General features: G+C 64.9%; 51 protein-coding genes, 2 tRNA genes and 2 pseudogenes (1 of these 55 cut by a window edge). 25 read left to right on the top strand and 30 right to left on the bottom strand.

The window, feature by feature from the left end; translation table 11 throughout:
• Positions 1–110: 110 nt before the first annotated feature.
• The 3 genes from WKR98_RS18230 (at position 111) to WKR98_RS18220 (ending at position 3,606) form a co-directional block, all read left to right on the top strand.
• Positions 111–812, top strand: coding sequence for a hypothetical protein (locus WKR98_RS18230; RefSeq protein WP_341434287.1), 702 nt, complete (start codon positions 111–113; stop codon positions 810–812).
• A 403-nt stretch (positions 813–1,215) separates the two neighbouring features.
• Positions 1,216–2,799 carry a hypothetical protein gene (locus WKR98_RS18225; protein WP_341434286.1) on the top strand — a complete coding sequence of 528 codons (1,584 nt, stop codon included), beginning with the start codon at positions 1,216–1,218 and terminating at the stop codon, positions 2,797–2,799.
• 303 nt (positions 2,800–3,102) lie between these two features.
• Positions 3,103–3,606, top strand: a complete 504-nt coding sequence (locus WKR98_RS18220; RefSeq protein ID WP_341434285.1) for an MgtC/SapB family protein — start codon at positions 3,103–3,105, stop codon at positions 3,604–3,606.
• Between the two features lie 3 nt (positions 3,607–3,609).
• Here WKR98_RS18220 and WKR98_RS18215 read toward each other — a convergent pair whose 3' ends face one another.
• The 9 genes from WKR98_RS18215 to WKR98_RS18175 form a co-directional block, all read right to left on the bottom strand.
• Positions 3,610–4,539, bottom strand: coding sequence for a LysR family transcriptional regulator (locus tag WKR98_RS18215; protein WP_341434284.1), 930 nt, complete (start codon positions 4,537–4,539; stop codon positions 3,610–3,612).
• On the bottom strand, positions 4,536–5,933 hold the full coding sequence (locus WKR98_RS18210) for a CoA transferase (RefSeq protein WP_341434283.1): 1,398 nt from the start codon (positions 5,931–5,933) through the stop codon (positions 4,536–4,538). The genes WKR98_RS18215 and WKR98_RS18210 overlap by 4 nt, the downstream gene beginning before the upstream one ends.
• Positions 5,923–6,708, bottom strand: a complete 786-nt coding sequence (locus WKR98_RS18205) for an enoyl-CoA hydratase (protein ID WP_341434282.1) — start codon at positions 6,706–6,708, stop codon at positions 5,923–5,925. The genes WKR98_RS18210 and WKR98_RS18205 overlap by 11 nt, the downstream gene beginning before the upstream one ends.
• Entirely contained in the window at positions 6,698–7,891 is a 1,194-nt protein-coding gene (locus WKR98_RS18200) for a CaiB/BaiF CoA transferase family protein (protein ID WP_341434281.1), read from the bottom strand. The genes WKR98_RS18205 and WKR98_RS18200 overlap by 11 nt, the downstream gene beginning before the upstream one ends.
• 16 nt (positions 7,892–7,907) lie before the next feature.
• A complete protein-coding gene (locus WKR98_RS18195; protein ID WP_341434280.1) occupies positions 7,908–8,891 on the bottom strand; it encodes a Bug family tripartite tricarboxylate transporter substrate binding protein in 984 nt (327 codons plus the stop codon).
• A 29-nt stretch (positions 8,892–8,920) separates the two neighbouring features.
• Positions 8,921–10,156 carry an alpha-hydroxy acid oxidase gene (locus tag WKR98_RS18190; protein ID WP_341434279.1) on the bottom strand — a complete coding sequence of 412 codons (1,236 nt, stop codon included), beginning with the start codon at positions 10,154–10,156 and terminating at the stop codon, positions 8,921–8,923.
• A gap of 107 nt (positions 10,157–10,263) precedes the next feature.
• A complete protein-coding gene (locus WKR98_RS18185) occupies positions 10,264–11,247 on the bottom strand; it encodes a tripartite tricarboxylate transporter substrate-binding protein (protein ID WP_341434278.1) in 984 nt (327 codons plus the stop codon).
• Between the two features lie 61 nt (positions 11,248–11,308).
• Positions 11,309–12,829 (bottom strand): argininosuccinate lyase, encoded by a 1,521-nt coding sequence (gene argH / locus WKR98_RS18180; protein ID WP_341434277.1) that lies wholly within the window; start codon positions 12,827–12,829, stop codon positions 11,309–11,311.
• 52 nt (positions 12,830–12,881) lie between these two features.
• Positions 12,882–14,246 carry an MmgE/PrpD family protein gene (locus WKR98_RS18175; RefSeq protein ID WP_341434276.1) on the bottom strand — a complete coding sequence of 455 codons (1,365 nt, stop codon included), beginning with the start codon at positions 14,244–14,246 and terminating at the stop codon, positions 12,882–12,884.
• Positions 14,247–14,369: 123 nt separating this feature from the next.
• On the opposite strand from WKR98_RS18175, the gene WKR98_RS18170 reads away from it, so the two are divergent.
• The gene (locus WKR98_RS18170; RefSeq protein ID WP_341434275.1) at positions 14,370–15,305 is read left to right on the top strand and encodes a LysR family transcriptional regulator; all 936 of its coding nucleotides are present in this window, start codon (positions 14,370–14,372) and stop codon (positions 15,303–15,305) included.
• A gap of 295 nt (positions 15,306–15,600) precedes the next feature.
• On the opposite strand, the pseudogene WKR98_RS18165 reads toward WKR98_RS18170, so the two are convergent.
• A pseudogene (locus tag WKR98_RS18165) lies at positions 15,601–15,752 on the bottom strand (integrase); the annotation flags it as partial.
• 250 nt (positions 15,753–16,002) lie between these two features.
• On the opposite strand from WKR98_RS18165, the gene WKR98_RS18160 reads away from it, so the two are divergent.
• The 3 genes from WKR98_RS18160 (at position 16,003) to WKR98_RS18150 (ending at position 22,110) form a co-directional block, all read left to right on the top strand.
• Entirely contained in the window at positions 16,003–18,993 is a 2,991-nt protein-coding gene (locus tag WKR98_RS18160; protein ID WP_341434274.1) for a TrlF family AAA-like ATPase, read from the top strand.
• A gap of 193 nt (positions 18,994–19,186) precedes the next feature.
• A complete protein-coding gene (locus WKR98_RS18155; RefSeq protein WP_341434273.1) occupies positions 19,187–20,389 on the top strand; it encodes a dsDNA nuclease domain-containing protein in 1,203 nt (400 codons plus the stop codon).
• On the top strand, positions 20,386–22,110 hold the full coding sequence (locus tag WKR98_RS18150) for a hypothetical protein (protein ID WP_341434272.1): 1,725 nt from the start codon (positions 20,386–20,388) through the stop codon (positions 22,108–22,110). Before WKR98_RS18155 ends, WKR98_RS18150 begins: the two co-directional genes overlap by 4 nt.
• A 263-nt stretch (positions 22,111–22,373) precedes the next feature.
• Here WKR98_RS18150 and WKR98_RS18145 read toward each other — a convergent pair whose 3' ends face one another.
• From WKR98_RS18145 to imuA, 3 genes are read right to left on the bottom strand one after another with little or no spacing between them, the layout of a single operon-like run.
• Positions 22,374–25,541: an error-prone DNA polymerase gene (locus WKR98_RS18145; RefSeq protein WP_341434271.1), complete on the bottom strand. Its 3,168-nt coding sequence runs from the start codon at positions 25,539–25,541 to the stop codon at positions 22,374–22,376.
• A gap of 6 nt (positions 25,542–25,547) precedes the next feature.
• Positions 25,548–27,017, bottom strand: coding sequence for a Y-family DNA polymerase (locus WKR98_RS18140; protein WP_341434270.1), 1,470 nt, complete (start codon positions 27,015–27,017; stop codon positions 25,548–25,550).
• Positions 26,947–27,699 (bottom strand): translesion DNA synthesis-associated protein ImuA, encoded by a 753-nt coding sequence (gene imuA, locus WKR98_RS18135; RefSeq protein ID WP_341434269.1) that lies wholly within the window; start codon positions 27,697–27,699, stop codon positions 26,947–26,949. Before imuA ends, WKR98_RS18140 begins: the two co-directional genes overlap by 71 nt.
• Before the next feature lie 169 nt (positions 27,700–27,868).
• Here imuA and WKR98_RS18130 point away from each other — a divergent pair, with 169 nt between their 5' ends.
• The gene (locus WKR98_RS18130; protein ID WP_341434268.1) at positions 27,869–29,173 is read left to right on the top strand and encodes a pyridoxal phosphate-dependent aminotransferase; all 1,305 of its coding nucleotides are present in this window, start codon (positions 27,869–27,871) and stop codon (positions 29,171–29,173) included.
• Between the two features lie 9 nt (positions 29,174–29,182).
• Here WKR98_RS18130 and WKR98_RS18125 read toward each other — a convergent pair whose 3' ends face one another.
• Positions 29,183–30,358 carry an alpha/beta hydrolase family protein gene (locus WKR98_RS18125; protein WP_341434267.1) on the bottom strand — a complete coding sequence of 392 codons (1,176 nt, stop codon included), beginning with the start codon at positions 30,356–30,358 and terminating at the stop codon, positions 29,183–29,185.
• A 50-nt stretch (positions 30,359–30,408) separates the two neighbouring features.
• Entirely contained in the window at positions 30,409–31,383 is a 975-nt protein-coding gene (locus tag WKR98_RS18120) for a Bug family tripartite tricarboxylate transporter substrate binding protein (RefSeq protein ID WP_341434266.1), read from the bottom strand.
• Positions 31,384–31,506: 123 nt separating this feature from the next.
• Here WKR98_RS18120 and WKR98_RS18115 point away from each other — a divergent pair, with 123 nt between their 5' ends.
• Positions 31,507–32,424 carry a LysR family transcriptional regulator gene (locus WKR98_RS18115; protein WP_341434265.1) on the top strand — a complete coding sequence of 306 codons (918 nt, stop codon included), beginning with the start codon at positions 31,507–31,509 and terminating at the stop codon, positions 32,422–32,424.
• 20 nt (positions 32,425–32,444) lie between these two features.
• Here WKR98_RS18115 and rnhA read toward each other — a convergent pair whose 3' ends face one another.
• The 4 genes and pseudogenes from rnhA to WKR98_RS18095 all read right to left on the bottom strand — a co-directional run bounded on the left by rnhA (position 32,445) and on the right by WKR98_RS18095 (position 34,890).
• Positions 32,445–32,912, bottom strand: a complete 468-nt coding sequence (rnhA, locus tag WKR98_RS18110) for a ribonuclease HI (protein ID WP_238160448.1) — start codon at positions 32,910–32,912, stop codon at positions 32,445–32,447.
• 93 nt (positions 32,913–33,005) lie between these two features.
• Positions 33,006–33,125: pseudogene (locus WKR98_RS18105) on the bottom strand (DUF5710 domain-containing protein); the annotation flags it as partial.
• 187 nt (positions 33,126–33,312) lie between these two features.
• A complete protein-coding gene (locus tag WKR98_RS18100; RefSeq protein WP_341434487.1) occupies positions 33,313–34,620 on the bottom strand; it encodes an MATE family efflux transporter in 1,308 nt (435 codons plus the stop codon).
• A gap of 194 nt (positions 34,621–34,814) precedes the next feature.
• A tRNA-Asn gene (locus WKR98_RS18095) sits at positions 34,815–34,890 on the bottom strand.
• 73 nt (positions 34,891–34,963) lie between these two features.
• Here WKR98_RS18095 and WKR98_RS18090 point away from each other — a divergent pair.
• Entirely contained in the window at positions 34,964–35,563 is a 600-nt protein-coding gene (locus WKR98_RS18090; RefSeq protein WP_341434264.1) for an IMPACT family protein, read from the top strand.
• A gap of 6 nt (positions 35,564–35,569) precedes the next feature.
• On the opposite strand, the gene WKR98_RS18085 is transcribed toward WKR98_RS18090, so the two are convergent.
• The 8 genes from WKR98_RS18085 to WKR98_RS18055 form a co-directional block, all read right to left on the bottom strand.
• Positions 35,570–36,388, bottom strand: coding sequence for an alpha/beta hydrolase (locus WKR98_RS18085; RefSeq protein ID WP_341434263.1), 819 nt, complete (start codon positions 36,386–36,388; stop codon positions 35,570–35,572).
• 137 nt (positions 36,389–36,525) lie between these two features.
• Positions 36,526–37,008, bottom strand: a complete 483-nt coding sequence (locus WKR98_RS18080) for a copper chaperone PCu(A)C (protein ID WP_124689332.1) — start codon at positions 37,006–37,008, stop codon at positions 36,526–36,528.
• Between the two features lie 67 nt (positions 37,009–37,075).
• Positions 37,076–37,435, bottom strand: a complete 360-nt coding sequence (locus WKR98_RS18075) for a DUF2946 domain-containing protein (RefSeq protein ID WP_124689333.1) — start codon at positions 37,433–37,435, stop codon at positions 37,076–37,078.
• Positions 37,436–37,476: 41 nt separating this feature from the next.
• Positions 37,477–38,448: a Bug family tripartite tricarboxylate transporter substrate binding protein gene (locus tag WKR98_RS18070; RefSeq protein WP_161567810.1), complete on the bottom strand. Its 972-nt coding sequence runs from the start codon at positions 38,446–38,448 to the stop codon at positions 37,477–37,479.
• Between the two features lie 215 nt (positions 38,449–38,663).
• Positions 38,664–38,915, bottom strand: coding sequence for a type II toxin-antitoxin system RelE/ParE family toxin (locus tag WKR98_RS29275; protein WP_371696010.1), 252 nt, complete (start codon positions 38,913–38,915; stop codon positions 38,664–38,666).
• 41 nt (positions 38,916–38,956) lie between these two features.
• Positions 38,957–39,241, bottom strand: a complete 285-nt coding sequence (locus WKR98_RS18065; protein ID WP_124689335.1) for a ribbon-helix-helix domain-containing protein — start codon at positions 39,239–39,241, stop codon at positions 38,957–38,959.
• 159 nt (positions 39,242–39,400) lie between these two features.
• Positions 39,401–39,476 (bottom strand) — tRNA-Asn (locus tag WKR98_RS18060).
• A gap of 103 nt (positions 39,477–39,579) precedes the next feature.
• Positions 39,580–40,782 (bottom strand): amino acid aminotransferase, encoded by a 1,203-nt coding sequence (locus WKR98_RS18055; RefSeq protein ID WP_341434262.1) that lies wholly within the window; start codon positions 40,780–40,782, stop codon positions 39,580–39,582.
• A gap of 150 nt (positions 40,783–40,932) precedes the next feature.
• On the opposite strand from WKR98_RS18055, the gene uvrB reads away from it, so the two are divergent.
• From uvrB to WKR98_RS18000, 11 genes are all read left to right on the top strand, one after another.
• Positions 40,933–43,092 (top strand): excinuclease ABC subunit UvrB, encoded by a 2,160-nt coding sequence (uvrB, locus tag WKR98_RS18050; RefSeq protein WP_124689337.1) that lies wholly within the window; start codon positions 40,933–40,935, stop codon positions 43,090–43,092.
• Positions 43,093–43,341: 249 nt separating this feature from the next.
• Complete coding sequence (locus WKR98_RS18045; RefSeq protein WP_341434261.1) at positions 43,342–43,833, top strand: low molecular weight protein-tyrosine-phosphatase; 492 nt, start codon at positions 43,342–43,344, stop codon at positions 43,831–43,833.
• Between the two features lie 240 nt (positions 43,834–44,073).
• A complete protein-coding gene (locus WKR98_RS18040) occupies positions 44,074–44,577 on the top strand; it encodes an Rrf2 family transcriptional regulator (protein WP_087841073.1) in 504 nt (167 codons plus the stop codon).
• A 32-nt stretch (positions 44,578–44,609) separates the two neighbouring features.
• Entirely contained in the window at positions 44,610–45,821 is a 1,212-nt protein-coding gene (locus WKR98_RS18035; protein ID WP_124689338.1) for an IscS subfamily cysteine desulfurase, read from the top strand.
• Positions 45,822–45,836: 15 nt separating this feature from the next.
• A complete protein-coding gene (gene iscU / locus WKR98_RS18030) occupies positions 45,837–46,223 on the top strand; it encodes a Fe-S cluster assembly scaffold IscU (protein ID WP_124689339.1) in 387 nt (128 codons plus the stop codon).
• A 9-nt stretch (positions 46,224–46,232) separates the two neighbouring features.
• Positions 46,233–46,556, top strand: a complete 324-nt coding sequence (gene iscA, locus WKR98_RS18025) for an iron-sulfur cluster assembly protein IscA (RefSeq protein WP_124689340.1) — start codon at positions 46,233–46,235, stop codon at positions 46,554–46,556.
• The gene (gene hscB, locus WKR98_RS18020) at positions 46,556–47,089 is read left to right on the top strand and encodes a Fe-S protein assembly co-chaperone HscB (protein WP_124689341.1); all 534 of its coding nucleotides are present in this window, start codon (positions 46,556–46,558) and stop codon (positions 47,087–47,089) included. The genes iscA and hscB overlap by 1 nt, the downstream gene beginning before the upstream one ends.
• Positions 47,090–47,104: 15 nt before the next feature.
• The gene (gene hscA / locus WKR98_RS18015) at positions 47,105–48,967 is read left to right on the top strand and encodes a Fe-S protein assembly chaperone HscA (RefSeq protein ID WP_341434260.1); all 1,863 of its coding nucleotides are present in this window, start codon (positions 47,105–47,107) and stop codon (positions 48,965–48,967) included.
• 45 nt (positions 48,968–49,012) lie between these two features.
• Complete coding sequence (fdx, locus tag WKR98_RS18010) at positions 49,013–49,354, top strand: ISC system 2Fe-2S type ferredoxin (RefSeq protein WP_124689343.1); 342 nt, start codon at positions 49,013–49,015, stop codon at positions 49,352–49,354.
• A gap of 31 nt (positions 49,355–49,385) precedes the next feature.
• Positions 49,386–49,577 carry a Fe-S cluster assembly protein IscX gene (iscX, locus tag WKR98_RS18005; protein ID WP_124689344.1) on the top strand — a complete coding sequence of 64 codons (192 nt, stop codon included), beginning with the start codon at positions 49,386–49,388 and terminating at the stop codon, positions 49,575–49,577.
• 82 nt (positions 49,578–49,659) lie between these two features.
• Positions 49,660–51,213 carry a TonB-dependent siderophore receptor gene (locus tag WKR98_RS18000; protein WP_124689345.1) on the top strand — a complete coding sequence of 518 codons (1,554 nt, stop codon included), beginning with the start codon at positions 49,660–49,662 and terminating at the stop codon, positions 51,211–51,213.
• Here the strand turns inward: WKR98_RS18000 and WKR98_RS17995 are convergent.
• Positions 51,192–51,659 (bottom strand): MarR family winged helix-turn-helix transcriptional regulator, encoded by a 468-nt coding sequence (locus WKR98_RS17995; protein WP_124689346.1) that lies wholly within the window; start codon positions 51,657–51,659, stop codon positions 51,192–51,194. The genes WKR98_RS18000 and WKR98_RS17995 overlap by 22 nt on opposite strands.
• Positions 51,659–52,522 (bottom strand): amidohydrolase family protein, encoded by an 864-nt coding sequence (locus WKR98_RS17990; protein WP_124689347.1) that lies wholly within the window; start codon positions 52,520–52,522, stop codon positions 51,659–51,661. Before WKR98_RS17990 ends, WKR98_RS17995 begins: the two co-directional genes overlap by 1 nt.
• A gap of 152 nt (positions 52,523–52,674) precedes the next feature.
• Between WKR98_RS17990 and WKR98_RS17985 the strand changes: the two genes are divergently transcribed.
• Positions 52,675–52,878: a hypothetical protein gene (locus tag WKR98_RS17985; protein ID WP_087841084.1), complete on the top strand. Its 204-nt coding sequence runs from the start codon at positions 52,675–52,677 to the stop codon at positions 52,876–52,878.
• A 12-nt stretch (positions 52,879–52,890) separates the two neighbouring features.
• Here WKR98_RS17985 and WKR98_RS17980 read toward each other — a convergent pair whose 3' ends face one another.
• Entirely contained in the window at positions 52,891–53,796 is a 906-nt protein-coding gene (locus WKR98_RS17980; RefSeq protein WP_341434259.1) for a LysR family transcriptional regulator, read from the bottom strand.
• Between the two features lie 120 nt (positions 53,797–53,916).
• On the opposite strand from WKR98_RS17980, the gene WKR98_RS17975 reads away from it, so the two are divergent.
• The 3 genes in view from WKR98_RS17975 to WKR98_RS17965 are tightly spaced (at most 35 nt apart) and all read left to right on the top strand, a layout consistent with a single transcriptional unit that may run on beyond the window.
• Entirely contained in the window at positions 53,917–55,077 is a 1,161-nt protein-coding gene (locus tag WKR98_RS17975; protein WP_341434258.1) for a mandelate racemase/muconate lactonizing enzyme family protein, read from the top strand.
• Positions 55,078–55,112: 35 nt separating this feature from the next.
• A complete protein-coding gene (locus tag WKR98_RS17970; protein WP_341434257.1) occupies positions 55,113–56,072 on the top strand; it encodes a Bug family tripartite tricarboxylate transporter substrate binding protein in 960 nt (319 codons plus the stop codon).
• A gap of 4 nt (positions 56,073–56,076) precedes the next feature.
• Positions 56,077–56,171, top strand: the start of a protein-coding gene (locus WKR98_RS17965; protein ID WP_341434256.1) for an NAD(P)-dependent oxidoreductase. Its footprint extends 862 nt past the window's final position; the window shows 95 of its 957 coding nt (coding positions 1–95); the start codon lies at positions 56,077–56,079; its stop codon lies off the right edge, out of view.

The following is a 56,171-nucleotide window of genomic DNA, read 5'->3' as shown; positions in this document are numbered from 1 at the left end:
CAGGTAGTAATTTTATTGGCCGCTTTATTTTGTAATATACCTACTGGAATACGCGAGCACCAGATGTTCAACCTCTCCAAAACGTCGCGAAGAGAGCGGTGGATGTATAGATGATCGACATTGGGACAACAGATTTCTATTTTGCAGTGCCTAATCTCACGAAACGTCAGCTTGAGCGGTATTCTCTGCACCTCTTTGATCGCTGGGAGCAGAGCGTTGAAGAAAATCTCCTTGTTCCGGACTACTCTCTCGCACTGGAAGTTGAGGAGGGGTCGATCAAAGGCAAGGGGAGAATTGCTGTAGCATTGGGCGCCCTTTATTTCGGAATCGGAAATTACGGCTCCTTCATTTCGGGCCTGCAAATCGTCAGGGATCAGGTTGTCACTGTAAGCGATGTTCTTGCGAAAACAGCAGAGCAGCAACTAGGGCGTGACTTCGAGGGTTCAAGAATACGAAAGCGTAGTGGGACTCTTGGCGCCTTGCAGCGCTTGTTTGTGCAGGTTCAGCGAGGAGAGATAACTCCGGAGCAGGCTACAAACGAGGCGGAAGCGTTGATAGGTGACGATGCGAAAGAGTCGCCTGAGTTCATGACAAAGTTGAGTCAGTCCTTGGTAGAGGCCCCTCGATTTCACGAACAAGTTCAGCTCCCTCTTGAGAGTACCGAGGAAATCCCGATTAGCGGTCAGCCTCACAGAGATCGGCGCACCCCGAGACCGAGTATTCCATTTTGGCCGGTGTCATCCCACCTCCGTGTTGAGGTTTGGCGGGAGTCAAAAAAGGATAAAAAGAACTTCCGTACCGTTAGTGTTTAAGAGCTCCGGCATCTTCGACCATTGTCAGGGCGCAGCACGGCCGCTTTAGGTCGACAGCAGACAAACGAGAACGACGGTTATCGACCCTCTTCAGCCGCTCAATGCCCCGGTGATCGAGCGGCATCTAGAAGTGCAGAACGGCCATTCGCCCTGTTTGCTCCCGATTGTTGGGCGACTAAATCTCTTGACTGGCCGAAGCCGGCACGCTACATAGCGCTGTGCGGCACGGAGCTGTGCTTGTGACTGGCTGGAGAGTCGCAGTAGTTAAATCGTCTCCTCGACAAGGCCTCGTAACTGATACTCTTTGATTTCGCGGCAGACAAAATTGCCGGTCCGGCGTCCGCACGAACATGCGCGCCTCATATCGTCAATTTTCGAGGAAAGTATGATTGGAGAGACCAGTATGAACGAGAATCCGGGTAAAGAGGCCGAGACAGGCGTTGGCAGCACAGAAGTGACTACGTTGAACGACATGAATCAACAGGACGCAGATGCGTTGAGACAAAAGCTTATGGCACATGTCGATAACTACGCGACTCTTGGTGATCATCCCATAGTTAAAGCATCAAACAATGCTGTGCAAGGAATCGGAGACATTCGGGAGAGTATCGGATTTTTTACGCCTCAGTTGAAGATCTTAATTGAAAAAAAGTTAGATGTACTAAAAGAAGAGGTAGAGGCGCGTTTCGATCACCTGCAGGCACAAGGCAGCGAAAGCGACGAGCGTCATGCAGCTGGTATCTTGCTCGATGCCACGCAGAAAATGCTGAGATTGAAGAACAATAAGTACCTAGAGGTTTTGCAGACAAGCTTTTTTAATAATATTTTCGCGATTTATGATGTATTTACGGGTGAGCTGGTTAAGGCGATTTTTATAAAAAAACCGAGTCTATTTGATGCCATAAATAAGAGTCTTACGTTCTCGGAAATTTTGAAGGCAGGCGACATTGCTGCGATCAAAGAGTCGGTGATTGATGAGGAAATCGACACCATTAGAAGAAAGAGCTATGTCGAGCAGTTTGAATACTTCGAAAATCTGTTCAAGATAAAACTGACGGCGTTTGAGTCGTGGCCGCGATTCGTAGAAGCCGGTCAGCGTCGAAATCTAATGACACATTGTGGCGGTGTAGTGACCGAGCAATACTTAGCGTGCTGCAAGAAAGAAAAAGTTAAATTGCCGAATGACCTCAAGAAAGGGGATAAGCTAAAGCTGTCAACAAAGTATATTGTCGGAACAACAGACGTTGTGATTTCGGTGTGTGTGATGCTTGCTCAGACGCTTTGGAGGAAAGTTTGCCCTACAGTCGATGAGCAAGAACAGGCGGCCAAGCATTTGATTAAGACGACCTACGATCTCCTTTGCGCAGAGCAGTGGGTTTCAGCGGAAATGATTGGTGCCTACGCTATGGAAATCCCCGTACGAAAGCAAATGGACACCAAGTCAGCGAGGATGTTGGCGATTAATCGTTGCATTGCATTGAGGGCAATGGACAAAATCCCAGCAATGGAGCCAATTCTCTCCAGTTTTGATTGGTCCGATGCTAGTTTGGAATTCCGGTTGGCTGAGGCAGTACTCAGAGAGCGCTATGCCGAGGCCGGGGAGTTGATGCTAAAAATTGGAAAGGAGAGTGAACTCGTTGATCGAATTGGATATATAAAGTGGCCGCTTTTTCGAGATTTCAGGGCGACGACGGATTTCGCGGGCGCGTATAAGAAGCTTTATGGCATTGATTTTCTCCCGGGGGTCAAGGCGGAGGCTGATCAAGCACGCGCAGAGACTGTGGAGGTGGATACTGCAGAGGATGTGCGTTCGAACTCGGGCTCGAATTTACCCGTCGCAGCGGCACCTGCGGTATCAACGGAGGCATCGGGTGCGAGGGAGTCTGATAAAGCGTATGTGGCTCTAGACGTCGTCCCCACTGGGGCGCCCCATGCGGTGTCGATCGTCCAAATGCAGAAGCAGAATGAAGTCCGCTCACTGGACTAGAAAAATCGGGAAGATGGAGCGTCTTAACGCTTTGAGATGATCACTCCCGGAAGAGAAAGCGACGTGGGGACCAAGTTTCGCAAGGAGACCGATCGTCGCTTCCTGGCCGAAAGCTGACGTTCACTATATGACCCGAAAAAGGAAATGCCTATAACTGTGAGCCTAGGCATCTGAGAACAAGTTTAGCGTTGACTTGTTCTACTGGTTGACTCTACACCTTGTTGCGTGCGTGAATGCTCTGTGACTGCGCATCCCACCAGCCTACCCGTAGTCTGACGATTATCCGAATAAAAAGGACCAGCCATGGACGCCCCCCTATGGACCCAAATCTGGACCGCAGCCTCCAGCGAATTCTCCGACATCCCCGACATAGCCGAACTAACCCGAGTCTTCGTCCGCCTCCTGGTCGCCATGACCCTAGGCGGCCTATTAGGCCTGGAGCGTGAACTACGCGGCAACGCCGCCGGCCTGCGCACCCACATGCTGGTCGCCCTGGGCGCCGCGCTGTTCGTTCTCGTTCCCCTGCAAGGCGGCATGGAAGTAGCCGACATGAGCCGTGTCCTGCAAGGCGTGATCGCCGGCATAGGCTTCCTCGGCGCCGGCGCCATCCTCAAATCAAACGGCCGCGAGATCCACGGCCTGACCACGGCGGCCAGCATCTGGCTGACAGCCGCCATCGGCATCGCGGCTGGCATGGGGCGGGAGATGACCGCCATCGTCAGCACGCTGTTTGCGCTGTTCATCCTGGCGCTGCTGCGCAAGCTCACGCACAACCGCGGCCAGCCGAAGCACGAGGACCATCAATAGGGTTCAGGCCCGTGTGCCGGTGTGCAAAAAACCGATATCGGTCGGCTTGAAATTCACGACTTCGCAGGCGATGTCCAGGCAGGCGCCAACCAGGGGCCGCAGGTCGCGTTCGCGCGAGATCAGGAAGTAGTCCAGCGCCGCCAGGGGCGGCGTGCCGCGCAGCCGCACGAGCAGGCCGGCCTGGACGAGTTGATCGGCCCAGGATTCGGGCAGCACGCCCAGGCCCAGTCCCTGTATCAGCAATTGGGCGATGACGGCCCAGCTGTTGCAGTGCAGGCGCCGCGCCACGGTGGCGTCGATGGACTGGAGCGATTGTTCGATGATGAGGGCGGTGCCGCTGGAGGGCGGTAGCGAGATCAGCGCGCAATCGGGCAAGAGGGCCGGCAGCCGGCCTTCGCCCTGGCGGTGCAGGGCGGGGGAGCAGACCCAGGCGAAGCCGGCGCTGCCGAGGTATTCGGCCTTGATGCGGTTGTCGGCGGGGCGGTTGGCGATGACGGCGAAGTCGAGGTCGCCTTCGGCCACGCGCCGGGCGAGGTTGCCGAGCGAGCTGCCGGCTTCGACCACGGGGTCCAGTTGCAGGTCGGGGTGGACGGCTTGCAGGCGGGCGATGAAGGTGGGCAGCCAGGTCAGGGCGCTTAGCTCGCCTACACCGAAGTGGCAGCGGCCGCGCAGGATCTCGGCCTGCCGGCCCATGCCGGCGACGACGTTGGCCTGTTTGAGCAGTTGTTCGACGTGCGGCAGCAGTTGTTCGCCTTCGCTGGTCAGGCGGGCCCGCAAGGAGCTGCGGTCGAACAGGATGCTGCGCAGGCTGTGTTCGAGGTCGGTGATGCGCTTGGACAGGGTGGAGACGGAAATATGCAGGCGTTCGGCGGCGATCATGAAGTTGGGGCTGGTGGCCGCCAGGTAGAACGCTTCGAGCTGTTTCAGTGTCATGGCCGCAGAGGGGAAGGCGCCCAGGCCGCGGGGGAACTGCCCAGCGGATGGGGACCGGGGGTTGTCCCGTCGTCCAGGCCGGCGACGGCGGGCGCTACGTGGTGGGTGGTGCCGAACGGGCCGTGGCGCGTGACCAGTTGGGGCGCCAGGGCGTCGAAGCTGTCGCCGCCCTGGTGCGACGGGTCGGCCCAGGCCAGCAGGTACGTCGCCACTCGCGCCAATGATACCCGGACCTCCCAGCTGCCGCCGGACTGCTGCCGCTGGCGCAGCGCGGCCAGCGTGCCGAGTATGCCGAGCTGGCCGGTCAGGTAGTCGGTCAGGAGGCGGGTGGGCGACAGCCGTGGCTTGCCGTCCCGCGCGTGCAGCGCGGCGATGCCGGTGGCGGCCTGTACCACCTGGTCGAAGGCCTTGCGCGTGCCCCAGGGGCCGTCATGGCCGAAGGCGCTTACGCCGACGTGGATGAAGTCGCGGCCGGCGCGCGGCAGCAGGCCGGCGGCGTCCAGGCCGAAGCGGGCCAGCGCGCCGGGCCGCCACGAATCGACAACGATGTCCGCGTCCGAGGCCAGCGTCCGCACGCGGGCCAGGTCGTCGGGGTCGTGGAAGCTGGCGAAGGCGTTGCGCTTGCCGATGCCGGTGTCCAGGATCTGCGGCAGCGGGTCGGGTTGGGCGGGCGACGAGATCCGCAGGACCTCGCCGCCGTGGAAGGCGAAGTGGCGGGCGACCACCGGCCCGGCGATGACGTGGGACAGGTCCAGGACCCGCAATCCGGCCAAGCCGCCCACAACCGGCGCCCCGGTGCGCAGCGGCCGCACTGTCAGCAGCGGCTCCAAGGCGATAGCGGCGCCCGCGTCGCTGGCCAGCCAGGCTTCGGGCGTTCGCGCCCAGGCGCCAGGCAAGCCTTGTTCGGCTACCGCGTCTTCCAGTTCCTGTGCCGGCCAGCGCCGTATGGCCGCGGCCAGGGCGGGCGCCGTATTGGCGCAATCCAGCAGGGCCAGCGTGCCGTCGCGCAGATGGGGATAGGAGCCGGACGGCAGGAACCACCGGCCGTCGGCGGTGGGATAGAAGTCGGACTTGAGTTCCTTGCCGTGCGACGACTGGGGAAAGCGGTGGTCATGGATGCGCTGGAAGTGCGTGGGTTCCAGCCCGGCCAGCGCCTGCGCGGGCGACACCTCGTAGTGCGCGCGGGGTTCGTCTGTGGCGACCAGCGCGGTGCCATGGGCCACCGCCAACTGGAAGGCCGAGGCGATGTCCGCCAGCGGCAGCGGCGAGTCCAGCGCCGGGCGCGGCCCGGCCAGCGTGAACGCCGTCAGGCCGGGCAGGCCCGCGCCGGCAAGCAGGTCGTCGGCAATGGCGCGGACGCGCCGCTCCGGCGCGCCGGCGTGCTCACTTGCCACGGAACACCGGTGTCCGCTTGCCGGTGAAGGCCTCGCGTCCTTCGACGTAGTCGGCGCTGCGGAAGCAGTCCAGGATCGCGTCCTTGCAGGCCTGCCAGTCCCGTCCGTCCGGGGCGGTGGAGGTTTCGATGGCGAGCTTGGACGCGCGGTGCGTCAGCGGCGCCAGGCCGGCGATGGTGCGCGCGAGGTCCAGCGTTTCCTCGCGCGTTTGGATTCGGTTGATCAGGCCCATCTGCCGGGCTTCTTCGGCCGTGTAGCGGCGGGCGGTGAACATGATTTCCTTGGCGTGGGCCGGCCCCACCAGTTGCGCCAGCCGGTGCAGCCAGAGCTCGTGGTAGCCCACGCCCACCTTGCCGGCGGGGATGCAGAACTGCGCCTGTTCGTTGCCATAGCGCATGTCGCAGTGCAGGGCGATGGCGACGCCGCCGCCGAAGCAATAGCCGTTGATGAAGGCCAGCGTGGGTTTGCGCACGGCGCCGATGCGGCCGATGGCGCGTTCGACGGTGGCGTTGTAGCGGCGCACGTTCTCTTCGGTGTCGCGCTGTTCGCCGAACTGCGAGATGTCCGAGCCCGAGGCGAAGGCGCGGTCGCCCGCGCCTTCGAACACGATGGCGCGCACGTCGTCGCGGTTTTCCAGTTCGTCCAGCAGTCCGGGCAGGGACTGCCACATGTCGAAGGTCAGCGCGTTGTGCTTGGCCGGGTGGTCGATCACGACGCGGCCCAGATGCTGCTCGACGGCGACGTGGATGCGGCCGGGCCGGGCTTCAGATGACATGTTCGCTCCTGAGTTGCTGCAGGGTGTCGCCCCGGATGCCGATCTCGGCAAGAATCGCCTCGTTGTCCTGGCCGGGCATGGGGGCGACGCGCCGCACGCCGGCTTGATGGTTGCCCAGGCTGAAGGGCTGGCCGACCAGGTGGATGTCGCCCAGCTTTTCGTGCGCGACGGGCCAGGCGATGCCCAGGTGCCGCACCTGCGCGTCGTCGAAGGCCTGCTTGACGTTGTTGACGGCGCCGCAGGCCAGGCCGCTGGCGTTCAGGTGCTCGATCCAGTGTTCGTTGGTCTGCGTCGCGAACACGGCGGCGATCTCGTCGTTGAGTTCGCGGCGGTTGGCCGAGCGGTTCTTGTTGGTGGCGAAGCGTGGATCGTCCAGCCAGCGTTCCCGGCCCATCGCGTGGCAGAAGCGCTTCCACATCACGGTGCCCGACACGCAGATGTTGACCTGTCCGTCCTGCGTGTCGAACACGCCGGTGGGGATGATGGTGGGATGGTCGTTGCCGGCCTGCACGGGAATCTCGCCAGCCACCAGATAGCGGGCGCACTGGAAGTCCATGGTCGCCAGCAGGGACTCCAGCAGCGAGGTCCGGACCCATTGCCCCTGTCCCGTCTTCTCGCGTTCGTACAGCGCGGTCAGGATGCCCACCGCGCCGAAGACGCCCGCCGTCGTGTCGGCGATGGCGATGCCGGCGCGCACCGGGCCGTGGCCGGGCAGGCCGGTGATCGACATCATGCCGGTCATGCCCTGGATGATCTGGTCGTAGCCGGGGCGCCGCGCATAAGGGCCGTCCTGGCCGAAGCCGGAGATGCTGGCGTAGATCAGGCGCGGGTTGCGGGCGCGGAGCGTGTCGTAGTCGATGCCGAGGCGATCCTTGACGTCGGGGCGGTAGTTCTCGACGACGACGTCGGCCTGCGCGGCCAGGTCCAGGAACAGCGCGCGCCCCGGGTCCGATTTCAGGTTGAGCGTGATGCTGCGCTTGTTGCGGTGCAGGTTCTGGTAGTCCGGTCCCAGGCGCATGCCGCCCATTTCGTTCTCGTGTTCGGGATCGACGGGTTCCTCGATCTTGACCACGTCGGCGCCCCAGTCCGCCAGGACGCGCACGGCGGTCGGGCCGGCGCGCACGCGCGTCAGGTCGAGCACGCGTAGGCCGGACAAGGGCAAGCGGGCCTGCTGTTCAGACATCCTGATTCTCCTTTGCTTACTTCACCGAGAATTTCTCGAATTTCATCCGGGCGGTGGTGTCCGCCCACATCTGGCGCTCGCTGGCGACCTTGCCGGCGAAGTCGTCGGCCGAGCCGGCCGCCGCCGCGACGCCCTGGCGCTGGTACAGGCTGGCCACTTCGGGCGAGGCCAGGGCCTTGTTCAGGGCCTGGTTCAGCGCCTGCACGCGTTCCTTGGGCATGCCGGCGGGGCCCACGATGCCGTACCAGGTGGGCTTGTTCAATTCAGGCAGGCCCAGTTCGGCATAGGTCGGCACGGCGGGCAGGCTGTCCAGGCGCGACGGAGCCTGGACGGCCAGGGCGCAGACCTTGCCGCTCTTGATGTGCGTCATGGCCGAACTGACGTTGTCGAACACCGCGTGCACCTGGCCCGCGTACAGATCGTTCATGGCGTTGGACAGGCCGCGGTACGGCACGTGGAGCATGTTGGTGCCCGTGGCTTGCAGGAAGCGCGCGCCGTTCAGGTGCGACAGCGAGCCCGCGCCGGCCGAGCCGTACGAGTACTTGTCGGGGTTGGCCTTCAGGTTCTTCAGGAAGGCTTGCATGTCGCACTTGGGCGCGACCGACGGCGCCACCACCAGGACGCCGGGGGCGGTGATCAGCGCGCCGACGAAGCTGAAGTCCTTGACCGAGTCGTAGGGCGCTTCGGTATAGATGTTGGGCGCGATGGCATGCGTGGTGGCCGAGGCGACCCCCAGCGTGTAGCCGTCGGGCTTGGCGCGGCGCACGAAATTCATGGCGATCAGCCCGGCCGCGCCGGCCTTGTTCTCGATGACCACCGACTGTCCCAGCGCCGTGCCCATGGCCTGCTGGATCGCGCGGGCGGCGGTGTCCGTCGGGCCGCCCGCCGCCATCGGAACGACGATGGTGATGGGCGCGGCCGGAAACGAATCGGCCAGGGCGGGGGCGGCCAGGCCGGTGCCCAGGGCGGCAAGCAGAGTGGTCAACAGGGTCTTGTTCATGGTTTTCTCCTCGTCATGTCGGATCCTCTTCAGGATTCTTGTTGTGCCTGCAACAGGCAGTGCGGGCCGAGTTCGTCCAGGCGGCTGGCTCCCAGCATCGCCATGTTGCGATCGACCTCGGCTTGCAGAAGCTGGATGGCGTGGGCCACGCCGGCCTGGCCGCCCACGGCGGCGGCGCAAATGAAAGGGCGGCCGGCGAAAACGTAGCGGGCGCCCAGCGACAACGCGATCAGGACATCGCCGCCGCGCCGGATGCCGCCGTCCATCATCACCGCCAGGCGCTGCCCGACCGCGTCCGCGATGGCCGGCAGTACGCGCAGGGGGGCGGCGGCGCCGTCGAGCTGGCGCCCGCCATGATTGGACACGATGATGCCCTCGGCGCCGATCGCCAGCGCGCGGCGCGCGTCCTCCACCGACAGGATGCCCTTGACCACCAGGTTGCCGCGCCACTGCCGGCGTATCGCGGCGATGTCGTCCCAGGTCAGGTGGTCGCGGCCCGTCGTGTCGCGCACCGCCTTGGCGGAAAACGCCGGCGCGCCGCGTTCGGCGAAGGAATTCTCGAAATGCGGCATGCCGCGCGTGGCCAGCGTCCGGAGCAGGGTGCGGACCAGCCAGCCGGGATGCGTGACGCCTTCCCAGGCCAGCCGCGGGGTGGGGCGCAGGGGCAGCGAAAAGCCCGCGCGGATGTTGTTCTCGCGATTGGCCCACACGGGGATGTCCACCGTGACCACCAGCGTCTCGTAGCCGACGCGGCCCACCCGTTCGACCAGGGCGGCGCGGCGGACCGGATCGCCCGGCAGGTAGGCCTGGAACCACGTGCCGGGGGCCTGTTCGTGGATCTCTTCCAGCCGCATCAGCGACGAGCCGCTCATGATCATGCACGCGCCTTCCTGCCGCGCGGCCAGGGCCATGGCGAGATCGCCCTGGTAGGCCAGCAGCGCGCTGATGCCGACCGGCGCGATGCCGAAAGGCACGCGGTAGGCCTGGCCCAGCAGCGTGGTCTGCGTCGAGCGGCGGGAAACGTCCGCCAGCACGCGCGTGACGAACTCATGGCGCCGGAACGCCGCGCGATTGGCGGCCAGCGACCGGTTGTCCTCGGCCGCGCCCAGCACGTATTCGCGCAGCGGCCGGGGCAGGTACCGGGCCGCGGCGCGTTCGAAATCGTCCAGGTTCAGGACGTGACGGATGCGGGCAGGGAGCCCCGTCGTGCGCGCTTCATAGGCGGCGTGCCTGGCCGGGGTGGCGGGGTGGTGCGTCGTTGTCATGCGGCAAGACTACACACCCCCTCATTTTGAAAAAAGTGAAATTATCTGTGGGTAGTGCTTCTAAAAAATCGAAAAGAATGACTTCGACGCGAAGGCGGGCGCATCCGTTATTCGATATTGGCCCCGGAAGCCTTGACCAGCGGACCCGCGGCTTCGAAGTCTTTCCGCAGCAGCGTGTTGAACGCCTCGGCCGACATCTGCTCGGAATCGATGCCCAGCCGGGTCAGGCGCGCCTGTACCGTCGTATCGGCCAGCACTTTGTCCATCGCGGCGTGGATCTTGTCGATCTCGTTCTGCGGCATGTTCCTGGGAGCCAGGATGCCGAACCAGGTGTCGTATTTGTAGCCGGGGGCACCGGCCTCGGCCGCGGTGGGCAGCTCGGGCAGCAGAGGCGATCGCTTGGCGCCGGTATAGGCGAGCATCCTGACACGCGCCTCGCTCTTGAAGCCGATGATGGCCGGCACGGCCGCGGCGGTGCCCTGGGTCCGGCCCGCCAGCACTTCGTTGATGGCGTCGCCGGTCGCTTTCATGGGGATGTGCTGCATCTTTCCGCCGATGTTGGCGAGAAACGAGGCCATGGCCAGGTGAGTGGCGCCGCCGTTGCCGGCGGAGGAGTAGTTCAGTTCGCCCGGCTTGGCCTTGATGGCCTTGATGTAGTCCTGCAGTGAATCGACGCCCAGGGTTCCGGGAACCGCGATCACGAATCCGGCGTTGCCGACGTAGGCCACGCCGGAGAAATCCTTGATCGGATCGTAGCCGGGGCTGCGATACAGGGACGGCGCGAGGTTGTGGCTAGCCGCGGTGAACAGCAGGGTGTTGTGGTCGGTCGAGCGGGCCACGAAGGTCGTGCCCATGGTGCCGCCGGCGCCGGCGCGGTTTTCCACGATCACCGTGGCGCCCAGGGCCTTGCCGAGATCGGCGTTGAAGTTGCGCGCCACGGTATCCAGCGTCGCCCCGGGCCCGTAGGGCACGATGAGCCTGATCACGCGCTCGGCCTGCGCGGGCGAGGCGGCGGCCGCGGCCGCCAGGCACAGGCCCATGAGTGTCCGGCGCAGCGCCGTGTGTCCTGTCTCCATCCGTATGGCTTTCATTGCTTTGTTCTCCTTGGTCATCGGGCAGGGCAGGCACGGGGGGAGTCCCCCGTGCCGCCCGTTATCCGATGATCTGGTCGATGGCCTGTTCGAGCCGGCTTTCCGAGGCGGCCAGGCGTTGGCTGATTTCGGCAAGGGTATTTTCGTCTGTGGCGTATTGTTTCCTGGCCCGGGCGATGTCTTCCTCGACCCGTTCGGGAGCCGGGCCGCCGGTCAACGTGCGGGCCTTGATGCATTCGATCGGTGTCAGAGCCTGGCGGAGCGATGCTTCGCTCAAGCCGAGCGGCTTGCCCATGTATTCGATGGCCGCTTCATCGACCAGCGCGCTCGTCACGTCGGCCTGGGTCAGGCCGCGGGAGATGCCCAGCCGTACCAGGATGGCGACGATCTGATGCGCGGTGCGGAAGGGCAGGCCCTTGTCGAGGACGATCGCGTCGGCGATGTCGGTGGCGCAGATCCAGTTCAGGCCGGTGGCGTTGGCCAGCATCCGGTCTTTCTTCAGCGACAGCGTCGCGAGCACGCCGGTCATGATCTGGGTGGCCTCCAGCACGTCGTCCAGGGTCGGCGCGAGCTGCCGCGTGTAGCCCATGCAGGCATCGTGCATTTCGTACAGGTACGAGGCCAGGTGCCCATAGGTGCGCGCCGCGGCGCCGCGTATCCACATCAGGGTGTAGGGGTTCTTCTTCTGCGGCATGATGCTGCTGGTGCCGCAATACCGGTCGGCCAGTTCCACGTACGAGAACTCGGTGTTGGACCACAGGTAGAGTTCGGAGGCGATGCCCGATACGTTCATCATCAGCAGGGCCGGGACGGTATAGGCCTCGGCGGGCACGCCCAGCCAGCCGTCGAAGCCCAGCACGGCGTAGCGCGTGTTGGTGATGACGCCGTCGAAGCCCAGCAGTTCGGCGGTTCGTTCGCGCTTGATGGGGTAGCGCGATCCGGTCATGATGGCGGCGCCCGCCGGGCTCATGTTGACGCGCTCGTAAAGCTGCTTCAGGCGCGAGAAATCGTTTTCCAGAGACAGCTCCCAGGACATCGCATAGTGCGCGAAGGTCGTGGGCTGCGCATGCTGCGACCAGGTCGAGGCCGGCATCACGGTATCGACGTTTTCGCTGGCAAGCTGCACCAGTTGCTTGCGCAGGGCGATCGATGCGCCCATCAGCTTCAGGATGAATTCGCGGATGAAGATGCGGCTGGTGACCGCCATGAAGTCGCCCGAGCTGCGGCCGGCATGGATGCGGCCGCCCACGTCTTCGCCCAGTTCGGTAATCAGCCAGGCTTCGCCGGAGTGTTCGCCGGCTTCGGTTTCCGCGCGGGTTTTCTCGATGCCGGCTTGCTCCATCCTGCGCAGCGCCTGCAACATCTTGGCGGCATCTTCGCGCGTGTGAAAACCTTGTTCGGCCAGCATCACCAGATGCGCCTTGTCGAAGCGGTGATAGAACTTGTATTCGCGCATCTGCTGTTCGGGATCGCCCAGCTTCGTGCGTTTCTGGACGTCCTCGGCATCCTCCGTCAGGCGGGCGCCGGCCTTGCGGTACGGTTCGCCTTTGGCAACCTTGCCATAGATGCTGTCCTTGTTCATTGCTATCGGTCTCCTTGATCGATGTCGGGGGGGAAGGAAATCCAGAGTGCCGTCAGGCGCGGCAGTCGAGAAACAAATCGGTCAGGGATGCGGACGAAGCGGCGTCGTCGACCATCGCGGTCAGCCGATCGAGAATGCGGAGGCTGCGGTCGTATCCGATCCGGGGCGAGACGAGGGCAAGAAACTTCCGGTCCACCCGCCGCGACTGTTCCGCCTTGTCCGCCATGGGTGATCCCACGCTTGCCGCGCGTTCGAACGAGCGCCCGTCGGCCAGGTGCAGGGCCACGACCGATTCGCTCAACCCCATGCCGGGCACCAGTTCCACACGGACCCGTTCGAGGGTGGCCTGCACGGCGTCCTCGGTCACCCGGTCCCAGGTGTCCAATCGGCTGGTGTCCATGTCCAGCAGGGCGAACGCCGAAGCGGCGCGCAGGCTGAACTTGGCCTCCAGGCCGGTGGTGGGCGATGGGATGTTGCAGATGGCGCAGGGGGTGCCCGCCGTCACCTGGATGCGCTGGACCTGGTCTGGGGAAGGCGCGTGTTCGCGCCGGAGTTCCCGCAGCGCTTCGATGGTCGCATGGGTGCTGAAGCAGGCCGCATGGAACTTGAAAATGTTGTTCAGGAGGTGATGACCGCCGGCCGGCTCCGCCAGGGCGTGGTGCGCATGCATGTCCTGGCCGTGCGCCAGCACGAAGCCCTGCGCGCATTCCAGCGCGTCCGGGCGGCTGGTGAAGCCTTTCTGTGCCCAGAGCGCGGAACGCACGCCGGTCTGGGCGGCCATGCCGGCATGCAGCGGCTTGGCCATGCTGCCGAACATCGCCTTCAGGCCCGCCGCCTGGGTCGCGGCCACGCCGACGGCATGGCAGGCCTCCGATTCCGACAGCTTCAGCAAGTGCGCGCAGGCCACCGCCGCGCCCAGGCTGCCAAGGGTGGCCGTGGCATGAAAGCCGTTCGCATAGTGCGCCGGCTCGACCAGCGCCCCGATGCGGCAGGCGGTTTCATAGCCCGCGACGAAGGCCGCGACGAACTCGGACAAGGAGGCCTGGCGATATTCCGCAAGCGCCAGCAGGGCGGGGATGACGGCAACGCTGACATGTCCCGGCAGCACCAGGTTCACATCGTCATAGTCCAGGGCGTGCGAGGCCGTACCGTTCACCAGGGCCGCCTGCGAGACGCCGACCTTGAGCGGGCTGCCGATCAAGGTCGCCTGGGCGGCGCCGCCTTCCTCGAGCACGGAGGCGCGCACGATGCGGCTGGCCGGCTCCTGCTGACCGGCATGCGCGCAACCCAGCCAATCCACGAGGCAGTCCCGGGCGACCTGGCGCACGGTGCCGGGCAGGTCTTCGTGGTACACCGCCAGCGCCCGCCGCACCAGTTCCCGCGTCAGGCCGGCGCCGTCCCGTCGTGTCGTCTCCACCCCAGCTCCCTTGCGATCGATGCTTCGATAGCCGGGATCTTGAAGTGCCGTGGTATTTCTTTCCAATGATTATTCTTTGGTACCCTATCATTCCTAGTGATGCCATTGCCGCGAGGCCGTCACATGAACCTGCGCCATCTCGAGGTTTTTCACGCGATCATGCAGGCCGGGTCCGTGACCGGGGCCGCCCACCTGCTCAACGTCACCCAGCCGGCCATCAGCAACGTGCTGCGCCATGCGGAACAGCAACTGAAGTTCAAGCTCTTCGAACGCATGGGCGGACGCCTGCAGCCAACGCCCGAAGCCTGCGATCTTTTCCCCGATGTCCAGGCGATCTTCGGCCGCATCGATACCTTGAACCGCGCGGTCGACGAGATACGCGGCGGCCGGACGGGGCGGCTGGCCGTTGCCGCGTCCCCGACCTTCGTCAATGCCTATCTGCCCGAAGCGGTGTCCCGGCTGCACCGGCACAGCCCCGGAGCGCGCGTCACGATTCATGCCATGGCCACGGCCAACGCCATCGAAGAGCGGGTGGCAAGGCGCGAGGTGGATATCGGCCTGGTCTACACGCCGGTCATGGACCCCAGCGTCGGTGTCGAGCAGGTGGGAAAGTCCAGCGTGGTGTGCGCCGTGCCGCGGCGGTCGCGCCTGGCCAAGCAAAAAGAGGTGACCGCGCAGGACCTCGCCAAGGGGATCGTCGTTGCCACCGGCCCCACGACCCGGATCGGCAAGGCGATCCAGGCCGCATACGGGGCGCACGGGTTGTCGATGCCGAATGTGGCGGTGGAGGTCAATTCCTCGCAGGCCGCGTGCCTGATGGTGGCAAAGGGCGTGGGCATCGGGCTGGTCGATCTGGCGACGGTGCATCAGTACCCGTTGCCCGACGTCGAGTTTCGTCCTTTCCGCCCGCACATCGAATTGAGCCTGTGCCTGATTTTTCCGAAGGATCGTCCGCGTTCACGGCTCGCCCTGAAATTCGCCCAGGGATTGCGGGAGCAATTCCATCCGGTCCGGCTGTCAATGGAAATTCCGGTTCGGGACGATCAGGCTTCACAGTAGGGGCGTCAGGTCTTCGGCGCGTTTTCTGTTTTCGCCAGCGCCAAAGCTGCTACCGTTGTCGTGTTGTTTCTCGTCGGGGCTGGCTTCGCTCAGGTTCTGGCATTGCGAAAAAATTTGATGAACGCCGCCGGTGAGGTTCGGACATTGGCCGCAGCGTTAACCATAGCGCGTTCAATCTCTCGAACACGATCGGTGCCGTCCTGGGAGGCTGCTATCGGCCAGAAGCGGTCGCTTAATCCAATCTCATACATGACTGCTCCTGGCCAGAAAGCGACCGCTCGTCGGTCGAGGTATATCAAACCTCGATTTGCTCTGCCATCTCAACGGCATTTCGTCGATCTCGATGCGGAGATAGCGAACCGTGCTTTCTGGCTTTGTATGCCCGAGAAGCAGCTGTGCCGCCCAAAGATTCTTCGTTCGCCGGTAGATCGGCGAAGCTTTTATGCGGGTACTGTACCTCTGGTGAGAAGTTGCAGCGAGAAAAGAAAAAATGCGGCACCAAGACAAGAGTTGGCGGAAATGGAGATCAATATCGCTTGCATCGCTAGTATTAACGAAATGCTTTTGGTGGAAATCAAGATGATTAAAGCAGCCACTTTACGCGCCACCATGATCGATATAAACAAGCATCGATAGACGTCGTAGTAAATAACCTCGTATATTGCTGTGATGCTCCCCAACGAAACAAGGACGCGGCATGGCGAAACCAATGGAGATGGCAGATCCGCGAGGCTCGCTCTGGCGCCGTTGGGATCCCCACATCCACACACCTGGTACAGCCCTCAACGACCAGTACATCGGCGAAGCCGCATGGGAAACCTTCCTTGGCGCAATTGAATCCGCTGACCCACCGATCCAGGCTCTCGGCATTACCGATTACTTCAGCATTGAACGTTACCTCCAAGTTTGCGAACATCAGCGCCAGGGAAGATTGTCGAACGTCGGCTTGATCTTTCCTAACATCGAACTTCGACTAAGCATTGAGACATCAAAAGCGTCGGCGATTAATCTGCACCTTCTGTTTGATCCCGCCCCCCATGATCATGTCGAACAGATAAAGCGATTTCTCCTTGAGCTTGAGTTTACGTACCTTGGGTACAACTATCGCTGCCAAAGCACCGACCTTATTCGTTTGGGCCGAGCTCATCGCTCAGGTCTGACGGATGATGAGGCAGCGTTGTCGGAGGGGGCTAACCTCTTCAAGGTCAATTTCGACCAGTTGCGGGCCGCTTGGGGAAAGAACGCATGGGTTCAGAATCACGCTCTAGTTGCCGTGGCTGGCGGAGAAAGAGATGGCACGTCCGGGCTCCGCGACGAATTTGGATCCTTCTCTGCTTTGCGAAAAGAAATCGAAGGCTTCGCTGACATCATCTTTAGCGCCTCACCCAAGCAGATTGAATTCTGGCTGGGGAAAGGAGCGGCCAGCGTACAGAAGCTGGAAAGCGAATGGAATGGATGCAAACCATGCCTGCACGGATCAGACGCGCATGATGTTTCCCGCATTGGACGACCAGATCAAGAGCGTCGCTGCTGGATCAAAGGAGATTTAACCTTTGAAACTTTACGGCAGGTATGTCTTGAGCCCGAAGGTCGTGTTTTCATCGGAGCAGAACCACCACGCGGAGCATTGCCGGGGCAGACTATCAAGTCTTTGACGATCAGCAACGCTCCTTGGTTGTCGCGCGATTCAGTCGAGCTGAATCCCGGCCTTGTTGCAGTCATCGGCGCCAAAGGATCGGGCAAAACCGCTCTGGCTGACCTGATCGCTGCGGGTGGCATCGCGCTTGCCAACCACTTGAACGCAAAGTCGTTCATACGACGAGCACAAGAGCATTTGGGGGACTGCGAAGCGTCGCTGCACTGGGAGTCGGGCGAAAAGACGGGCAACCACCTTACACAGACCGACATGGAGGAATTGCTTGACCATCCTCACGTCCAGTACTTGTCACAGCAATTTGTTGATCAATTATGCTCCGCCGAAGGACTTGATGACACGCTGATCCAAGAGGTCGAGCGCGTCATATTCAATGCCCATCCAGTCACGGAGAGGTTTGGGGCGGAGTCGTTTCGCGAGTTACTGGAGATTCGCCTTGAAACCTCCCGACAGAAGCGCGAGCGCCAAGAGCAAACATTGAGAAGGGCATCGACTGCTCTAGCGGTAGAACGCACGCAGAAGGCCAATCTCAAGGCGCTGGAAAAGGATCGTGACGAAAAGAAGAAGTCCATAGAGAACGATAAGAAGGATCGCCAGTCGTTGGTTCCAAAAGGCAACGAGGAGCGAGCAAGTCGACATGAAGTAGTCTCTCAGGCGGTGGAAGAAAAGAGGAAACAAGTCGAGCACTTCAAGCTCCGACATCAGGCCCTGCTGCATCTACAAGAAGACGTGATCGATTTCCGTCAACGAATCGCACCCAGCCTATTGACTGACTGGCAAGAGAACCGTTTCGACGCGCACTTGAGCCCATCGGACTGGAAGGCCTTCGAAGTCGATTTCGTTGGCGAAGTCGATGCACTTCTGAGAGAGCGCGTTAAGCAGGCGCAAGCAGCTACCGGGCTGCTGCTGGGGCCGGCCAAGACTGACCCACCCATGGACCCTGACGCCGACGCAAAAGTCGCCTTGATAGCGACTGACGCGGTATTGAGCCAGCAAACCTTATCGCTGTTAGAGCGTGAGCAGACACGCCTACGTACTCTTGTCGGGGTTGATGCCCAAAATGCAAAACGTTTCTCAGCGTTGTCAGACAAGATTACAAAGGCCGAGACGACGCTTGGAAAAGTCGCTCAGCAAATCCAACACATCCAGGGAGCCGATGAACGTATTCGTGTGTTGATCGACGCCCGCCGCAAGGCATACGCGGGCATCTTCGAAGCTATCGTCGAGGAAGAACAGGAGCTACAAGCACTGTATGCGCCTGTCAAAGAGCGCATTGATGCCGCAGAGGGCTCGCTATCAAAACTGTCCTTTTCGGTCCGTCGCCAAGTTGACATCACAGCTTGGGCAAGTGCTGGTGAAGCGCTGTTGGACTTGCGGACATCAGGCCCATTCAGGGGCCGCGGAGAACTTCTTCGCGTCGTCCGCGCAGCGCTATTGGATGTATGGACTACTGGAAGCGCTGAGCAGGCCGCCAACGCATTGCTCGATTTCGTCAAAAGCAACGAAGAGAACCTCAAAACTCACCAACCGGAGGGGCAGGAGTTTCGTGAGTGGGCCCATAGCGTATCCAACTGGCTGTTCAGTACTGGCCACATCACAGTAGGGTATGGCATCCAATATGACGGGGTAGACATCGAGCAGTTGTCGCCGGGAACGCGGGGAATCGTCTTGCTACTGTTGTACCTAGCCATCGACGCAGAGGATCTGCGGCCACTCATCATTGATCAGCCGGAAGAGAATCTAGACCCGCAATCGATCTTCCAAGAACTTGTACAGCGATTTCGAGCTGCGAAGTATCGAAGGCAGATCATCATCGTGACTCACAATGCCAATCTCGTCGTCAACACGGACGCTGATCAGGTCATTGTTGCCAGTTGTGGTCCACATCGACCAGGGCAATTGCCACTCATTTCCTATGAGTTTGGATCGCTGGAGAACCCACAGATCCGTCAGCATGTCTGCGACATCTTGGAGGGTGGTGAGCGCGCATTCAAAGAGCGAGCTAAGCGGCTGCGGCTCGGCTTGCGAGCGTAAGAGGGGACGAAGCGATGTGGGTGTTCGGCCAGCCGTCTCGCCCACCAATGACCGTGTTCGACCAGAAGCGGAAGCAAACCATGTATCATGTATCAAAATGTCACGAGTGACCAGCCCCACTACATGGGCTGCACGATAGATATGGCTAACGCGCGGCTGCTGGAGCAAGCAGAGTAAATCGAAGAACGATTCGATGTCACAACGAACCTCAGCGAGGCGACCGGAGGATGGTCAGGACAGCCTGGATCTCGTGCTCCGTGATCGCTCAATAGATGAGAAGAATGGCGTCAACGCCAACTTGGGTTTCACCTTTCAACAATGGTGGGCCGCGTTGTCTATCGCCGAACTTCTTGGAAGCGGGGATGACTTCGCCGTCGGTGTTGAGGTCAAGGAGGACATAGCAATCCTCGATTCCGCGCAATCGCCAACGAGGGTGGAGTTCTGCCAGGTCAAGAAACATGAGCGCGATGGTGTCTGGGTCTTAAAGGATCTTCATAAGAAGGGCAGCAAACGTAAGGATGGCACGCATGAGAATTCAATCCTTGCCAAGCTGTACGCCCGTCGGCACGAGTTCGGTGCCTCGCGTGCCAACCTGAGATTCGTCTCAAACATCGGAGTGAAACTGCCCGACGAAGCTGGAGTGGACTCTCTTGCGACGAACACAGATTTGTCGACCTTGACGACCGAGCAACAGAAGCTTGTGAAGGTGGCCGTCAGCACCCAATTGGGCATATCGGAAGAAGATATCGATCTGACCGGTGTGCTGGTTCACAAGACCAACCTTCCGCTGGGCGAGCCAGAGATTTTCGTCAGTGGAAAGCTCGAACAACTATCGTCCACGGGACAATTGCCGTTTCAACTTAGTCATACATCGGTAGCGGCGAGGGTCCTTGCCAGTGAAGTACAAAGCCGGGCGTCCAGCACCACCTACGCGCGGACCTTCGAAGATCTTAAGCTGCGAATCATCTCCAAGTCGCAGGCCTTGAACATCCTGGCCAGCGTTGCGCAGTCCAGGGCTCCATTGAGCCAAATCCTGGAAGAAGCCACTGCCGAGTTGGATCGAGAGGGGTATCCCTTCATCGAGCGCAAGGACATCAAGGCTCAGAGGGTCCGAGTGTGTGCGGACGCATCCGACCGGACCAACATGATTTTCAGCGGAGTAGCGAGCGCGCTGCAGCGAACCCGCATTCCCATAGAGGCGGCCATTGGTGCGAAGGCAACCTTGGGCGAACTGATGAACGAGGTTGTTGAGGAGGCCCGGGCGTCAAACCTAGCTGAATTCAATGGCCTTCCCCTGGCCTACATACGCGCTGTGGCGCTACTGGTGCTATTCGATGCAATCGACCTCACCGTATTCACTGCTCCGGCTGGTCCGGAATCTAAGGAAGAAGAATGAACCGGCGCGTGACATACAAGACGCTCTGGCTCGTATCCGCGAGAGACGAGAGCGCCAGAAAGCAGCTGTTCAGTCAGAAGACGCTGCTTCTGGGACCAAACGGAACGGGTAAGTCCCGCATCATCAAGAACCTCTACTGGGTTTTTGGTTGTAATACTAGAAAACGTGATGCAGGTACGTGGGATCCTGATACGGTTGTTGCTCTAGAGTTCGCTTATCGGGACAACGACTACATGGTTGTTCGTGACGGCAAGCGGTTGGGGATGTTTGGTGCCAACGGCCAGTTGCTTTTTTCTGCAGAGAACATGAGGGCATGGTCTAAAGCGCTCGGTGCGTTTTTTGGATTCGAACTCCGACTCAAACGTCCTCAAACTGCGGTCTTCTCGCAAGCTGGTCCAGAGTACATGTTCATGCCGTTCTATATGGATCAGGACGGAAGTTGGGGGGCAGGTTGGGACACCTTTGAACAGTTGACTCAGTTCTCTGACTGGAAAGGCGCGACGTTCGAATCTTTCATTGGGATGCGTCCGAACGCGTACTTCCAAGCGAAGCATCTTTCGACGGAGATCGGTGAGCGAGTTACCGATAGGCGTAAGGAACTTGAAGCGCAGCGAGCAGCTTTCAAGCGGGTGCAGGATGTTTTGCCCAAGAACCTGCCCTCTCTCAACTTCGCAGCGTTTCGCAGTGAACTGGCGGAGCTGGGCCGCAAAGCGACCAAGCTCCAGCAGGAACAGGTTCGCATTCGTGGCCAACTTCTCGGGCTGGTCAACACGCGTGAGAAAGTGCAGTCGGAGTTGAAGCTCGCCCTTGCCGCCTACAACGAACTGAAAGGCGACTTCGCATACCTGACGGATCGTGCTGGCGAGGCCATCGAGTGCCCTACATGTGGCACGGTCCATGAGAATTCCTTCCATGCTCGAATTCTTCTTTCGAGCGATGCAGAGTCCTTGGGCGGAATCATCATGGAGCTTCGGACACAGGCTGATGAAATCGGCAGCAAAGAGGCCAACATCCGTACGAGTTTGAGAGTGGTGGAGCGCAACATTGCCGAACTCGACAAACTCCAGCAGGAACGGCGAGCCAAGCTGAAGCTTGAAGAAGTTCTGGCCTCGCAAAGCAAGAGAACCCTCGACACAGCCTTTCAGCGGGTCAGCGGTGATCTATCTACCGCTTTGAAGAAGCTGGAAGCAGAAAAGGCCAAGGCAGATGAGGAGGTCAAAAAGTTCGAAGATCCTGATCGTCTGGCTCAAGTTCGCAAGTATTTTTCATCGCAGGTCTCGAGTTTGTCCAACTTGGTCGATGTTCCCGTCGACGAGCAGATCGGCGATCCAAAACCTGGGGCGCGTGCTCAATCCGGAGGAAGTTCCGCGCCTCGCTCCATGTTGGCTGTTCACTTGGCCATGCTTGCGACGAATGCTGAGTGGGGCGATTCCCCGCTATTTCCCTTCGTCGTTGATACCCCTCAGCAGTCAGGGCAGGACGATCCCAATCTGACAAAGATGGTCGAGGTTCTTGGGAGGGCAGCCGGGGTTCACCATCAAGTCATATTGGCCGCCGAACGCTTACCTGAGAGTGCACAGTTGGGGGACTTCGATACTGTCGGACTTACACAGAAAAGAGCGATTCTCTCTAAGGACTCTTTTGATGAAGTCGTGGCACGCCTTCAGGAGCCCCTGGTTGTTTTGCGAGAGAGTCTAAAGCCTGTGATCGAAGCTGTGTGAAGAATGGTGTCGGTACTGCTTGTCTGCCCATGCGCCCCTGTCAATAGGGCGACCGCCAATCACCTGTCGCTGTGCATGCTCACTGAGGTAGCGCAAGCTCTGTAGTTCGACTATTACGCGCATTCTTGGGCAGTCCCTTCTTAAATGTCCGCAATAAAGAAGCAATTCCAAACCTTATGGAAGACTGCTTGGGGCCAAAAGCAAACCTCGACGCGCCTAAATTCGCCCAGGGATTGCGGGAGCAATTCCATCCGATCCGACTCTCAATGAAAATTCCGGCTCTCCACCACCAGACTCCCCAATAACGGCGTCAAATCCACCAGCCGCTTGGCCAGCAGATGCCGCACATCCTGATGCGATTGCCACGTGCCATACACCCCCAGCAGCGGCGCCCCCACCAGTTCCCTGCGCTGGCGTTCGACCAGCCCCGGCCAGACGATAACGTTGACCTGCCCAGTCTCGTCCTCCAGCGTGACGAAGACCGCGCCCTTGGCGGTGCCTGGGCGCTGGCGCACGGTGACGATGCCGCAGGCGCGCGCCAGGCGGCGGTCGGGGTAGGTGTGCAGGACTTCAGCGGGGGCGAAGCCGCGCCGCGTCAGGCGATCGCGCAGCAGCGCCACGGGATGGCGCCTCAGGGTCAGTTTCAGGGACTCGTAGTCGGCGCGGATGTCGTCGGCCTCGTTGGGAACGTCGAGCAGCGGCGCCTGTTCGTACACCATGGCGTCGCGCAATAGATCGCGTTGGGGCACGCTGTCGGTGGCTTCCCAGAGCGCCGCGCGGCGGTGGCCGGACAGGCGGCGCAGGGCATCGGCCGCGGCCAGGGCCTGCAAGGCATGCCGATCGAGATCGGCGCGCCGGCCCAGGTCGGTGGCGTCCTGGAACGGCGCCTGTTCGCGCGCCGCCTGGATGCGCAGGCCGGCTGCTTCAGGCAAGCCTTGCACCTGGTTCAGTCCGAGCCGCACGGCGGGGCGTTCGCCGCCGGTGTCTTCCAGGGTGGCTTCCCAATCGCTGGCCAGCACGTCGGCGGGCAGGACGGCCACGCCATGGCGCTGGGCATCCTGGATCAACTGGTAGGGCGAATAGAAGCCCATGGGCTGGCTGTTGAGCAGGGCGGCCAGGAAGGCTTCGGGTTCGTGCCGCTTGAGCCAGGAGCTGGAGTAGGCCAGTTGCGCGAAGCTGGCGGCATGCGATTCGGGAAAGCCGTATTCGCCGAAGCCCTGGATCTGGCGGCAGATGGAGTCGGCGAAGGCGCGGTCGTAGCCGTGGATCAGCATGCCGTTGACGATGCGTTCGTAGTGCTGCGCCAGGTCGCCCTTGCGCCGCCAGGCCGCCATGGAGCGCCGCAGTTCGTCGGCCTGGCCTTCGCTGTAGCCGGCGGCGTACATGGCGATCTGCATGACCTGTTCCTGGAAGATGGGCACGCCGAAGGTGCGGGCCAGCGCCTTCCGGACCTTGGGGCTGGGATACGGAATCCGGGCGGAGCCGTGCAGCCGCGCTTGTTCGCGCTGTTTCAGGAAGGGATGCACCATGCCGCCCTGGATGGGCCCTGGCCGGACGATGGCGACCTGTATCGTCAGGTCGTACAGATTGCGCGGCTGCAGGCGGGGCAGCATGCTCATCTGTGCGCGCGACTCGATCTGGAAGACGCCTATGGTGTCGGCCTGGCAGATCATGTCGTAGGTCTGGGTGTCGTCCGGTGGAATGCTGTAGAGATCGAGCAGTTTCTGTTGTCGCTGACTGGCGAATTCCAGGGCGCGCCGCAGCGCCGTCAGCATGCCCAGGGCCAGCACGTCCACCTTGAGCAGGCCGACCGCGTCCAGGTCGTCCTTGTCCCATTGCACGACGCTGCGGTCGGGCATCGCGGCGTTCTCGATGGGCACCAGGCGCGACAGCGGCCCGCGCGACATGACGAAGCCCCCCGGATGCTGGGAAAGGTGGCGCGGAAAGTCCAGCAATTGCTCGGTCAGTTTGGCCCACAGTTGCGCCGCGGGCGAGTCGGCGGCCAGCCCGCATTCCTCGAAGCGGTTCAGCAGGTTCTTCCTGCCGTCCCACCATTGGTGAGCCTTGGCGACGCGGTCGACCAGGGCCAGGTCCATGCCCAGCGCGCGCCCCACGTCGCGCAGCGCGCTGCGCGACCGGTAGCTGATGACGACGGCGGTCAGCGCGGCGCGGCGCCGTCCGTATTTCTCGTAGACGTACTGGATGACTTCTTCGCGCCGCTGGTGTTCGAAGTCGATGTCGATGTCCGGCGGTTCGTTGCGTTCTTTGCTGATGAAGCGTCCGAACAGCGAGTTGTCATCCGGGGGGACCACGGTGATGCCCAGGCAGAAGCAGACCGCGGAGTTGGCGGCCGATCCGCGTCCTTGGCAGAGGATGCGGCGGCTCTTGGCGAATCTGACCAGGTCGTGGACGGTAAGGAAGTAGGCCTCGTACTGGAGTTCGCTGATTAGCGAGAGCTCTTTTTCGAGCTGCTCGCGTATCTTGTCGGGGATGCCTTCGGGGAAACGCCTGTTGGCGCCGGCATAGGTCTCGTCGCGCAGATAGGTGGCGGGCGTGGCCCCCGCCGGCACCAGTTCCTCTGGGTATTCGTACTCGAGTTCCTTCAGGTCGAAGGTGCACAGCCGGGCCACGCGCAGGCTTTCCCGCATCAGCTCGGCGCCGTAGACCTGGGCCAGATGCACGCGCGCGCGCAGGTGCTGTTCGGCATTCGGCACCAGCGCATAGCCGCACTCGGCCACGGACTGGCGCAGGCGAATGCCGCACAGCGTGTCGTGCAAGGGCTTGCGCGAGCGGACATGCATCTCGACCTGGCCTAGGGGCACGACAGGCAGGTCCATCGTGCGGGCGACGTCTTCGACGGTCTGGCGGTGGGCGCCGTCGCCGGCGCGATTGAGCAGCGCCAAGCCCATCCAGCACCGCCCAGGAAAGGTCCGCGCCAGCCAGCCGGCCTGTTCGGCAAGCACGTCGCGGGCGACGCCCTGGGCTGGCGCGAGGATGGCCAGGCAGTCCGGCACGCCGCGCAAATGATCCTGCCTGGCCTCGGGATGGGAAAGGTCGCCGGGCAGCAGGCGGTAGCTGCCCTTGGCGGCGCGCATGCGGGCATAAGTGATCAGTTCCGACAGGTTGCCGTAGCCTTCCTTATTGGTGGCCAGCAGGATCAGGTCCATGGGCGGGATGCCGTCCTGGGCTTCGAGCCGGAACTGGCTGCCTAGGATCAGCCGCAGTTTGTGCTTCTTCACTTCCTCGTGCGCGCGCACGACGCCGGCCAGCGAGCATTCGTCGGTGATGGCCAGGGCCGTGTAGCCCAGTTCGGCGGCGCGTTCGACCAGTTCGCCGGGCCAGGAGGCGCCGCGCAGGAAGGTGAAGTTCGTCAGGCATTGCAGCTCGGCGTAGCCGGGCAGGGAAGGGATCGAGGGCGGGGGCGATGACATGGCGATTCAGGCGTAGAGCCCGTGCAGGTACCAGCGCGGCTCGTCCAGCGCCTGGTCGAGGTAGAGCCAGTAGCGGATGCCGTTTTCGCTTTCGGCCACGAAGTAGTCGCGCGAGATGGGGGCGCCGTCCCACCAGCCGCTTTCCAGGCGTTCGGGGCCGCGCAGCAGGCGCAGCGGGGTGCCGTAGTAGGGGCGGTTGCCGCGCAGGACCAGGGCAATGGGCTGCGCGAGCAGCCACAGCGGGCGTTCGGCCTCGAAGGCCATGTCCTGCGGGCCGGTGCGGGACGCGGACAAGGCTGGTTGCCAGCCATTGGCGGCTTCCGGCCGATGGTCGGCGCGCGGCCGGGCGGCCAGTACGCGGTCCGCGCCCAGCCGCGCCGTCAGCAGTTCCACCAGGCGGTCGTGGTCGGCCGGGGTGCCGCCGGGGTCGGTGAACAAAGCCTCGGAGGGAGCGGCGCGGGAGACGAGCTGGTCGGCATGCAGGGCCACGGCGATGGCCGGCGCTTCCAGCGTCAGGCGTTCGAGATGTTCCTTGAGCAGGCGCAGCAGGTGGTCGGCCTGCCAGCCGGGCTGGGCCAGGGCCACGGTCAGCCGCGTGGGCGGCCGGGCGTGGCGGCCGCGCTCGTGCTCCAGCAGGAGGTCGATGGCGCTGGCCGCCGTATGCGTGGCGCCCAGCCATCCCGCGAGTTGCTGGACGAGGCGGCGGGCCACGATCAGGACGGCGGCGGTGTGCTCGAGGCGGGCGATCGGTTCCAGGCGCGCGGAAAACCGGAGCGGCGCGCGGATCCAGTCGAACAATTCGGGCGCCTGGCCGCGGGCCTGGGCTAGCATGTGCGGCAGGGCGTGGCCGCAGCGCTTTTGCAGGCCGGCACGCGGCAGCCGCATCAGGGCGGCAAGGGTACGGCACCCTATGCCGTCCAGCCAGGCCTGGTGCGGCCGCGCCGGCGGCAGCAGCAGGCAGGGCAATGGGGCTATCCGGCGCAGCAGCCGATCCAGCCGCAGGACGCGGCGCGGGCCGCGCGTGGCCCGTGCCGCCAGCAGCCAGGCGCCATGGGCGGTCGGCGCCATGCCGACGCGGGCCCGGCAGCCCAGTTGTTCCAGCGTGCGCCGGATGCGCCGGCACAGCGCCAGGGGGCCGCGGAAGACACGCAGGCTGGCGTGGACGTCGAGCAGCAGGCTGGTGTCGGGGCCAAGGGTGACTTCCGGCGTGTATTGCAGCATGGCCAGCGCGGCGGCATCGAGCAGTTGCCGTTCGCGTTCGACATCCCGCTGGATGAACGCGGCATGCGGGGCCAGGGCGCCGGCGCCTTTCTTGCGCATGCCCGGCCGCACGCCCAATTGCGCGGCGGCAGGGGTCACGGCCACGACCGCCTCGTGCTCGAGGACCACCAGCGGGCCGGCCGCGTCATCCGGCCAGGACGGGCTCAGTGCGTCGAGGCTGGGCTGGGTCAGATAGACGCTGATCCACAGGCTCATGGGAAAACTCGGAAAAGGCGGGAATCGGACCCGCGGCCGCTGCCGCGCGCGAAGGCGCGAGCGGCACCAGCAGGCTGGTGTCGTGGACGGGGCCGCGGCGCTTGAGGATGTCCACGCGCAACTGGTCGCCGGCGGGATGCAGCAGCAGGCGCAGCGGCGCGGGCGAGGCCTGGCGGGCCGATTCGGCGGGGCGGAACAGGAAGAAGGCGGTATCGCCGGCCTGGGCGGCCAGGTGCAGCCGGCGCAGGGCGGTCGCGGGCGGGCGCGAGGCCCAGTACAGCAGGGCGCCGCAATGCCCTTGCTTGAGAACTTGCTCGGCCGCCCACAGGGCATCGGCCGCGTGGGCGGGCGCGACCCACAGCAGTTGCCGGCTGGAAAAACGATGGACCTGCCAGGCCTGGACGGACGGCTGGTGGGGCGGGTGGAGCAGGACGATGCTGCGCTGGACGGGCAATTGCCGCAGCGCCGGCAGCAACAGGCGGATTTCGCCTATGCCCGGCTGCGGCAGCAGCAGTTCGGTCAGGCTGCCCAGCGGCCACCCGCCGTCGGGCAACTGGCGGGACAGCTCGGCATGGCCGGTATCCAGGCCGGGACGGCAGTTGCGGGCAAGCTGCGATCCCCGCCACAGAAGGGGGTGGATCGCGGTGCTGGCGCGCGGCGTGGAGGTTCCGGCTGAAGACATGGGGCAACGGCGGTTTACGGCAGAGTACTGTATAAATATACAGTTATCGAGTCAAGCCGTGGAAAGTCATCGCAACGCCGGCGGGGCCGTCCGCCGCCGGCACGCCCGTGTTCTGGTATCGTGGCTTGGCCGTGTCGTTGCATCAATTCCTACGAAGACCCGTTCATTCATGAAACCCATCAACAAATCGAACAAGCTGGCTCACGTCCTGTACGACATCCGCGGCCCCATCATGGATAGAGCCAAGCAGATGGAGGACGAAGGCCAGAAGCTCATCAAGCTCAACATCGGCAACCTGGCCGTGTTCGGTTTCGACGCGCCCGAGGAAATCCAGCTGGACATGATCCGCAACCTGCCCAACTCGGCGGGCTATTCGGACAGCAAGGGCATCTTCGCCGCGCGCAAGGCGGTCATGCACTACACCCAGGCGCAGGGCGTGCAGGGCGTGACGCTGGAAGACATCTACCTGGGCAATGGCGCGTCCGACCTGATCGCGATGGCCACCAACGCGCTGCTGGACGATGGCGACGAGCTGCTGCTGCCCACGCCCGACTACCCGCTATGGACGGCGGTCGCGAGCCTGTCGGGCGGCACGCCCGTGCACTATCTGTGCGACGAGGCCAAGGGCTGGATTCCCGACCTGGACGACATCCGCGCCAAGATCACCCCGCGCACCAAGGGGATCGTGGTCATCAACCCGAACAACCCGACCGGCGTGGTCTATCCCGACCACGTGCTGCGGGAGATCATCGCCATCGCGCGCGAGCACGGGCTGGTCATCCTGGCCGACGAGGTCTACGACAAGGTGCTGTACGACGACGCCCGCCACACCGCGCTGGCCAGCCTGTCCACCGACGTGCTGACGCTGACCTTCAACTCGCTATCCAAGAGCTACCGCGCCTGCGGGTACCGCGCGGGCTGGCTGGTGGTGTCGGGCGACAAGCGCGCCGCCCGCGACTACATCGACGGCCTGAACATGCTCGCCAACATGCGGCTGTGCGCCAACGTGCCGGGCCAGTGGGCGATCCAGACCGCGCTGGGCGGCTACCAGAGCATCAACGACCTGGTCGCCGAAGGCGGCCGGCTGCGCCAGCAGCGCGACCTGGCCTACGAGCTGATCACCGCCATTCCGGGCGTGACCTGCGTCAAGCCGCAGGCCGCGCTCTACATGTTCCCCAGGCTGGATCCCGAGGTCTATCCGATCGAGGACGACCGCCAGTTCTTCCTGCAGATGCTGGAGGCCACGCGCGTGATGCTGGTGCAGGGCACGGGGTTCAACTGGCCGCACCCGGACCACTTCCGCATCGTGTTCCTGCCGCACGAGGCGGACCTGCGCGAGGCCATCGGCCGCATCGCCAAGTTCCTCGAAGACTACCGGCTCAAGCACCCCAGGAAGGCGGCGGGGTCTTCCGAGGCCGGCCCGGACGACCGCGCGGTCGTCGTGTCGGCCAAGTTCGGGGCGAAGGCCGGCTAGGCACTGGCGTCATGCATGCGGGCGCTGCTTCAGCTCCCGCATGGTTGCGCTTATCCAGTCCGCGATGGTGTCCACGCCCAGCGCCAGGTTGTCGACGCTGCAATGCTCGGCGCCGCCGTCGCGCAGCGTATGGACGAACAGTTCGGCCTTGGGGCTGTTGATGCATTCGGCAACCAGCCGTTCGGCCTGGGCCAGCTTGATCTGCCGGTCGTTCTCGCCGTGTGTGACCAGGATGGGGCAGCGTATGCGGTCCAGCACGCCTTCCAGCGTCATGCGGTCCGCCGTGGCCAGCAGGCCTTCCACGCTGGTCTGTCCGAACACCCACATCGCGTGTTCCCAGTAATGCGGAACGGGTAGCCGCGGGTCCTGGCTCTGGTGGCGGTAGCGCTGGGTCGCGCCCCAGTCGTAGTTGGCGCCCCAGGCCACGCAGCAGCGCAGGCGCGGCTCGAAGGCGGCGGCGCGCGGCGCGTGATAGCCGCCCAGCGACAAGGCCATGATGCCTATGCGCGAGGCGTCGACGTCGTCGCGCGTTTCCAGGTAATCGACGCAGGCCGAGGCGGGTTCCTCGGCCTCGGGGAAATTGGTCAGGCCCTGCAGGCGCAGGGCCTCGCCCACGCCGGGGTTGTCCACCAGCAGCACCGACACGCCGCGTTCGCGCAAGGCGTCGCCGATGCCCATCAGGTACAGGATCTCCTTGGTCACGTCCAGGCCGTCGAAATGCACCATGCAGGGTGCGCCGCCGGGCGGCGTCTCGCGCGCCGGGACGTACAGCGCCGGCAGGGTGGTGTCCCGGTAGGGCACGTCCACCCATTCGACGGGCTGGCCGGTCAGTTCGGCGTAGCGGCGAAAGCATTCCAGCATGTCGCGGAAGGCCGCGTCCCGGCCGGGGAAGCGCGGCGCCTGCATGCGCTCGGCCTGCACGTAGTAGATGGCGGCGCGCTTGAACTTGCGGCCCGCGCTGTAGGCGCGGTCGTGCTGGAGGTCCTGCTGCGCCAGCGCCTTCACGCGGTCGGCCAGTCCGGTCCAGGCGGCGAACAGGATCTCGGCCGCGTGCGGGTCGCCGCGGCGCGACGCTTCCTTGACGGGGCCGGAGGCGTCGTCGATCTCGCCGATCTCGGCGCCCATGCCGAGCGCCAGGTTGACGGCCATATTCCAGGTGTAGTTGTCGCCGAAGTATTCAAACATGGTCGATGTCCATTCGTGATTGCGTGAGGGGGGGCGGGGGAGGCCGGCGGCTAGTCGGCCTTGATGTTCTTCTGGGCGATCAGCCTGGCCCACATCGCCTGTTCGGCGACCAGGTCCTTGGCGAATTGCTCGGGCGGCTGGAGCACGGGGTCGTAGCCGTCCTTGCGCAGGCGGGCCTGCATATCGGGCATACGCATGACCCGGGCGATCTCTGTCGCCAGTTTGTCGCGGATATCGGCGGGCAAGCCCTTGGGCGCGAAGACGCCTTGCCAGACGTAGGCCTCCACCGGCACGCCTTCCTCGCGCAGGGTGGGGATGTCGGGGATGGCGGGCGAGCGCTGCGCGGCGGCCAGCGCCAGCCCCCGCATCTTGCCCGCGCGGACCATGGGCTGCGAGTTGCCGACGGAGTCGCACAGGAAGTCCACTTCTCCGGACATGACCGACGTCTGGGCCGGCCCCGCGCCCGAATAGGGCACGTGCAAGGCCTTGATGCCCGCCGCATCCAGCATCTGTTCGCAGGCCAGGTGGCTGCCGCCGCCGGTGCCCGCGCTGGCGTAGCTCAACGCGCCTTGCCTGGCCTTGGCCAGGGCGATGAATTCCTTGAAGGTCCTGGCCGGCAGCTTGGTCGAGGCCACCACATAGGCGGGAAAGCGCAGCGCCTCGGTGATGGGCGTGAAATCGGCGACCGGATCGAAGGCGTGCTGCTTGTGCAGCAGCGGACCGATGACGTGGGCGCTGTTGGTGGTGTAGAGCAGCGTGTAGCCGTCGGCCGGCGCATCCTTGACCAGCCTGCTGCCGATCAGGCCGGTGGCGCCGGCGCGGTTGTCCACGATCACGGGCTGGCCCAGCGCCTCGCCCAGCAGCTTGCCGGCCAGGCGGGCATAGGTGTCCGTGGAGCCGCCCACGGGGAAGGGCACGATCATCCGGATCGGCCGGGCGGGATAGGCCTGCGCGCTTGCCGTGGCCGCGATCAGCAACGACGCGGCGGCAAACAAAAGACGCGGCGCGGTGAGGTAGCGTTTCATGGTGTCTCCGTCCTGTTCTAGGTACCAGGCCATTCTGGACGGAGTCGCGGCTCACGAGAAATGCCGTTTTTCGGGGCGAGCTATAAAATAATTCGATAGCGCAAAACGAGGGAGAGGCAGGCGATGGATCTGGTTCAACTCCGGTATTTCGTGCGCGTCGCGCAGTTGAAAAGCTTCACCAAGGCCTCGGTGGCGCTGCATATCGCGCAGCCCGCGCTGACCCGGCAGGTGCTGCTGCTGGAGGACGAGCTGGGCGTGCAGCTCTTGTTCCGCCACAGCCGCGGCGTGGAGCCGACCGAGGCCGGCATGCGGCTGCTGTCAGGCGCCGAGGCCATCTTTCGCCTGGTGCGGGAAGTCCGCGCCAACGTCATCGCATCCAGCACCACGGTCGCCGGCACCTTGCGGATCGGTTTTCCGCCTTCGCTGGGCGGGTTCGTGATCGGCACCGTCGCGGCCGCGTTCCAGAAGATGTACCCGCAGGCCACGTTCGACCTGTGCGAGGGCCTGAGCAACGAATTGCGCGACCGGCTGCTGGCCGACAGGCTCGACCTGGCGGTGCTGGCCGGGGGCTCGAATCCGCTGCTGGTCAGCACGCATCTGTGCGACGAGGAATTCTGGGTAATGATGCCACGCCGCCGCAAAGGCCGACATGCGCTCAGGACCTACACGCTGAAGGAGTTGGCCGGATTGCCGCTGATCCAGCCCGGGCGCACGCAACTGGCGCGCCAGCACATCGAGACCGAGGCCGCGCGCCTGGGCGTGACGCTGAACGTGACGGTGGAAACCGACGCCTTCCAGGTGATCAAGGATCTCGTGCGCCGCGGGGTAGGGGCCCACATCTCGCCGTACTCGGGCATAGGCGCGGACATCAAGCGCGGGGATTTCGACGGCGGGCCGGTGAAGGGGCTGTTTCTCTCGCGCTATCTCGTGCGGCGCATCGACCGGCCCATCAGTCTGGGCATCACCAAGTTCCAGGAGATCCTGGTCGATACGCTCAGGGACCTGGGGGCTTCGGACCAGGCGATCCGGCTGCCCGCCTGAAGCGGGCAGACATCCGGTGCTTATCCGGCGGCGCCATGTTCGGCCACGATGCGCACCACCACTTCGCTGCGGCCGGTGCGCTTGGCGTGGTCTAGTCCTTCGTTGGCCAGCGCGTCGGCGCGTTCGTTGCCGCGGTGCCCGCTGTGTCCGCGTACCCACCGGAAAGTGGCGCGATGCCGGTCCGCCTCGGCGATCAGCGTCTTCCACAGCTCGACGTTCTTGACGTCCTTCCAGTTCTTGCGCACCCAGCCGTGGCGCCATTGCGTCATGCCGTTCACGACGTACTGCGAGTCGGTGTAGACCACGACCTCGCAGGCTTGCGGTAGCCAGCGCAACGCCTCGATGGCGGCGGTCAGTTCCATGCGGTTGTTGGTGGTGTCGGGCGAGCCGCCGAAGACTTCCACCGTGGCCTCGGTGGTGCGGATCCAGGCGCCCCAGCCACCGGGCCCGCCGGGGTTGCCGCGGCAGGCGCCGTCGCAATAGACGATGGCGCCGCCGGCGGGCGGGGTCTCGTCGCCCGTGGGCTGTTGCACGGCATCCGGCTGCGGCGACGAGGGCGCGTCGGCATCCAGCCAGCGCTGGAAGGGCGCGGCATCGGCGCCGTCCTTGACGTACCACTTCTTCTGCGCCGGCGACCATCTGGCCCCGAGCGCCTTGGCTTCGTCTTTCTCGGCAAAGGGCACTTTCAGCCAGACAACCATGGAGTCACCAATTCGATGCAAGGGGCGTGACCTTAATCGGCGTGGCGAGCCGTTGTCAAGGCGGCGCACCCGGAAAGGACCTTGCCTATTTCGTGGGCGGGGAACCTCGAAGCCTGCTGTGATGCGGGTCGGTTCGCCCTGTTTCGCGGCTGTCCCCAGCCTTGTCCACAGGATGCGGGGATAACTGTTACACGTTATCCAGACGTGCGGCCGGCTCGGCCCGGACCTCGCGATAGACCGTGCGCGGCGCGGCCAGGTGCAGCGTCACGCCGCGCAGCGCGTTGAAGGCGAGGAAGGACAGCCACAGTCCATGATTGCCCAGCAGCGGCAGCAGGCCGAGCGACAGTGCCAGGAAGGCCAGGCCGCAGACCAGCATGGCGCGCATCAGTACGCGGGTCTGGGTGGCGCCGATGAAGATGCCGTCGTACAGATAGGCCGCGACCGACGCGATGGGGGCCAGCGCCAGCCAGGGCAGGAAGCGCCCCGCGGTCTCGCGCAGCGCCGCCTGGTCGGTCAGCAGGCTCACGATCCATGGGCCCACGGCCAGGTAGACCAGGGCATAGGCCAGCGCGCCGCCGAAGGCCCAGCCCATGCACAGCCGCACGGCGCGCCGCAGGCCGGGACGGTCGCCGGCGCCCACGGCGGATCCGACCAGTGCCTCGGCCGCATGGGCGAAGCCGTCCAGGCCGAAGGCCATGAAGGTCAAGAAGTTCAGCAGCAGCGCATTGGCGGCCAGGACCATGTCGCCCTGGGTGGCGCCCAGGTGGGCGAACCAGCCCATGCTGGCCAGCAGACAGGCCGTGCGCACGAAGATGTGGAAGTTGATGCCGACCAGGCGCCGCATCGCGGCGGCGTCGCGCAACACCGCCAGGCGCAGTTGCGGCCAGGCGGCGCGATGCGAGCGCCACAGCAGGATGCCGCCCGCCAGCGTGCCCGCGCCATCGGCCACGGCGGTCGCGGCGCCTATGCCCGCCACGCCCAGGCCGAAGCCATGCACGAACAGCAGCACGGCGCCCAGGTTGACCACGTTGATGAGAATCTGCAGGGCCAGCGCCAGCCGGACGCGCTGGCATCCCAGCAGCCAGCCCAGCACGACATAGTTGACCAGGGCCAGCGGGGCCGCCCAGATCCGGCCCGAGCAGTAGGCCATGGCCTGGCGTGTGGCCTCGGCGCTGCCGCCCAGCAGGCCCAGCACCAGCGTGATCAGGGGCCGCTGCAACACCAGCAGCGCAAGTCCGATGGCCAGCGCAAGCGACACCGCCCGCACCACGCTGGCCGCCAGCGCCTGTTCGTCACCCTTGCCCCAGGCCTGGGCGACGAGTCCCGTCGTGCCCATGCGCAAGAAGCCGAAACCCCAGAACAGGAAGCTGAAGAGCAGGCCCCCCAGCGCCACGCCGGCCAGGTATTCGGGTCCGGGCAGGTGGCCCGCCACGGCGGTGTCCACCGCCGACATCAGGGGCTGGGTCAGGTTGGCGAGCACGATGGGCAGGGCCATCGCAAGCACGCGCCGGTGGGTGAGGGGGGAAGCGTTGGCTGGCACCTGTTGTCTCTGCTTATGGGTCCCTCTTATGGGTCCCTCTTATGGGTCCCTCTTATGGGGCCTTTTTGATCCCCGCATTATCCTTGTCAGCGACCGGACCGCACAAATGAAAACGGACGCCCGGGGGCGTCCGTTTTCATTTTCAATCTTGGCTCCCCGAACTGGGTTCGAACCAGTGACCTGCGGATTAACAGTCCGTCGCTCTACCGACTGAGCTATCGGGGAAAGGAGCCCGCAAATATAGCAGAAAAATGACGTTCGTCAAAGAAAGACGCAGGGCGCGCGGTAAACTCGCCGCATGAGTTCCCTCTTCACCCTCGAGGCGCCTTGCAGCTACCGCGAGGAGGTCCGCAAGAGCCGGTTCGTCGCCCATGCGGCAGCCGTGGCCAGCGCCGACGAGGCGCTGGCTTTCTTCGCCCGGCATGCCGACCCCACGGCCACCCACAACTGCTGGGCCTACCGCATCGGCGCCACCTACCGTTTCAACGACGACGGCGAGCCCGGCGGGACGGCCGGCCGTCCCATCCTGCAGGCCATAGACGGACAGTCGTGCGACCGCGTGGCGGTGCTGGTGGTGCGCTGGTTCGGCGGCACGCTGCTGGGCGCGGGCGGCCTCGTGCGGGCCTATGGCGGCTGCGCGGCCAATTGCCTGCGGCTGGGGCGGCGGGTGCCGCTGCTGGACCTGGCCGAGGCCGAGGTCGCCTGCACCTTCGCCGAGCTGCCGTTGTTCAAGGCGCGGATAAAGGAGCAGGGGGCCGAGGTGCTGGAGGAACGCTTCGACGAACAGGGCGCGACGCTGGCATTGAGCGTGCCGCGCCCCCGGCTGGCGGCGCTGCGCGCGATGCTGTCGGACCTGAGCCGGGGCCGCGCCGTCCTGGCCGTGCGGGACGAGCCCTAGGCGGGGCTAGAGTCCCGCCAGGCGGCACGCGCGCTGGGTCAGGATGCCTTCGGGCGAGGCCAGGTCGTTCAGGATGGTGAAGTGGTTGCGGTCGGGCAGCCGCAGCAGTTCGCCGGGCAGGCCGGCCCGCGCGGCGGCGAAGGTTTCCGACTGGCGCTGCAGTTCGGGCAGTTCGGCGGCGCCGTAGGCCAGGATGAGTTCGCGCTGGCTGGGAGGACGATGCAGGGGGCTGAGCCGCTGCACGTCGGGCGGGCACAGCCGCAGCTTGTCGTTCAGGTAGGAAAGGCGGATGGGTTCGAGATCGTAGATGCCGCTGATGGCCAGCCCGCCGCACACGCCGGGTTCGTCCAGCACCATGGCGGCCAGGTGGGCGCCGGCGGACCAGCCGCTGACGATCATCCGTTCGGGATCGGTGCCCCATTGTGGGGCCTGCCGCGCCAGCCATCCCAGCGCGGCGCGGATTTCGCCGACGATGCCGTCCAGGGATTGTTCGGGTGCCAGGGTATAGCCCACCAGCGCGACGTGCAGTCCGTGGGCCAGCGGGCCGGCGGTCAGGAAACTGAAGTTTTCCTTGGCGCGGGTCTGCCAGTAGCCGCCATGGATGAAGACCATGAGCGGGCCGGGCCGGGCCGCGGGGAAATAGTCGATGCGGTTGCGGGGCGCCGGACCGTAGCGCAGGTCCAGGTATTGGGGATGGGCGGCCCGCAGCTTGGCGCTGCGTTCATCGAATTCCGCCATCAGCACCGCGCTGTTGAGCACGGCGGCGGAGTTGTTGTAGGAAGCGTCCAGCGCTTCCCGGGTCATTCCGTTGTACAGCGCAGTCATGCGGCAGTTCCGGTCCGGGCGGGGGGCAGGGCGATCATGGGCACGGCTTGCAACCAATAGTGTCCGAAATAGAAGAATTCATCCTTTCTCGTCCGATTGCAAGACCCGTGCCGGCCTTCCCGGCACGGATCGCCGCATCAATGGTGGTGGCCGCCGGCTCCATGGCCCGTGGCGCCGGCTCCGGCGCCCTCGACCTTGAAGTCCACCTTGACCTCGCCCGCTTTCTCGAACACCAGGGTGGCGGGGAAGCTCGTGCCTTCCTTGAGCGGCGCCTTCAGGCGCATGAACATGATGTGGTAGCCGCCGGGCTTGAGCTCGACGGTCTGGCCCGCGGGCAGGGCGATGCCGTCGAGCTGGCGCATGCGCATGATGTCGCCGTCCATCTGCATGGTGTGCAGCTCGGCGGTGGCCGAGACGTCGGCGCGGACGGCGATCAGCTTGTCGTCGGCGCCGGTGTTGGTCAGTTTCATGAAGCCGCCGCCGGCGGGCTGGCCCGTGACGGTGGCCCGGCTCCAGGGATGGCCGATCTGGATGGCGCCGGCCGTGTAGCCGTGGGCGAGGGCCTGGCCGGTGGCCAGCAGGGAAAACAGCAGTGACAGGGTAAGCGTGCGGATCCGCATGATGGTCTCGTCTTGGAGATAGGGCCGGCAAGGCCTGCCGGCGTGGCGCGTCGAGGTGGGCATGGGCTCAGGCCGGCGGCGCGCGGGACGAGAAATGCAGGTGGGGCGGAACGGGCGGGGACGACATGGCCCGGATGGGCCGATAGGCGAGGCCGAGGTCGCGCGCGGGCGCGATCTGCGCCTGGATGGCGGGCGGGGGCAGGGCGACATGGGCGCCGGCCGCGCACAGCGGGCATTGCATCGCGGCCAGCGCGTGCGGATCGCCGTCGCGCGGGTCCTGGGGGGCCGGGACGCTGCCCTGCGCGGTGCACAGCACGCCCAGCCACGGCGACGGACCCGCCGACGCGTGCGCCACGGGCAGGGCTGCGTGCCAGAGCACGCACAGCAGTGCCAGCCAGACGAAGCGTGGGGAAGCGTGAACGGCCATGGGCGGGATGATACCCCAGTCCCGCCCATGGCCTGTCCGGGCTATTCGGGCTTGATGCCGGCCTTGCGCGCCACGTCGCCGAACAGCTTGACCTCGCGTTCGATGCGGGCCTTCATCTGGGGCGGGGTCTCGCGCATCGGTTCGAAACCGGCGGCGCGCAGCTTGCCGGCGTATTCGGTGTTGGCGACGACCTTGCCGACCGCCTCGGCCAGCCGCGCGCGGACGGCCGGTTCGACCCCCATGGGCAGCATGATGCCGAACCAGATACTCATGACCACCTCGGGGTAGCGCTCGGCCGCGGCCGGCACTTCGGGCAGCGCGGGCAGGCGCCGGGGCTCCATGACGGTCAGCGGCAGCAGCCGGTTGCTGCGTATGTATTCGACCGACGGCGCATAGGTGGCCGAGGCCAGGTTGATCTGGCCGCCGACGGCGTCGGCCACCACCGCGGCCGCACCCTTGTAGGGCACGTGCACCAGATCGATGCCCGCGGCGGACTTCAACAGCTCCACGGCGAAGTGCTGCGGCGTGCCGTTGCCCGAGCTGCCATAGGTCAGCTTGCCCGGATTGGCCTTGGCGTACTTGACGAGTTCGTCCAGGGTCTTGACCGGGGCCTGGGGATGGGCGAGCAGCAGCAGGGGCGTGCCGCCGATCAGGCCGAGGGGATCCAGGTCGCGCGCGATGTCGAACGGCAGGTCCTTCTGCATGGACGGCGCGATCGTGCGCGCGCTGTCGGCGAACAGGATGGTGTAGCCGTCGGCCGGACCCTTGGCAACCATGTTCGAGCCGATCACGCCGCCCGCGCCGGGGCGGTTCTCGACCACGACCTGCTGGCCGAGTTCGGCCGACAGGTAAGGGGCGATGAGCCGCGCGACGATGTCGGTGCCGCCGCCGGGGCCGAAGGGCACGACGAAGCGGATGGGGCGGGAAGGGAACGTGTCGGCCCGGGCGGGCGCGACCGCCGCCGCGCAGGCCAGGCCGGCCAGCGCGGCCGACAGCAAGGCGCGTCTCTGCATGGTGTCTTCTCCGGTGGTGCGGGCGCGATGGATGCTCGCTGCCTCGTCATGGGAACGGCCGAAGCCCGGCATGCTGCGGAACGCAGGCGCCGGACCGGCCGTGCTGCGGCAAATTACCGGACGGTCTGGCGTTGATCAAGATTGAATGTTGAATGAAGTTTCAGGCGGGAACCGCCCGCGCCAGGGCGGTTCCCGGCGTGGTGGCAGCCGTGGCTTTAGATATCGAACCCACCTTGGTCGGCGATGGCTCCAAGGTCGCGCATGCCGTGCAAAACGCGCACGATTACGACTGCGGTTTCGCTTGCCTGATAGTAGATGGCGTAGGCCCCGTGGAAGACCACACGCAGGTCCCGCCCGAGTTGTCGCCGTTCCGGATGTCCCAGAGGGTATGCCAGCAATCGCTCGCACGTTCCGTACAGCTTGTTCAGGAACCGGGTAGCGGTCGCCTCCGAAGCTCCCTCGGCAATGTACGACCAGATTTCCGCCAGATCCTGTTCGGCGCTGTCGGTTACTTGGAGCGTGCGGCTAATAGCTGCTTCCCCCGGGCGATGATGCGGTCTGCGTCAAAGGTCTTGACTCGGCCTGCGGCTACGTCGGCCAAGCCCTGGTCGATATCCGTCTTGAGAGCGGATAGTTCGTTGAGCATCAGTTGGCGGCGTGTCTTCCATTCGCGCAAGGCCTCGCGTACGACCTCGCTGGTCGAGGCGTATTCACCGTCGTCCACGGCCTGCTTGATGGAGGCGGCCATTTCCGATGGCATGGTGACTGTCAGGCGTTCCAGCGTAGTGGGCATGAGTCGCTCCCGATAACATCTTCATAAATCATACTTTTTCATACTGAAGCGCTCAAGTCCTCCGCCGCGAGAGGCTGGTCGGACACGAGAAGGCCAAATGGCAAGGGAAAAGCAAAAAGCCCTTACGGCGAAACCGTAAGGGCTTTTTGCTTGAATCTGTGGCTCCCCGAACTGGGTTCGAACCAGTGACCTGCGGATTAACAGTCCGTCGCTCTACCGACTGAGCTATCGGGGAATCGAGCCCATAACTATAGCATGGTTCAAGGCTCTCGCACAATCCAGGGCACAGCGGATCCGGCTCCGCCGGTCCGCCAGTGCCGTCCCACGGGGCAGGGGCTCTACTTCAGCACGGCGGCGATGCCGTCGGCCACGGCATCGATGTTGCGGCTGTTGAGCGCGGCCACGCAGATGCGGCCGGTCGAGACGGCGTAGATGCCGTGCTCTTCGCGCAGGCGGTCCACCTGCGCCGCGGTCAGGCCCGAGTACGAGAACATGCCGCGCTGCTGCATCACGAAGCCGAAGTCGCGGGCCACGCCGCGTTCCTTGAGCTTGGCGACCAGGGCGGCGCGCATGGCGCGGATGCGCTCGCGCATCTCGCCCAGCTCGGCTTCCCATTCGGCGCGCAGCTCGGGCGAGGTCAGCACCTGAGCCACCACCGTGCCGCCGTGGGTGGGCGGGTTGGAATAGTTGGTGCGGATCACGCGCTTGAGCTGGCTCAGCACGCGGCCGCTTTCTTCCTTGTCGGCGGCGACCAGGGACAGGGCGCCCACGCGCTCGCCGTACAGCGAGAAGGACTTCGAGAAGGACGAGCTGATCAGGAAGGTCAGTTCGGCGTCGGCGAACTGGCGCACGGCCGTGGCATCGGCGTCGATGCCGTCGCCGAAGCCCTGGTAGGCGATGTCCAGGAAGGGGATGAGCTGGCGCGCCTTGACCACCTCGACCACCTTGGTCCACTGGTCGGCGGTCAGGTCCACGCCGGTGGGGTTGTGGCAGCAGGCATGCAGTACGACCACCGTGCCGGCGGGGTAGCTTTCCAGCGCCGCGATCATGCCGGCGAAGTTCACGCCATGCGTGGCCGCGTCGTAATAGGGGTAGTTCACGACCTCGAAGCCGGCGTATTCGAACAGCGCGCGGTGGTTTTCCCAGCTCGGGTCGCTGATGGCGACCTTGGCCTGGGGAACCAGCCGCTTCAGGAAGTCGGCGCCGATCTTCAGCGCGCCCGTGCCGCCCAGGCTCTGGGCGGTCAGGACCCGGCCCGCGGCGATCAGCGGGGAATCGGCGCCCAGCAGCAGTTCCTGCACCGCGCGGTTATAGCCCGGCAGGCCTTCGATGGGCAGGTAGCCGCGCGCTGCGGCGGCGTCGATGCGTGCCTGCTCGGCCTTGCGCACCGCTTTCAGCAGGGGAATCCGGCCTTCGTCGTTGTAGTACACGCCCACGCCGAGATTGACCTTGTTGCTGCGGGTATCGGCGTTGAATTGTTCGGTAAGGCCCAGGATGGGGTCGCGAGGGGCCAGTTCTACGGCGGCGAAGAGCGAAGTCATGAAAAGCGTCCGTTAAGCGCGCGGGGTTGAAGGAAGAAATGGTGCGGAGGATAATGGCAGGTTGCTTTCTGTAATGCGAATCGCATCGGGGTCCCGGAACTCTGGGACCCTTTCGCTGCCGAAGTTTTCCTGATGAAACAAGAGTCTAGCATGCAGACTACGCCTTCCGAAGGGCTGCACGAAGGGTTGCACGACGCCGCCGGCCTGGTGGCGGCCGCGGCCGACGCGCAAGGGTTCGAGCCCCGTTTCGTCACCTACGACGGCAGCCCGTTCCAGCTCTACCAGCCTTATCCGCCCGCCGGCGACCAGCCGACCGCCATCGGGCAGTTGTGCGAAGGCATCGAAGACGGCCTGATGTACCAGACCCTGCTGGGCGTGACCGGCTCGGGCAAGACCTACACCATGGCCAACGTGATCGCCCGCATGGGCCGGCCGGCCATCGTGCTGGCGCCCAACAAGACCCTGGCCGCCCAGCTTTATGCCGAGATGCGGGAGTTCTTCCCGCGCAACGCGATCGAGTACTTCGTCTCGTACTACGACTATTACCAGCCCGAAGCCTACGTGCCGACGCGCGATCTCTTCATCGAGAAGGACTCGTCCATCAACGAGCACATCGAGCAGATGCGCCTGTCGGCCACCAAGAGCCTGCTGGAACGCCGCGACACCATCATCGTGGCCAGCGTCTCGTGCATCTACGGTATCGGCAACCCCGACGACTACCACGACATGGTGATGATGCTGCGCACCGGCGACCGCGTCGGGCAGCGCGACATCATCGCCCGCCTGGTGGCCATGCAATACACGCGCAACGACACGGAGTTCATGCGCGGCACGTTCCGGGTCCGGGGGGAACTGATCGATGTCTTCCCGGCCGAGCATGCCGAACTGGCCCTGCGCATCACGCTGTTCGACGACGAGGTCGAGACGCTGGAACTGTTCGATCCGCTGACCGGCAAGGTGCGGCAGAAGGTGCTGCGGTTCGCGGTCTACCCGGGTTCGCACTACGTGACGCCGCGCGCCACCGTGCTGCGCGCGATCGACACCATCAAGCAGGAACTGCGCGAGCGCTCCCGCCACTTCGTCGACAACGGCCAGCTGGTCGAGGCCCAGCGCCTGGAGCAGCGCACCCGCTTCGACCTCGAAATGCTGCAGGAACTGGGGTTTTGCAAGGGCATCGAGAACTACTCGCGCCACCTGTCCGGCGCCAAGCCGGGTGATCCGCCGCCGACGCTGGTGGACTACCTGCCGCACGACGCCCTGATGATCATCGACGAAAGCCACGTCACGGTGGGGCAGATCGGCGCCATGTACAAGGGCGACCGCTCGCGCAAGGAAACCCTGGTGAACTATGGCTTTCGCCTGCCGTCCGCGATGGACAACCGGCCGCTGAAGTTCGAGGAATTCGAGTCCAAGATGCGCCAGACCATCTTCGTCTCGGCCACCCCGGCGGACTATGAAAAGACGCATGCCGATGCCGTGGTCGAGCAGGTGGTGCGGCCGACCGGCCTGGTCGATCCGGTGGTCGAGATCCGGCCGGCGCTGAACCAGGTGGACGACGTGCTGGGCGAGATCCACGAGCGGGTGGCGCGCAATGACCGCGTGCTGATCACCACGCTGACCAAGCGCATGGCCGAGGACCTGACGGACTTCCTGACCGACCATGGGGTGAAGGTGCGCTACCTGCACTCGGACATCGATACGGTCGAGCGCGTGGAAATCCTGCGCGACCTGCGCCTGGGCACGTTCGATGTGCTGGTCGGCATCAACCTGCTGCGCGAGGGGCTGGACATTCCCGAGGTGTCGCTGGTGGCCATCCTGGACGCGGACAAGGAAGGCTTCCTGCGGTCCGAGCGCAGCCTGATCCAGACCATAGGGCGGGCGGCGCGCAATCTGAACGGCAAGGCCATCCTGTATGCCGACCGAATGACCGACTCGATGCGGCGCGCGCTGGACGAAACCACCCGCCGCCGCGAGAAACAGTTGCTCTTCAACGAGGAACGGGGCATCGTCCCGCAAGGGGTCAAGAAGGAAGTACGCGACCTGATCGATGGCGTCTATGCGCCTTCGGACGGGATGGACGGCGGCGACTCGCTCGAGGCAGCCCGTTTCGAGGCCATGGGCGAGAAGCAGATCGCCAGGGAGATCAAGAAACTGGAGAAGGCCATGCTGGAGTACGCCCGCAACCTGGAGTTCGAAAAGGCGGCGCAGGCCCGCGACCAGCTGCTGGCGCTCAAGCAGAAAGTGTTCGGGGCGGGCGGGCAGCAGGCCGACGAGGATGCGCTGAACGCGACCGGGCCGACGCGAGGATGAACGGAGCCGCCATCGCGGCGGCAAACTTGTGCATCGCGAGATAGTTGCGCACCGAAATGGTGCCTGAAGGCTGGCGGAAGGGGATGCACCCGTGGAACCGCTCTTGTGCGCAACGCATCCCGATAGTGATCATTCTCTAAAGCTTTAAAGGTAACGTACTGATTCTAAAGAGGTTTTTAAAGCACCATATTTTCATGTGCTTATAAAAAAAGCTTGAACTATCCGGGGTTTTCCCGCACACTTCTGGACATGATGACCAAGGTACTGTTTGTGTGCATGGGCAACATCTGTCGCTCGCCGAGCGCAGAGGGCGTGTTTCGCCGCTTGGTGAAGGACGCCGGTCTTTCCGACGTTGTCCGTATAGAATCGGCCGGGACGCACGCCTTCCATATAGGCGAGCCGCCCGATGCCCGTATGCAGGCTGCCGCCCGCAAGCGTGGCTATGACATCAGCGAAATCCGCGCGCGCCAGATCCGCGTCGACGATTTCCGCGAATTCGACATGATCCTCGCGATGGACTGGGACAACCTGTCCTTGCTGCAACAGCAGGCTTCCAAGCAGTACCAGCACAAGCTGATGCTGCTGATGCGCTTCGCCAACGAATACGAGGAAGCCACCGTCCCCGATCCGTACTACGGGGGGCCGGAAGGGTTCGCCAAGGTGCTCGACTATATCGAGGACGCCTGCCAGGGCCTGCTGGAAGTCGTGCGCAAGCGCGCCACCCAGTACCAGGCGGCCTGATTCCGGCTGTCGTTTCATTCTGTTCCCCTTACAGGCCCGGATCGCGTCCGGGCCTTGTTTTGCCGGCGGCGGCCCCGTCGTCCGGTCCGGGTGTAGGTTCCCGCCCGAAAATTTCTGCGCCGCAGCATTCCTCCCCTCCGTAATTTCCCGAACTAATCCCTAGAAAAACATTCGGGAATTGGCTATACTTGAGCAAATCGTTAAGGATTTGCTCCCGCCGGTTCACCTCAGGGGTTTCGAATGCGACTCACCACGAAAGGACGCTTCGCCGTCACTGCCATGATCGATCTGGCGCTGCGCCAGCACAGCGGGCCGGTCACCCTGTCCGCCATCAGCCAGCGCCAGAACATTTCGCTGTCCTATCTGGAGCAGCTGTTCGGCAAGCTGCGCCGGCACGAACTGGTCGACAGCATGCGTGGTCCGGGCGGCGGCTATTCGCTGGCCAAGCTGGCGCGGCACGTCACCGTGGCCGACATCATCTTCGCGGTCGACGAACCGCTGGACGCCACCGATTGCGGCGGCAAGCAGGACTGCTCGCGCGGCAACGACGGCAAAGCCGGCAAGTGCATGACGCACGAACTGTGGTCCACGCTCAATCGCAAGATGGTCGAGTACCTCGATTCCGTGTCCCTGCAGGACCTGGTCGACCAGCAACGCATGCGCGAGTTGCAGGAAGCCAACGCCGCCAAGTCGGTGCTGATGGACCGCCGCTCGGGCGCTCCCGAATCCACCGCGACGGCCTGAGCGCCGGCGCAGCAACACGAGGGTTGGATGTCATGATCAAAACGCCGGTTTATCTCGATTACTCGGCGACCACGCCGGTGGATCCGCGCGTGGTCGACGCCATGGTGCCCTGGTTGTACGAGCAGTTCGGCAACCCGGCTTCGCGCAGCCACGCCTACGGCTGGGATGCCGAGCGGGCCGTCGAAATCGCCCGCCAGCAGGTGGCCGACCTGGTGAACGCCGATCCGCGCGAAATCGTGTGGACCTCGGGCGCCACCGAATCCGACAACCTGGCGATCAAGGGCGCCGCGCATTTCTATGCCGAGCGCGGCAAGCACATCATCACGGTCAAGACCGAGCACAAGGCGGTGCTGGACACCTGCCGCGAGCTGGAGCGGGAAGGCTTCGAGGTCACCTACCTGGACGTGCAGGAAAACGGCCTGCTCGACCTGGAGGCCTTCAGGGCGGCGATCCGCCCCGACACCATCCTGGCCTCGGTGATGTACGTCAACAACGAGATCGGTGTCATCCAGGACATCGAGAAGCTGGGCGAGATCTGCCGCGAGAAGCGGGTGATCTTCCACGTCGACGCGGCCCAGGCCACCGGCAAGGTCGTCATCGACCTGGCCACGCTGAAGGTCGACCTGATGTCCTTCTGCGCGCACAAGATGTGCGGCCCCAAGGGCATCGGCGCCCTGTACGTGCGGCGCAAGCCGCGGGTGCGCATCGAGGCGCAGATGCACGGCGGCGGCCACGAGCGCGGCATGCGCTCGGGCACGCTGGCCACGCACCAGATCGTCGGCATGGGCGAAGCCTTCCGCCTGGCCAAGGAAGAGATGGCGACCGAGAACGAGCGCGTGCGCATGCTGCGCGACCGCCTGTGGGCGGGCCTGTCGACGATGGACGAGGTCTACCTGAACGGCGACATGGAGCAGCGCATCCCGCACAACCTGAACGTCAGCTTCAACTATGTCGAGGGCGAGTCCCTGATCATGGCGGTCAAGGAGCTGGCGGTGTCCAGCGGCTCGGCCTGCACCTCGGCCAGCCTGGAGCCTTCGTACGTGCTGCGCGCCCTGGGCCGCAGCGACGAGCTGGCGCACAGCTCCATCCGCTTCACCCTCGGCCGTTTCACGACGGAAGAGGAAATCGACTTCACCGTCCAGCTGATCCGCGGCAAGGTCGACAAGCTGCGCGAAATGTCCCCGCTGTGGGAAATGGTCAAGGACGGCATCGACATCAACACGGTGCAGTGGGCTGCACACTGAACCAGGAGAAAAAACATGGCCTATAGCGAAAAAGTCATCGATCACTACGAGAACCCCCGCAACGTCGGCTCCTTCGAGAAGGGTGACGACTCCGTGGGAACGGGCATGGTGGGCGCACCGGCCTGTGGCGACGTGATGAAGCTGCAGATCAAGGTCAACGAGCAGGGCGTCATCGAGGACGCGCGCTTCAAGACCTACGGTTGCGGCTCGGCCATCGCCTCCAGTTCGCTGGTGACCGAGTGGGTCAAGGGCAAGACCCTGGACCAGGCGCTCGATATCCGCAACACGCATATCGCCCAGGAACTGGCGCTGCCCCCGGTCAAGATCCACTGCTCGATCCTGGCCGAGGATGCCATCAAGGCGGCCGTGAACGACTATCGTGCCAAGCACGGAAACAGCTAAGAGGAAGCCATGTCGGTAACGTTGACCGAACGCGCCGCGCGCCACGTCAGCCGCTACCTCCAGAAACGGGGGAAGGGCATAGGCCTGAGGCTGGGCGTGCGCACCACCGGGTGCTCGGGCCTGGCCTACAAGCTCGAGTACGTGGACGAGGCCCAGGCCGAGGACCAGGTGTTCGAGAGCCAGGGCGTGAAGGTGTACATCGATCCCAAGAGCCTGCCGTACTTGGCGGGCACCGAGCTCGACTACGCGCGCGAGGGGCTCAACGAGGGCTTCAAGTTCAACAATCCGAACGAAAAGGCATCCTGCGGCTGCGGTGAGTCTTTCACCGTCTGATGCAGCACGATCCCGATCACTTCGAACTGCTGGGCCTCGCGCCCGGCTTTGCCGTCGACCGCGATGCGCTGGACCGGGCCTGGCGCGAGGTCCAGGCGCGGGTCCATCCGGACCGCCATGCGGCGGGCTCGGCCCAGGAAAAGCGCGTGGCCATGCAGTGGGCCTCGCGCGCGAACGAGGCCTACCGGGTGCTGCGCGCGCCGCTGTCCCGGGCGCGCTACCTGTGCGAGCGGGCGGGTGTCGATCTTCAGGTCGAGACCAACACGGCGATGACCCCGGCCTTCCTGATGCAGCAGATGGAGTGGCGGGAGGCGCTGGACGATGCCCGGTCGGGCCGCGATGCGGCCGCGCTGGAGGCGCTGGCGGGCGAACTGGCCGCCGCGCGCAGGCGCATGACGGCCGAGGTGGGCCAATTGCTGGACGAGAAGCACGACTATGCCACTGCCGCCGCCCGCGTGCGGGAGTGGATGTTCATTGAAAAATTCTCCGAAGAGATCGACCTGGCCGTCGATGCTCTGGCGGAACAAGACTGAGAACAACAGGAACGCATGGCGCTTTTGCAGATAGCCGAACCCGGCATGTCCGAAGCCCCCCACCAGCGCCGTCTGGCGGTGGGCATCGATCTGGGCACGACCAACTCGCTGGTGGCGTCGGTGCGCAGCGGCGCGGCCGAGGTCCTGCGCGACGACGAGGGCCATGCGCTGCTGCCCTCGGCGGTGCGCTACCTGCCGGGCGGCGACGTCCAGATCGGGCGCAAGGCACTGGCGGTCCAGGCGCAGGATCCCCACAACACCCTGGTGTCGGTCAAGCGTTTCATGGGCCGCGGGCTTGCCGACGCCCAGCGGCTGCACGTGCCGTACGAGTTCGTCGATGCCCCGGGCATGGTGCGCATCCGCACCGTGCAGGGCGACAAGAGCCCGGTCGAGGTCTCGGCGCAGATCCTGGCCAAGCTGCGCCAACTGGCCGAGGACGCCCTGGGCGACGACCTGGTGGGCGCGGTCATTACCGTGCCGGCGTATTTCGACGACGCCCAGCGGCAGGCGACCAAGGACGCGGCCCGGCTGGCCGGGCTGAACGTGCTGCGGCTGCTGAATGAACCGACGGCGGCGGCGATCGCCTACGGCCTGGACAACGCGGCCGAAGGCATCTATGCGGTCTACGACCTGGGCGGCGGCACGTTCGACATCTCCATCCTGCGCCTGTCCAAGGGCGTATTCGAAGTCATCGCCACGGGCGGCGACACCGCGCTGGGCGGCGACGATTTCGACGCGGCCATCGTGGCTTGGGCCGTGAACGACCGCAAGCTCTCGGACCTGCGTCCGCAAGACCAGCGTGCCATGCTGGTGGCGGCGCGCCAGGCGCGCGAGGCCCTGACCGACGCGCAGCAGGCCGAACTGGCCGCCACGCTGTCGGACGGCCGTACGCTGTCGCTCGCGCTGACGCGTGAACATTTCGAGACCCTGGCGCGCCCGCTGGTGGCCCGCACGCTGTCGAGCGCGCGCCGGGCGCTGCGCGACGCCAGCCTGGCGGCGGACGAGGTCAAGGGCGTGGTCATGGTGGGCGGCGCGACGCGCATGCCCGTCGTCCGGCGCATGGTGGCCGAGCTGTTCGGCACCGAACCCCTGATCAACCTCGATCCGGACCAGGTCGTGGCGCTGGGCGCTGCCATGCAGGCCAACCTGCTGGCGGGCAACCGCACGGCCGACGACGAGTGGCTGCTGCTGGACGTGATCCCGCTGTCGCTGGGCCTGGAGACCATGGGCGGGCTGGTCGAGCGCGTGATCGCGCGCAACAGCACCATCCCGGTGGCGCGCGCCCAGGAATTCACGACTTTCAAGGACGGCCAGACGGCCATGGCCATCCACGTGGTCCAGGGCGAGCGCGAGCTGGTGTCCGATTGCCGCTCGCTCGCCCGTTTCGAGCTGCGGGGCATTCCGCCCATGGTGGCCGGCGCCGCCCGCATCCGCGTGACCTTCCAGGTCGACGCCGACGGGCTGCTGAGCGTGACGGCGCGCGAGCAAAGCTCGGGCGTGGAGGCCTCGATCTCGGTCAAGCCCTCGTACGGGCTGTCGGACGACGAAGTGGCGGCCATGCTGGCGGACGGCATGAATAGCGCCGACGTGGACATGAAGCTGCGTGCCCTGCGCGAGCAGCAGGTCGAGGCCCGGCGCCTGGTCGAGTCGGTCGAGGCGGCGCTGCTGGCCGATGCCGACCTGCTGGATCAGGACGAGCTGGCCGGGATCCGGGCCCAGTTGGACCGTACCGCGAACGCGGCGGCCAGCGACGACAGCGAGACGGTGCGGACCCAGGTCGAGGCGCTGGCGCAGGCCACCGAGGACTTCGCCGCGCGCCGGATGGACCGCAGCATACGCCAGGCGCTGTCGGGGCGCCGCGTCGACGAAATCGTGTAAGGAAGCGTCCGGCGCTTCCGTTCGCATCACTATCAGGTTGCCATCATGCCCAAACTCACCGTGCTTCCGCACGCCGAACTCTGCCCGGAAGGCGCGGTCATCGAGGATGCGCCCTCGGGCACGTCCATCTGCCGCGTGCTGCTCGACAATCACATCGAGATCGAGCATGCCTGCGAGCTGTCGTGTGCCTGCACCACCTGCCATGTCGTCGTGCGCGAGGGTTTTTCCTCGCTCGAATCGGCCACCGACAGCGAGGAAGATCTGCTGGACAAGGCCTGGGGCCTGACTTCCACGTCGCGCCTGTCCTGCCAGGCGGTGATCGAGGATACCGACCTGACGATCGAGATTCCCAAGTACACCATCAACCACGCCGCCGAGAATCACTGACCGGACACCGGCGCGGGCGAGGAGAACTCCGATGAAGTGGACCGACATCTACGAAATCGCCGCGGCGCTGGCCGATGCCCATCCCGGCGTGGACCCGGAGCAGGTGCGTTTCACCGACCTGCACAATTGGGTGCTGGAACTTCCGGGCTTCGACGACGATCCGAAACGTTCCGGGGAGAAAATCCTCGAAGCCATACAGATGGCGTGGATAGCCGAGGCTTAGGCCCGGCCTGCGATGCCGGCCGGCGCCGCGGGAGCCGGAGCCGGAGCGGGGCCGGACCACGGCGATACGGACGAGCATGCGAGTGACGTTTCTGCATTTCCTGACGCGGGCCGTGCCCATCCTGGGGCCGGCGGCAGCGCTGCTGGCGCTGGGCGGGTGCGCGCCCGCCGTTTCCCTGCAAGAACCCGCTACCGCCTCGGTGGTACCCGCGGGCCCGGCCGTGCCGCCGGAGCCGGCCGCGCCCGAGCCCGAACTTCCCTATACGCCGGTGCCCATCGTCTATGCCGTGACCGACCAGGGCACCGTCCGGGTGCCGACCGCGCCGGCCTGGAATCCCGGCGCCGACATGTCGGTGGACACGCGTACCGGCACCCAGGCCTACGATCAGGCGAACCGGCAGCAGTCCAGCTACGAGTTCGAGCAGAAGCTGGACGAGACCTGGGTGGTCAAGCAGAACGTCCGCTATGGCCGCCCGGAGAACCAGCCTTCCGCGGACTGGATCAATGGTTCGCCGGCACCCCAGGACGCGCTGGGGGCGGGGCTGGGCACTTTCAACGTCGGCTCGCAGGCGCAGGCCCGCTTCACGACGCTGGGGTTCCAGCACAGCTTCAAGTTCGGCTTCGACTACGTCAAGTCGCGCGACATCTACGAAAGCCGGATCGCACCGTCGCCGTCGCTGGACATCTTCGACGCGGCCTATGGCACCGCGATCGGACAGCCGCGCATTGCCGCGCGCTCGTTCGCGGAAGAGAGCAAGCTGGGATTCTTCGTGCAGGACCAGGTGCAATACCGGCGCTGGGTCTTGTCCATGGTCGGGCGGCGCGACCAGAACACCCACCGTACCATCGACCTGAACGCGGCCGGAAACGACGGCACCGGCCTGCGCGAGGACGACGTCTACAGCGGCCGCCTGGGTCTGCGCTACCAGTTCGACATCGGCCTGGCGCCGTACGTGAACTATTCGCAAAGCTACGCGCCCCAGGCCGGCACCGCGGCGTCGGCCACCAGCCAGCAGTACGAGACCGGCGTGCGCTACCAGCCGCCGGCTCTCGGCCAGTTGATGACGATCACGGCGTTCAACCAGATCCAGAACAATGCCCAGACCTCCGAGGCGCAGGAAGGCTGCGCCGTGGCCGGGTGCAGCGCCTGGGCCGAACTGCGCATACGCGGCGCCACGGTCGAGAGCAGGATGCAGCCGCTGCAGGGCCTGAACCTCGTCGCCAGCTACGCGGTCACCAGCTCGAGCGTGATCGGCGCGAGCGAGGACGCCTATGCGGCCATGCTCAGCAATCGCTATGCGGACGTGTCCGAGCAGCGCGTCTCCGTGGGGGCGCGGTACGCCGTCACGCGGGGCAGCTTCGCCGGCCTGAGCCTGGACGGCAGGGTGGGGCGCGCGGGCGCGGTCTACAGCAACGTGGCCCAGCCGGGGCTGGCCGTTGCCTATACCCTGGTGGACGCGGGCATCAACTACGACTTCGCCCACCTGAACCCCGACCTGAAGGGCCTGAAGCTGCGCGCCAGCGCCAACAACGTGCTCGATACCAGCTACGCGTCGTACTGCTACACCGACTCTTGCACCGCCGGCGGGCGCCGCTCGGTATCGGCCATCCTGAACTACCAGGTTCCCTGGCCCTGAGGCGCGTCCTGCGCCCCGTTCACTTTCTTCAATAGCCGCAGCAGTTCCCGCCGCTCGGCGGATGACAGCATGGCCGTGGCCTCCTGGTCCAGGTCCAGCGCGGTCGCGGCGGCCTTGCGGTAGAGCCGGGTGCCGGCCGGTGTCAGCAGCAGGATCTGCATGCGCTGGTCCGAGGGCTGGCGCTCGCGGCGAATCAGGCCGCGTTCGAGCAGCCGCGCCAGCACCGCCGCCATGTTGGGCGGCGAGACGTTGATGGCGTCGGCCAGGCGCTTCTGGCTGATGCCCGGGTTGGCGTCCAGCAGCGACAGCACGGCGAACTCGGCCTGGCGCAGATCGTGGTCCGCCATGCGCCGGGCAAACAGCGGACGGATGCCGGACGAGGCCAGCCGCGCGCTGTGACCGACCAGACCGAGCAGGAAGGTCTGGTCCAGGGCGTCCTGCGCCATCACGCGAAGCCCAGCAGCCTGGCCGCGTTGTCCTTCAGGATCAGCGGATGGACCTCGGGGCGAAAGCCCGCGGCCTCGAAATCCTGCATCCAGCGTTCGGGGGTGATCAGCGGGAAGTCGGAACCGAACAGCATCTTGTGCTTGAGCTGGGTGTTGGCGTAGTGCACCAGTTCCTTGGGGAAGTACTTGGGCGACCAGCCCGACAGGTCGATGTAGACATTGGGCTTGTGCAGGCAGACCGACAGCGCTTCGTCCTGCCAGGGCCACGAGGGGTGGGCGATGATGATCTTCATGTCGGGGAAATCCGCCGCCACGTCGTCCAGGTGGATGGGGTTGGAGTACTTCAGCCTGAGCCCGCCGCCGCCGGGCATGCCGGTGCCTATGCCCGAGTGCCCGCTGTGGAAGATGGCGGGCAGGCCGGCTTCGGCGATCACCTCGTACAGGGGGTAGGCCAGCTCGTCGTTCGGATAGAAGCCCTGGACCGTGGGGTGGAACTTGAAGCCCGCGACCTGGTAGTCCTCGATCAGGCGGCGCGCCTCGCGCACGCCCATCTTGCCCTTGTGCGGGTCGATGCTGGCGAAGGCCAGCATCATGTCGCGGTTCTCCAGCGCCGCTTCGGCGATTTCTTCGTTGGGGATGCGCCGCCGGCCCATGTTGGCCTCGGCGTCCACGGTGAACATGACCAGGCCGATGCGCTTTTCGCGATAGCGCGCGATGGTCTCGGGTATGGTCGGCCGGTGCGTGAACTTGAAGTACTTCTCGGCGGCCTCGTCGAACTCCTTGCCGAAGGCATCGGGCGCGCAGCGGCAGGACACTTCGGCGTGGACGTGGATGTCGATGGCGATGAGGTCGTCGATGTTCATGATTGGTTATGAAACATAATAGATATTTTTCATAACTATACGGAGACGGGCCGCCGGCGTCAGGAGGGGAAACCCTGGGGCGAGACCTCGGCGGGGACTTGGGCTATCCTTCCCGGAATGCCATGTGGCGTGATTTTCGATGGAACCGGCCTATGGCTACCGACAAAGACAACGATCCCGACCTGCAAGCCCTGATCCAGTGGTGTACCGAAGTCGAGGGCTTCCTGGTGGCCGCGGGCGCGAGCCGCGAAGAGGCCCAGGACTATATCGAGCAGGAAGCCGAGTGGTTCACCGACCAGTTCTACGACGGGCTGACGCCCGAGGAAGCCGCCAAGGCCAGCCTGAACGACCAGTAGAGCCCGCAGGGGTCATGGCCGTCCGCGGCGTGGCCGCGCCGGCCGGATCAGGGCGATCAACTGGTCCGTGACGGGTTGCAGCGCCTGCCTGGGCCAGACCACGTGGATGGGACGCTCGGGCAGGGCGTGCACGACCTTCAATATCCTCAGGCTGCCGTTGCCGGCATGGCGCTGCGCGACCTGCCGGGGCATGACGGCCAGCATGGGCGTGCCGGGCAGCACGCTGGCGATGGCGTCGTAGGTCCGTGCCGCCACCCGGCAGGCGGGCGGGGGCACGTCATGGCGTTGCCAATAGCGGTCGAACTCCAGCCGCGAGGGCGTATCCGGCGCCGGCGCGGCGAACGGATGCCGCGCCAGCGCCGCGGGCGCCAGCGGGCCGTCCGGGATGCCCGGGCCGGGCACGCCGCACACGAACACATTGCGGTCCAGGTAGAGCTGGCGCGAGAGCAGGTTCGCCGGCATTTCCCCGAACAGCGACAGGATGGCCAGATCCAGTTCTCCCCGCGCCAGGGCCGCGAGCAAGGTCAGGCTGTCGTCTTCCCGCAGATCGATCTCGACCTCGTCGGCCAGCGCACCGGCGGGGCGATGCAGCAGGCTGGGCACGACCAGGTCCAGCGCGCGCGGAATGCAGCCCACGCGCAGGTGCCAGCGGCCGTCGTGCGCCATGTCCTGCAGGCGACGAACGTCGGCGGCGACGCGGCGCGCCACCTGCTCGGCCAGGGAGCCCGCCGCGGTGGCGCGGCTGCCCTGGGACGAGCGCTCGAACAGCCGCACGCCCATGCGTTCCTCGGCCTCGCGCAGCAGCCGCGACAGGGCCGGCTGCGAGGTCTCCAGGGCGATGGCCGCCTGGTGCAGGGATCCGGTCTCGGCGGTGGCCAGCACGGCGCGCAGGTGGCGCAGTTCCAGGGATTTGCTCATGATGGGATGGCGTTGAAGGGGATACGAATCTGATATCGGTATATCTCATATCCATATCATTTTCAAACAAGTCAGGCTTGCGTACGCTGGCGACATTCCAACCCATGCAAGGGGCAAGTCGTGAAAGTGCGAAACGCCGAGTGCCTGGCCGTTCATCCCGGCTGGCGCAAGAACCTGATCTTCATCCGGCTGGAGCTGGAGGACGGCACCGTGGGCTGGGGCGAAAGCTACAGCCAGTACGACCGCGACGAGGCGGTAGCGGCGCAGGCCCGCGAACTGCTGCGCTACCTGGTGGGGCGCGACGTCTTCAACATCCGGTATTTCTGCCAGGTGGCGTTCGACGACTACGCGCAGCGCCGCTCTTCGCTGGAGTTCTGGAGCGCGCTGTCGGGTATCGAGATGGCGATGTGGGATGCCGTGGGCAAGCTGCTCGGCCAGCCCGTGCACCGGCTGCTGGGCGGAAAATGCCGCGAGCGCGTGCGTGTCTATGCGAACGGCTGGGGCTACAAGCTCAAGACGCCCGATGACTATGCCCGGGCGGCCGAGCAGGTGGTGGCCGCCGGTTTTGACGCACTGAAATTCGACCCGCTGCCGCGGCCCTGGCGCACCTACATTCCGCGCGACCACATCCAGCATGCCGTGGCGGTGGTGCGCGCGGTACGGGATGCGGTCGGCCCGGGCGTCGAGCTGCTGCTCGACCTGCACCGCCGGCTGGCGCCGGTGCATGCCATCGAGCTGGCCAGGCAACTGGAGCCGCTCAATCCGTACTGGATAGAAGAACCCTGCCAGAAGGAGAACATGGAGGCCATCCAGGAGGTGCGCCAGGCCACGACCATCCCGGTGGTGACGGGCGAGGCGCTGTACGGCCGCGCGGATTTCCGCGGCGTGTTCCGCAGCCGGGCCGCCGACATCATCAATCCGGACGTATCCAACTGCGGCGGCATCCTGGAGCTGCTGTTCATCGCGGCGCAGGCCGAGACCGAGATGGTCGCGGTGTCCCCGCACAACTACAACTCGACGCTGCTGTCGCTGTCGGCCACCGTGCACGCGGCGGCCTGCATGCCCAATTTCACGATCACCGAGTACTTCGTGCCTTTCGAGGAATTCTCGCAAAGCATCTCGCGCCAGGCGCTCGTGCCCGTGGATGGCCACATCCAGGTGCCCGAACTGCCCGGGCTGGGGCTGGACATCGACGAGGCGGCGCTGCGGTCCATGCCTTCCCAGCGGTATCCGACGCGCAGCCTGCGGCACAGCGAGGACGATCGACAAGCCACGTTCTGACGGCGCGGTCCACGACGACAATCAAGGAGACGATCATGAACTTTCCGGTCCGATGGTGGGGCGCGTGCGCCCTGGCGGGAGCGATGCTGGCGGGCTTGCCGGCGCGGGCGGCGGAGTGGCCCGAGCGACCGCTGCACTTCATCACGACTTCCGCCGCCGGCTCGCCGCTCGACACGATGATGCGCGCGCTGGGCAAGGAGCTGGGCGACGTGCTGGGACAGACGGTGGTGGTGGAGAACCGTCCCGGCGGCACCGGGGCGGTGGGGATGAACATGGCCCTGAACGCGCCGGCCGACGGCTACACGGTCGTCTCGGCCACCGGATCCACGTCGTTCCTGATGGCCGAGAAGGACAGCCGCTTCCAGCCGTCCGACTTCATCTTCCTGCGGGCCTTGCAGACCGAGCCGTCCAGCGTGGCGGTGCGCAAGGACAGCCCGTACCGCAGCCTGAAGGACCTGGTCGAGGCCCTGAAGCGCCAGCCCGACAAGGTCAACATTGGCGGCTATGCCACCGCCGGTTTCCACCAATACGTGCTGTACCGCCTGGAGCAGAAGGCGGGCTTCAAGTCGACCTGGATTCCGTACCAGGGCGGCAACCAGGCGCTGCTGGCGCTGATGGGCGGGCACCTGCACGCCGCGGTGATCACGCCCAGCACGGCCATGGCCCAGATCCGCAGCGGCGACGTGCGCCTGCTGGGCATCAGCAGCGAGTCGCGCAGCGAGTTCTTTCCCGACGTGCCGACCTTTCGCGAGCAGGGGTACGATGTGGTGGAGACGCTGTGGCGCGGCGTGATGGTGACCAAGGGCACGCCGCCCGCGATTACGGCACGGCTGGTGCGGGGCATGGAGGACGTCGAGAAGCGGCCCGCGTGGAAGACCTTCATGCGCGAGAACATGCAGGACGGCATGCCGCTGTCGCAGCCGGACCTGCAGCGTTTCGTCGCCAGCGAGGTCGCCGACCGGCGGCAGTTCCTGATGTCGCTGCAGAAGAAATAAGGCAATGAATATTCTTTGTTCGGAACGCGGCGCGCGGGAACTGAGCGACGCCGGCATCCTGGCGCGCTGGCCCGGCCAGGTCAACCTGATCGGCATCGG

Source organism: Pigmentiphaga sp. YJ18 (genome assembly GCF_038066655.1).
Classification (GTDB): domain Bacteria; phylum Pseudomonadota; class Gammaproteobacteria; order Burkholderiales; family Burkholderiaceae_B; genus Pigmentiphaga.
The sequence above is the reverse complement of the archived record's forward strand: the minus strand, read 5'-3'. Positions and strand labels throughout refer to the sequence as shown.

Excerpts from the sequence above, each read along its gene's own strand:
- WKR98_RS18230 (WP_341434287.1), top strand. The coding sequence starts at position 111 with ATGATCGACATTGGGACAACAGATTTCTATTTTGCAGTGCCTAATCTC.
- WKR98_RS18225 (WP_341434286.1), top strand. The coding sequence starts at position 1,216 with ATGAACGAGAATCCGGGTAAAGAGGCCGAGACAGGCGTTGGCAGCACA.
- WKR98_RS18220 (WP_341434285.1), top strand. The coding sequence starts at position 3,103 with ATGGACGCCCCCCTATGGACCCAAATCTGGACCGCAGCCTCCAGCGAA.
- WKR98_RS18215 (WP_341434284.1), bottom strand. The coding sequence starts at position 4,539 with ATGACACTGAAACAGCTCGAAGCGTTCTACCTGGCGGCCACCAGCCCC.
- WKR98_RS18205 (WP_341434282.1), bottom strand. The coding sequence starts at position 6,708 with ATGTCATCTGAAGCCCGGCCCGGCCGCATCCACGTCGCCGTCGAGCAG.
- WKR98_RS18200 (WP_341434281.1), bottom strand. The coding sequence starts at position 7,891 with ATGTCTGAACAGCAGGCCCGCTTGCCCTTGTCCGGCCTACGCGTGCTC.
- WKR98_RS18195 (WP_341434280.1), bottom strand. The coding sequence starts at position 8,891 with ATGAACAAGACCCTGTTGACCACTCTGCTTGCCGCCCTGGGCACCGGC.
- WKR98_RS18190 (WP_341434279.1), bottom strand. The coding sequence starts at position 10,156 with ATGACAACGACGCACCACCCCGCCACCCCGGCCAGGCACGCCGCCTAT.
- WKR98_RS18185 (WP_341434278.1), bottom strand. The coding sequence starts at position 11,247 with ATGAAAGCCATACGGATGGAGACAGGACACACGGCGCTGCGCCGGACA.
- argH (WP_341434277.1), bottom strand. The coding sequence starts at position 12,829 with ATGAACAAGGACAGCATCTATGGCAAGGTTGCCAAAGGCGAACCGTAC.
- WKR98_RS18170 (WP_341434275.1), top strand. The coding sequence starts at position 14,370 with ATGAACCTGCGCCATCTCGAGGTTTTTCACGCGATCATGCAGGCCGGG.
- WKR98_RS18160 (WP_341434274.1), top strand. The coding sequence starts at position 16,003 with ATGGCGAAACCAATGGAGATGGCAGATCCGCGAGGCTCGCTCTGGCGC.
- WKR98_RS18155 (WP_341434273.1), top strand. The coding sequence starts at position 19,187 with ATGTCACAACGAACCTCAGCGAGGCGACCGGAGGATGGTCAGGACAGC.
- WKR98_RS18150 (WP_341434272.1), top strand. The coding sequence starts at position 20,386 with ATGAACCGGCGCGTGACATACAAGACGCTCTGGCTCGTATCCGCGAGA.
- WKR98_RS18145 (WP_341434271.1), bottom strand. The coding sequence starts at position 25,541 with ATGTCATCGCCCCCGCCCTCGATCCCTTCCCTGCCCGGCTACGCCGAG.
- WKR98_RS18140 (WP_341434270.1), bottom strand. The coding sequence starts at position 27,017 with ATGAGCCTGTGGATCAGCGTCTATCTGACCCAGCCCAGCCTCGACGCA.
- imuA (WP_341434269.1), bottom strand. The coding sequence starts at position 27,699 with ATGTCTTCAGCCGGAACCTCCACGCCGCGCGCCAGCACCGCGATCCAC.
- WKR98_RS18130 (WP_341434268.1), top strand. The coding sequence starts at position 27,869 with ATGAAACCCATCAACAAATCGAACAAGCTGGCTCACGTCCTGTACGAC.
- WKR98_RS18125 (WP_341434267.1), bottom strand. The coding sequence starts at position 30,358 with ATGTTTGAATACTTCGGCGACAACTACACCTGGAATATGGCCGTCAAC.
- WKR98_RS18120 (WP_341434266.1), bottom strand. The coding sequence starts at position 31,383 with ATGAAACGCTACCTCACCGCGCCGCGTCTTTTGTTTGCCGCCGCGTCG.
- WKR98_RS18115 (WP_341434265.1), top strand. The coding sequence starts at position 31,507 with ATGGATCTGGTTCAACTCCGGTATTTCGTGCGCGTCGCGCAGTTGAAA.
- WKR98_RS18100 (WP_341434487.1), bottom strand. The coding sequence starts at position 34,620 with ATGGCCCTGCCCATCGTGCTCGCCAACCTGACCCAGCCCCTGATGTCG.
- WKR98_RS18090 (WP_341434264.1), top strand. The coding sequence starts at position 34,964 with ATGAGTTCCCTCTTCACCCTCGAGGCGCCTTGCAGCTACCGCGAGGAG.
- WKR98_RS18085 (WP_341434263.1), bottom strand. The coding sequence starts at position 36,388 with ATGACTGCGCTGTACAACGGAATGACCCGGGAAGCGCTGGACGCTTCC.
- WKR98_RS18080 (WP_124689332.1), bottom strand. The coding sequence starts at position 37,008 with ATGCGGATCCGCACGCTTACCCTGTCACTGCTGTTTTCCCTGCTGGCC.
- WKR98_RS18075 (WP_124689333.1), bottom strand. The coding sequence starts at position 37,435 with ATGGCCGTTCACGCTTCCCCACGCTTCGTCTGGCTGGCACTGCTGTGC.
- WKR98_RS18070 (WP_161567810.1), bottom strand. The coding sequence starts at position 38,448 with ATGCAGAGACGCGCCTTGCTGTCGGCCGCGCTGGCCGGCCTGGCCTGC.
- WKR98_RS18065 (WP_124689335.1), bottom strand. The coding sequence starts at position 39,241 with ATGCCCACTACGCTGGAACGCCTGACAGTCACCATGCCATCGGAAATG.
- WKR98_RS18055 (WP_341434262.1), bottom strand. The coding sequence starts at position 40,782 with ATGACTTCGCTCTTCGCCGCCGTAGAACTGGCCCCTCGCGACCCCATC.
- uvrB (WP_124689337.1), top strand. The coding sequence starts at position 40,933 with ATGCAGACTACGCCTTCCGAAGGGCTGCACGAAGGGTTGCACGACGCC.
- WKR98_RS18045 (WP_341434261.1), top strand. The coding sequence starts at position 43,342 with ATGATGACCAAGGTACTGTTTGTGTGCATGGGCAACATCTGTCGCTCG.
- WKR98_RS18040 (WP_087841073.1), top strand. The coding sequence starts at position 44,074 with ATGCGACTCACCACGAAAGGACGCTTCGCCGTCACTGCCATGATCGAT.
- WKR98_RS18035 (WP_124689338.1), top strand. The coding sequence starts at position 44,610 with ATGATCAAAACGCCGGTTTATCTCGATTACTCGGCGACCACGCCGGTG.
- iscU (WP_124689339.1), top strand. The coding sequence starts at position 45,837 with ATGGCCTATAGCGAAAAAGTCATCGATCACTACGAGAACCCCCGCAAC.
- iscA (WP_124689340.1), top strand. The coding sequence starts at position 46,233 with ATGTCGGTAACGTTGACCGAACGCGCCGCGCGCCACGTCAGCCGCTAC.
- hscB (WP_124689341.1), top strand. The coding sequence starts at position 46,556 with ATGCAGCACGATCCCGATCACTTCGAACTGCTGGGCCTCGCGCCCGGC.
- hscA (WP_341434260.1), top strand. The coding sequence starts at position 47,105 with ATGGCGCTTTTGCAGATAGCCGAACCCGGCATGTCCGAAGCCCCCCAC.
- fdx (WP_124689343.1), top strand. The coding sequence starts at position 49,013 with ATGCCCAAACTCACCGTGCTTCCGCACGCCGAACTCTGCCCGGAAGGC.
- iscX (WP_124689344.1), top strand. The coding sequence starts at position 49,386 with ATGAAGTGGACCGACATCTACGAAATCGCCGCGGCGCTGGCCGATGCC.
- WKR98_RS17995 (WP_124689346.1), bottom strand. The coding sequence starts at position 51,659 with ATGGCGCAGGACGCCCTGGACCAGACCTTCCTGCTCGGTCTGGTCGGT.
- WKR98_RS17990 (WP_124689347.1), bottom strand. The coding sequence starts at position 52,522 with ATGAACATCGACGACCTCATCGCCATCGACATCCACGTCCACGCCGAA.
- WKR98_RS17985 (WP_087841084.1), top strand. The coding sequence starts at position 52,675 with ATGGCTACCGACAAAGACAACGATCCCGACCTGCAAGCCCTGATCCAG.
- WKR98_RS17980 (WP_341434259.1), bottom strand. The coding sequence starts at position 53,796 with ATGAGCAAATCCCTGGAACTGCGCCACCTGCGCGCCGTGCTGGCCACC.
- WKR98_RS17970 (WP_341434257.1), top strand. The coding sequence starts at position 55,113 with ATGAACTTTCCGGTCCGATGGTGGGGCGCGTGCGCCCTGGCGGGAGCG.